General features: G+C 30.2%; 56 protein-coding genes, 1 pseudogene and 1 riboswitch (2 of these 58 running past the window's edge). Of the genes and pseudogenes, 42 read left to right on the top strand and 15 right to left on the bottom strand.

Going from position 1 to position 57,671, the window contains the following annotated elements; all coding sequences use genetic code 11:
- Positions 1–87, bottom strand: the 5' portion of a protein-coding gene (locus tag HMPREF2578_RS11400; RefSeq protein WP_255200576.1) for a hypothetical protein. 39 nt of this gene lie to the left of the window's left edge; only the first 87 of its 126 coding nucleotides appear in the window; its start codon is at positions 85–87; its stop codon lies off the left edge, out of view.
- Positions 88–729: 642 nt separating this feature from the next.
- Here HMPREF2578_RS11400 and HMPREF2578_RS10165 point away from each other — a divergent pair.
- Both HMPREF2578_RS10165 and HMPREF2578_RS10160 read left to right on the top strand, forming a co-directional pair.
- A complete protein-coding gene (locus HMPREF2578_RS10165) occupies positions 730–1,212 on the top strand; it encodes a GNAT family N-acetyltransferase (RefSeq protein WP_017175495.1) in 483 nt (160 codons plus the stop codon).
- Positions 1,213–1,228: 16 nt separating this feature from the next.
- On the top strand, positions 1,229–1,705 hold the full coding sequence (locus HMPREF2578_RS10160) for a peptide-methionine (S)-S-oxide reductase (protein WP_017175494.1): 477 nt from the start codon (positions 1,229–1,231) through the stop codon (positions 1,703–1,705).
- Between the two features lie 50 nt (positions 1,706–1,755).
- Here the strand turns inward: HMPREF2578_RS10160 and HMPREF2578_RS10155 are convergent, their stop codons facing one another.
- Positions 1,756–2,109, bottom strand: coding sequence for a hypothetical protein (locus HMPREF2578_RS10155; protein ID WP_017175493.1), 354 nt, complete (start codon positions 2,107–2,109; stop codon positions 1,756–1,758).
- Positions 2,110–2,246: 137 nt separating this feature from the next.
- A complete protein-coding gene (locus HMPREF2578_RS10150; protein WP_002449545.1) occupies positions 2,247–2,600 on the bottom strand; it encodes a DoxX family protein in 354 nt (117 codons plus the stop codon).
- A 212-nt stretch (positions 2,601–2,812) separates the two neighbouring features.
- Between HMPREF2578_RS10150 and HMPREF2578_RS10145 the strand changes: the two genes are divergently transcribed.
- Positions 2,813–3,991, top strand: a complete 1,179-nt coding sequence (locus HMPREF2578_RS10145; protein ID WP_061544106.1) for an MFS transporter — start codon at positions 2,813–2,815, stop codon at positions 3,989–3,991.
- A 327-nt stretch (positions 3,992–4,318) separates the two neighbouring features.
- Here the strand turns inward: HMPREF2578_RS10145 and HMPREF2578_RS10140 are convergent, their stop codons facing one another.
- The 5 genes and pseudogenes from HMPREF2578_RS10140 to HMPREF2578_RS10125 all read right to left on the bottom strand — a co-directional run bounded on the left by HMPREF2578_RS10140 (position 4,319) and on the right by HMPREF2578_RS10125 (position 10,094).
- Positions 4,319–4,879 carry a TetR/AcrR family transcriptional regulator gene (locus HMPREF2578_RS10140; protein ID WP_048761892.1) on the bottom strand — a complete coding sequence of 187 codons (561 nt, stop codon included), beginning with the start codon at positions 4,877–4,879 and terminating at the stop codon, positions 4,319–4,321.
- A 183-nt stretch (positions 4,880–5,062) separates the two neighbouring features.
- On the bottom strand, positions 5,063–6,004 hold the full coding sequence (locus HMPREF2578_RS10135) for a glycine betaine ABC transporter substrate-binding protein (RefSeq protein WP_037555801.1): 942 nt from the start codon (positions 6,002–6,004) through the stop codon (positions 5,063–5,065).
- A gap of 385 nt (positions 6,005–6,389) precedes the next feature.
- A pseudogene (locus HMPREF2578_RS10130) lies at positions 6,390–8,547 on the bottom strand (MMPL family transporter); the annotation flags it as partial.
- A 241-nt stretch (positions 8,548–8,788) separates the two neighbouring features.
- Positions 8,789–8,956, bottom strand: a complete 168-nt coding sequence (locus HMPREF2578_RS11215) for a hypothetical protein (RefSeq protein ID WP_002449294.1) — start codon at positions 8,954–8,956, stop codon at positions 8,789–8,791.
- A gap of 253 nt (positions 8,957–9,209) precedes the next feature.
- Entirely contained in the window at positions 9,210–10,094 is an 885-nt protein-coding gene (locus HMPREF2578_RS10125; protein WP_002449315.1) for a LysR family transcriptional regulator, read from the bottom strand.
- Between the two features lie 256 nt (positions 10,095–10,350).
- Here HMPREF2578_RS10125 and HMPREF2578_RS10120 point away from each other — a divergent pair, with 256 nt between their 5' ends.
- From HMPREF2578_RS10120 to HMPREF2578_RS10110, 3 genes are all read left to right on the top strand, one after another.
- Complete coding sequence (locus tag HMPREF2578_RS10120) at positions 10,351–10,962, top strand: metallophosphoesterase (protein ID WP_002449416.1); 612 nt, start codon at positions 10,351–10,353, stop codon at positions 10,960–10,962.
- 118 nt (positions 10,963–11,080) lie between these two features.
- Entirely contained in the window at positions 11,081–13,324 is a 2,244-nt protein-coding gene (locus tag HMPREF2578_RS10115; protein ID WP_049382165.1) for an LPXTG cell wall anchor domain-containing protein, read from the top strand.
- Between the two features lie 273 nt (positions 13,325–13,597).
- Positions 13,598–15,175: a YfcC family protein gene (locus HMPREF2578_RS10110; protein ID WP_049382166.1), complete on the top strand. Its 1,578-nt coding sequence runs from the start codon at positions 13,598–13,600 to the stop codon at positions 15,173–15,175.
- A 54-nt stretch (positions 15,176–15,229) separates the two neighbouring features.
- Here HMPREF2578_RS10110 and HMPREF2578_RS10105 read toward each other — a convergent pair whose 3' ends face one another.
- Positions 15,230–17,431, bottom strand: coding sequence for an amidase domain-containing protein (locus tag HMPREF2578_RS10105; RefSeq protein ID WP_070508467.1), 2,202 nt, complete (start codon positions 17,429–17,431; stop codon positions 15,230–15,232).
- Between the two features lie 264 nt (positions 17,432–17,695).
- Here HMPREF2578_RS10105 and HMPREF2578_RS10100 point away from each other — a divergent pair, with 264 nt between their 5' ends.
- Positions 17,696–20,524, top strand: coding sequence for a YhgE/Pip domain-containing protein (locus HMPREF2578_RS10100; RefSeq protein ID WP_070508466.1), 2,829 nt, complete (start codon positions 17,696–17,698; stop codon positions 20,522–20,524).
- A 55-nt stretch (positions 20,525–20,579) separates the two neighbouring features.
- On the opposite strand, the gene HMPREF2578_RS10095 is transcribed toward HMPREF2578_RS10100, so the two are convergent.
- Positions 20,580–21,086: a hypothetical protein gene (locus tag HMPREF2578_RS10095; protein WP_061544099.1), complete on the bottom strand. Its 507-nt coding sequence runs from the start codon at positions 21,084–21,086 to the stop codon at positions 20,580–20,582.
- Positions 21,087–21,288: 202 nt separating this feature from the next.
- Between HMPREF2578_RS10095 and HMPREF2578_RS10090 the strand changes: the two genes are divergently transcribed.
- Positions 21,289–21,810, top strand: a complete 522-nt coding sequence (locus HMPREF2578_RS10090) for an immunodominant staphylococcal antigen IsaB family protein (protein ID WP_002449373.1) — start codon at positions 21,289–21,291, stop codon at positions 21,808–21,810.
- A 45-nt stretch (positions 21,811–21,855) separates the two neighbouring features.
- Here HMPREF2578_RS10090 and HMPREF2578_RS10085 read toward each other — a convergent pair whose 3' ends face one another.
- Positions 21,856–22,254: a YolD-like family protein gene (locus tag HMPREF2578_RS10085; protein WP_037554270.1), complete on the bottom strand. Its 399-nt coding sequence runs from the start codon at positions 22,252–22,254 to the stop codon at positions 21,856–21,858.
- Between the two features lie 331 nt (positions 22,255–22,585).
- Between HMPREF2578_RS10085 and HMPREF2578_RS10080 the strand changes: the two genes are divergently transcribed.
- The 3 genes from HMPREF2578_RS10080 (at position 22,586) to HMPREF2578_RS10070 (ending at position 25,497) form a co-directional block, all read left to right on the top strand.
- Positions 22,586–23,110: an immunodominant staphylococcal antigen IsaB family protein gene (locus tag HMPREF2578_RS10080; RefSeq protein WP_002449354.1), complete on the top strand. Its 525-nt coding sequence runs from the start codon at positions 22,586–22,588 to the stop codon at positions 23,108–23,110.
- Between the two features lie 253 nt (positions 23,111–23,363).
- On the top strand, positions 23,364–24,599 hold the full coding sequence (gene arcA, locus HMPREF2578_RS10075; protein WP_002488260.1) for an arginine deiminase: 1,236 nt from the start codon (positions 23,364–23,366) through the stop codon (positions 24,597–24,599).
- 136 nt (positions 24,600–24,735) lie between these two features.
- Entirely contained in the window at positions 24,736–25,497 is a 762-nt protein-coding gene (locus tag HMPREF2578_RS10070; protein WP_070508465.1) for an alpha/beta hydrolase, read from the top strand.
- Between the two features lie 45 nt (positions 25,498–25,542).
- Here the strand turns inward: HMPREF2578_RS10070 and HMPREF2578_RS10065 are convergent, their stop codons facing one another.
- The gene (locus HMPREF2578_RS10065; RefSeq protein ID WP_070508464.1) at positions 25,543–25,908 is read right to left on the bottom strand and encodes a DUF4870 domain-containing protein; all 366 of its coding nucleotides are present in this window, start codon (positions 25,906–25,908) and stop codon (positions 25,543–25,545) included.
- A 155-nt stretch (positions 25,909–26,063) separates the two neighbouring features.
- Here HMPREF2578_RS10065 and HMPREF2578_RS10060 point away from each other — a divergent pair, with 155 nt between their 5' ends.
- From HMPREF2578_RS10060 to HMPREF2578_RS11080, 8 genes are all read left to right on the top strand, one after another.
- A complete protein-coding gene (locus HMPREF2578_RS10060; RefSeq protein ID WP_070508463.1) occupies positions 26,064–27,038 on the top strand; it encodes a helix-turn-helix transcriptional regulator in 975 nt (324 codons plus the stop codon).
- 61 nt (positions 27,039–27,099) lie between these two features.
- Positions 27,100–27,252, top strand: a complete 153-nt coding sequence (locus tag HMPREF2578_RS11210) for a hypothetical protein (RefSeq protein ID WP_176743760.1) — start codon at positions 27,100–27,102, stop codon at positions 27,250–27,252.
- 102 nt (positions 27,253–27,354) lie between these two features.
- Entirely contained in the window at positions 27,355–27,714 is a 360-nt protein-coding gene (locus tag HMPREF2578_RS10055) for a hypothetical protein (RefSeq protein WP_070508462.1), read from the top strand.
- On the top strand, positions 27,707–28,429 hold the full coding sequence (locus HMPREF2578_RS10050; protein WP_070508461.1) for an ImmA/IrrE family metallo-endopeptidase: 723 nt from the start codon (positions 27,707–27,709) through the stop codon (positions 28,427–28,429). Before HMPREF2578_RS10055 ends, HMPREF2578_RS10050 begins: the two co-directional genes overlap by 8 nt.
- A complete protein-coding gene (locus tag HMPREF2578_RS10045) occupies positions 28,419–29,021 on the top strand; it encodes a hypothetical protein (protein ID WP_070508460.1) in 603 nt (200 codons plus the stop codon). Before HMPREF2578_RS10050 ends, HMPREF2578_RS10045 begins: the two co-directional genes overlap by 11 nt.
- A 28-nt stretch (positions 29,022–29,049) precedes the next feature.
- The gene (locus tag HMPREF2578_RS10040; RefSeq protein ID WP_186364011.1) at positions 29,050–30,342 is read left to right on the top strand and encodes a DUF456 domain-containing protein; all 1,293 of its coding nucleotides are present in this window, start codon (positions 29,050–29,052) and stop codon (positions 30,340–30,342) included.
- Positions 30,343–30,344: 2 nt separating this feature from the next.
- Positions 30,345–32,426 carry a hypothetical protein gene (locus tag HMPREF2578_RS11205; protein ID WP_070508458.1) on the top strand — a complete coding sequence of 694 codons (2,082 nt, stop codon included), beginning with the start codon at positions 30,345–30,347 and terminating at the stop codon, positions 32,424–32,426.
- A 295-nt stretch (positions 32,427–32,721) separates the two neighbouring features.
- On the top strand, positions 32,722–33,066 hold the full coding sequence (locus HMPREF2578_RS11080; protein ID WP_141743957.1) for a poly-gamma-glutamate hydrolase family protein: 345 nt from the start codon (positions 32,722–32,724) through the stop codon (positions 33,064–33,066).
- Positions 33,067–33,420: 354 nt separating this feature from the next.
- On the opposite strand, the gene HMPREF2578_RS10025 is transcribed toward HMPREF2578_RS11080, so the two are convergent.
- Positions 33,421–35,061: an alpha-keto acid decarboxylase family protein gene (locus tag HMPREF2578_RS10025; protein ID WP_070508457.1), complete on the bottom strand. Its 1,641-nt coding sequence runs from the start codon at positions 35,059–35,061 to the stop codon at positions 33,421–33,423.
- A 147-nt stretch (positions 35,062–35,208) separates the two neighbouring features.
- Here HMPREF2578_RS10025 and HMPREF2578_RS10020 point away from each other — a divergent pair, with 147 nt between their 5' ends.
- The 17 genes from HMPREF2578_RS10020 to HMPREF2578_RS09950 all read left to right on the top strand — a co-directional run bounded on the left by HMPREF2578_RS10020 (position 35,209) and on the right by HMPREF2578_RS09950 (position 50,564).
- Positions 35,209–35,664 carry a MarR family winged helix-turn-helix transcriptional regulator gene (locus HMPREF2578_RS10020; RefSeq protein WP_049379406.1) on the top strand — a complete coding sequence of 152 codons (456 nt, stop codon included), beginning with the start codon at positions 35,209–35,211 and terminating at the stop codon, positions 35,662–35,664.
- Positions 35,665–35,737: 73 nt separating this feature from the next.
- Positions 35,738–35,875, top strand: a complete 138-nt coding sequence (locus HMPREF2578_RS11245) for a hypothetical protein (protein WP_019834621.1) — start codon at positions 35,738–35,740, stop codon at positions 35,873–35,875.
- Between the two features lie 254 nt (positions 35,876–36,129).
- Positions 36,130–36,747: a DUF1361 domain-containing protein gene (locus tag HMPREF2578_RS10015; protein ID WP_002488249.1), complete on the top strand. Its 618-nt coding sequence runs from the start codon at positions 36,130–36,132 to the stop codon at positions 36,745–36,747.
- The gene (locus HMPREF2578_RS10010) at positions 36,744–37,022 is read left to right on the top strand and encodes a hypothetical protein (RefSeq protein WP_064207116.1); all 279 of its coding nucleotides are present in this window, start codon (positions 36,744–36,746) and stop codon (positions 37,020–37,022) included. The genes HMPREF2578_RS10015 and HMPREF2578_RS10010 overlap by 4 nt, the downstream gene beginning before the upstream one ends.
- Before the next feature lie 160 nt (positions 37,023–37,182).
- Complete coding sequence (locus HMPREF2578_RS10930; RefSeq protein WP_017175470.1) at positions 37,183–37,284, top strand: SE2200 family small protein; 102 nt, start codon at positions 37,183–37,185, stop codon at positions 37,282–37,284.
- Between the two features lie 367 nt (positions 37,285–37,651).
- Positions 37,652–38,314, top strand: a complete 663-nt coding sequence (locus tag HMPREF2578_RS10005) for a YveK family protein (RefSeq protein WP_070508456.1) — start codon at positions 37,652–37,654, stop codon at positions 38,312–38,314.
- A 12-nt stretch (positions 38,315–38,326) separates the two neighbouring features.
- Positions 38,327–39,034 (top strand): polysaccharide biosynthesis tyrosine autokinase, encoded by a 708-nt coding sequence (locus tag HMPREF2578_RS10000; protein ID WP_070508455.1) that lies wholly within the window; start codon positions 38,327–38,329, stop codon positions 39,032–39,034.
- A complete protein-coding gene (locus tag HMPREF2578_RS09995) occupies positions 39,031–39,798 on the top strand; it encodes a tyrosine-protein phosphatase (protein ID WP_070508454.1) in 768 nt (255 codons plus the stop codon). Before HMPREF2578_RS10000 ends, HMPREF2578_RS09995 begins: the two co-directional genes overlap by 4 nt.
- A 26-nt stretch (positions 39,799–39,824) precedes the next feature.
- Positions 39,825–41,636, top strand: a complete 1,812-nt coding sequence (locus HMPREF2578_RS09990) for a polysaccharide biosynthesis protein (RefSeq protein WP_070508453.1) — start codon at positions 39,825–39,827, stop codon at positions 41,634–41,636.
- A gap of 7 nt (positions 41,637–41,643) precedes the next feature.
- On the top strand, positions 41,644–42,831 hold the full coding sequence (locus HMPREF2578_RS09985) for a DegT/DnrJ/EryC1/StrS family aminotransferase (protein WP_070508452.1): 1,188 nt from the start codon (positions 41,644–41,646) through the stop codon (positions 42,829–42,831).
- The gene (locus HMPREF2578_RS09980; RefSeq protein ID WP_070508451.1) at positions 42,831–43,922 is read left to right on the top strand and encodes an ATP-grasp domain-containing protein; all 1,092 of its coding nucleotides are present in this window, start codon (positions 42,831–42,833) and stop codon (positions 43,920–43,922) included. Before HMPREF2578_RS09985 ends, HMPREF2578_RS09980 begins: the two co-directional genes overlap by 1 nt.
- A 7-nt stretch (positions 43,923–43,929) precedes the next feature.
- A complete protein-coding gene (locus HMPREF2578_RS09975; RefSeq protein WP_083294943.1) occupies positions 43,930–44,820 on the top strand; it encodes an NAD-dependent epimerase/dehydratase family protein in 891 nt (296 codons plus the stop codon).
- A complete protein-coding gene (locus tag HMPREF2578_RS09970; protein WP_070508449.1) occupies positions 44,801–45,388 on the top strand; it encodes a sugar transferase in 588 nt (195 codons plus the stop codon). Before HMPREF2578_RS09975 ends, HMPREF2578_RS09970 begins: the two co-directional genes overlap by 20 nt.
- Positions 45,389–45,399: 11 nt before the next feature.
- Complete coding sequence (locus tag HMPREF2578_RS09965; RefSeq protein WP_070508448.1) at positions 45,400–46,665, top strand: glycosyltransferase; 1,266 nt, start codon at positions 45,400–45,402, stop codon at positions 46,663–46,665.
- Between the two features lies 1 nt (position 46,666).
- Complete coding sequence (locus tag HMPREF2578_RS09960) at positions 46,667–48,115, top strand: O-antigen polysaccharide polymerase Wzy family protein (protein ID WP_070508447.1); 1,449 nt, start codon at positions 46,667–46,669, stop codon at positions 48,113–48,115.
- Positions 48,116–49,618 (top strand): lipopolysaccharide biosynthesis protein, encoded by a 1,503-nt coding sequence (locus HMPREF2578_RS09955; RefSeq protein WP_070508446.1) that lies wholly within the window; start codon positions 48,116–48,118, stop codon positions 49,616–49,618.
- A 13-nt stretch (positions 49,619–49,631) separates the two neighbouring features.
- A complete protein-coding gene (locus HMPREF2578_RS09950) occupies positions 49,632–50,564 on the top strand; it encodes an LCP family protein (RefSeq protein ID WP_176743759.1) in 933 nt (310 codons plus the stop codon).
- Between the two features lie 57 nt (positions 50,565–50,621).
- Here HMPREF2578_RS09950 and HMPREF2578_RS09945 read toward each other — a convergent pair whose 3' ends face one another.
- Together HMPREF2578_RS09945 and HMPREF2578_RS09940 are read right to left on the bottom strand one after the other, a co-directional pair.
- Positions 50,622–51,545, bottom strand: coding sequence for an NAD-dependent epimerase/dehydratase family protein (locus HMPREF2578_RS09945; protein ID WP_070508445.1), 924 nt, complete (start codon positions 51,543–51,545; stop codon positions 50,622–50,624).
- 133 nt (positions 51,546–51,678) lie between these two features.
- Positions 51,679–53,148, bottom strand: coding sequence for an alkaline phosphatase (locus HMPREF2578_RS09940; protein ID WP_070508444.1), 1,470 nt, complete (start codon positions 53,146–53,148; stop codon positions 51,679–51,681).
- 208 nt (positions 53,149–53,356) lie between these two features.
- Positions 53,357–53,457: riboswitch (SAM riboswitch) on the top strand.
- Positions 53,458–53,527: 70 nt separating this feature from the next.
- On the opposite strand from HMPREF2578_RS09940, the gene HMPREF2578_RS11200 reads away from it, so the two are divergent.
- From HMPREF2578_RS11200 to HMPREF2578_RS09920, 6 genes are all read left to right on the top strand, one after another.
- Positions 53,528–53,701, top strand: a complete 174-nt coding sequence (locus HMPREF2578_RS11200; protein ID WP_176743758.1) for a hypothetical protein — start codon at positions 53,528–53,530, stop codon at positions 53,699–53,701.
- Positions 53,702–53,869: 168 nt separating this feature from the next.
- Complete coding sequence (locus tag HMPREF2578_RS11195; RefSeq protein ID WP_176743757.1) at positions 53,870–54,037, top strand: hypothetical protein; 168 nt, start codon at positions 53,870–53,872, stop codon at positions 54,035–54,037.
- Positions 54,038–54,049: 12 nt separating this feature from the next.
- Positions 54,050–54,715 (top strand): response regulator transcription factor, encoded by a 666-nt coding sequence (locus HMPREF2578_RS09935; RefSeq protein ID WP_070508443.1) that lies wholly within the window; start codon positions 54,050–54,052, stop codon positions 54,713–54,715.
- A gap of 5 nt (positions 54,716–54,720) precedes the next feature.
- Entirely contained in the window at positions 54,721–55,617 is an 897-nt protein-coding gene (locus HMPREF2578_RS09930; protein ID WP_070508442.1) for a sensor histidine kinase, read from the top strand.
- Between the two features lie 131 nt (positions 55,618–55,748).
- On the top strand, positions 55,749–56,498 hold the full coding sequence (locus tag HMPREF2578_RS09925) for an ABC transporter ATP-binding protein (RefSeq protein WP_070508441.1): 750 nt from the start codon (positions 55,749–55,751) through the stop codon (positions 56,496–56,498).
- Between the two features lies 1 nt (position 56,499).
- On the top strand, positions 56,500–57,671 hold the 5' portion of the coding sequence (locus tag HMPREF2578_RS09920) for an FtsX-like permease family protein (RefSeq protein ID WP_049417976.1). Its footprint extends 784 nt past the window's final position; 1,172 of the gene's 1,956 nt are visible here — the first part of the coding sequence; it begins with the start codon at positions 56,500–56,502; its stop codon lies off the right edge, out of view.

Here is a 57,671-nt window from a genome sequence, read left to right as displayed (position 1 = left end):
ATAAATCGTGTTGTCAGAATAACGTGTTGTTTGAATAGCATTTAATTTAGTATCATGGAGTTGAATCGTCGTTGTTCGCTGTTTCATTAAGTTCTGTTTTTCAACATAACTATTAAAATCGTTGTCATTATTTTCTAAGGTGTCTTTACTTCATCCATTTTCCTCTACAAGACTATTGAAACCGATACTTGTCTTCAGATAGATTTCACTGTGGGGCTGAAACATTATAAAAACATGTGTGTTGATTCTAACGGATGACGGGAATGTAATTCATGTTATAGTTAATACCCTGATTTATGTTGTAATCATTTCTAGGTGTAATGAGTCATTCGTTTTGGTCATGATTAATTAGTATCGTTCTCTGAAGCAATAGACTGATGAGGTATATGATCATTATATTGTTAATCAATATTCTGCTAGGATGTAAATGCGTGACCTTGAGAAAAAATAAATGAAGATGCTATAAGTGTTGTACCAAATACCTATTTAAAATGATGTATAGTCAAAGGTAGTTAGTTCTTAGTAATGATCATTCTATATACATAAAGATAATGATTTTATTTTTCAAAAATAATCATAACTATGTACATTTATAAACTAACATATTCGTAAAAAAACAACCTTAATATTTCCTATCATCTATATGACAGATTTGTCATACACTTAAAAGTTGATAGGATAAATCGCTATTAAATAAAACTATATTATGACATTGAAAGGATGTAGAAGATGAATTTTCGAAATGTAGTGGCAGATGATTTAGAACGTTTAATTCAATTAGAAAATGAAGGGTTTACTAAAGAAGAAGCAGCAACAACTAAAGCTTTAAAACAGCGTATTGAAATCATTCCGGATACGTTTATTGTTGCAGAAGAAAACAATCAAATCGTTGGTTATATTAATGGTCCAGTTATTTCGAATAAGTGTATTACAGATGATTTATTTGCATCGATTAGACCCAACCCCAATATAGGTGGTTATTTAAGTGTACTCGGTTTAGTTGTAGCGAAAGATTTTCAACATCAAGGCATTGCAGGACAACTGTTAAATTATTTTGAGAATATAGCAAGGCAACATGCACGTTTCGGAGTCACTCTCACTTGTCGCGATACTTTAGTAAGTTTTTATGAATCGCATGGATATATTAATGAAGGATTATCAGATTCTACTCATGCAAATGTAGCTTGGTATAATTTAGTAAAAGAATTATAAAAATAGGAGTGATACATTGGAAACAGTATATCTAGCTGGAGGATGTTTGTGGGGTGTACAAGCATTTATTAAAACATTGCCAGGTGTTATGGCTACTGAAGCAGGACGTGCGAATGGAACGACGCAGCGACTTGATGATGAATATGATGGCTATGTAGAATGCGTCAAAACAGTTTTTAATCCTGATATCACTTCAATTCATGATTTAATGCATTATTTATTTGAAATCATAGACCCATACAGTCTGAATAAGCAAGGCGTAGATAAAGGACCTAAATATCGTACAGGTGTTTATAGTGAAAATGAGAGCCATCTTAAAGAAGCACAACAATTCATTCAACAACGTTCAGATAGAGATAAAATCGTTGTAGAAGTACTTCCTTTAGAAAGTTATGTTAAAAGTGCAGATGAACATCAAGATAGATTAGATAAACATCCTGAAGATATATCATTATGTCATATCTCTAAAAGTATTTTAAATAAATACAACTAAAAGGAATGGGACAGCATTCATATGGTATTCGTTGTCCCATGTACTCTTTATTATTTTTTAGAAAATGTATCGATAAGACTAAGTGCAGCTAAACCTAATAAATCTAAAGCATGTTGTGCACCAACCTTACCATGACCTGCTTCAAGGCGTTTGTATACTGCAACACTTAATACACTAAACGTGACAAGTGATCCTAAGCGAGAGATATTTTTATGCAAGACACTTGTGGCAAACAAACCCGATGCAATGAGCTCAATCACACCTGCTAATTTCATTGCACGTTCCGATAATTTAAAATCTTGTGTAAATAGTTGTTTAGTATAAGGGTTACCGGTAAGTTTACGTTTTGAAGCGGCATACAAATCTTTAGCGAGTTTTAAATTGGTAGCATAACGTAATATCATTATCTAAACGCTCCTTTATATCATATTTATTAGTTAAACTAAGTATAAAAGTCGCGTTAAAAAAAGTTAAATAAAAACGTTCAGCATAAATGTGTAATGCATTCACGCTGAACGTTTTTATTTATATAGTTATTGAATTAGTTTTTACCGAATGTATCAGCAAAACTTAAAGCAGCTAAGCCAAGTAAATCTAAAGCGTGTTGTGCGCCTTCTTTACCGTGACCAGCTTCAAAGTGTTTGTAAGCTGCAACGCCTAATACGCCAAATGTTGCAATAGAACCTAAACGAGAAATATTTTTGTTTAAGAAACTTGCAGCAAATAATGCAGCAGCAGTAGCTTCTACTGTACCTGCTAATTTAACTGATTTTTCTGGTAAACCAAATACATTTTTAAATGTATCAATCATTTCTTGGCTACCTTGTAATTTTGGTTTTGATGAATCATATAATTCTTTTGCAAGTTTTAAATTTGCAGCATAACGTAAGATCATTAATAAGTACTCCTTTTTTAGTTAAATTATTTTATTATAAAATAAGTATAATTTTTATACTAGAAATTATATGATTATTGGTAAGTAAAGTCAATAAAAAGCGTTAGATAATTACCTTTTTATAAGAAAGTGTTAATCAGTACACTTTAGAAACTATATTGAACGTGTCATAATAATACTGTTGTGACAAAATCTATGAAAGGAGTTATATTATGGAAACATCGATGAATTATAATCGAATGACTACAATTTTCTTTATTTCGGGTATTATTGTTATGGCAAGTTTATATACTGCTTTACCCCTTACCTCGGTATTCGCAAAAGATTTTGGCATTTCAAATGCTGTTGCCTCTCTAAATGGTGTGATCTTTTCAATTACGTATTCACTAAGTTGTCTATTTTATGGTACAATTTCTGAAAAATTTGGACGTATTCGTACGATTTTATTTGGACTTATTGGACTCGTCATCATATGTTTACTTATAGGCTTCATTCATTCGTTCACACTACTTATTATTCTTCGTGCAATTCAAGGTATATGCGCGGCAGCTTTTTCACCTGTATCTATTACTTATGTCACTGAAACGTATTCCCCAGTAAAACGTGTGACTGCGATTAGTTTTATTAGTACAAGTTTTATGTTATCTGGTGTCATTGGCCAAAACTTGAGTGAAATTGTAGTACGTTATACTAATTGGCATATGGTGTATTTTATATTAACGTTACTTTACATTTTTATAGCAGTACTTATATATAAATATATTCCAGAAAGTCCAGTGAAAAATCCTCAACTCAAACTAGTAGGTTTCTTTAAAAACTTTAAAGATTTTAAAGATAATAAAATAGTCATATTATGTTATCTTATTTCTTTATCTTTACTTACCATGTTTATTAGTATGTATACAATCTTTAATCATTATATTACTTCTGATATTGTGGGTGGCTCGGAAGCAACAGCCATTAATGCTAAACTCTTTGGTATTATTGGGATGTTACTTTCATTATTAGCAGGACGTATGAGTGATCGTACAGGAGTTAAACATGTTATCGTAGGCTCATTAATTGTCAGTATCGTTTCTCTTATTTTAATGGGCTTCACTACAAATGTTATTTTATTAGTGATATGGAGTGTATTATTTGTAGGAGGTATTGCGTTTGCAATTCCATCTACGATTTCAAAAGTAGGTATGGTTGTCAATCGAAATCAAGGTTTCTTCTTATCTGTTAATACCTTTATTCTGTTTTTAGGAACAGCCATTGCGCCATTATTGATGATTCTTATTCAACCATTATCTAATTTCACATTACAATTTATAATGATTGCGGTCATTGGAATCATCGCTCTTATAGTCGCTTTACTTTTACCACGTAGGAAAAATGTAATACGATGACATTGTGGGTGTCAAAAGCATTCAAATTCAAAATGAGTTTGGATGCTCATTTTTTATAAGTTGAGTTGTCAAATTAAGTGCAACAACTTAGAATTTAAAATTTCATAGGGTGTCTTCCAATTAAGACACTTTCTAGGTCAATAGTCAATAGAGATACCACTATCCCTTTCCATTACAAAATGAATTAAACAACATGGAGCAACCTACTTGGATAGATGTCTTCCATTGATAACTTATGTAGAAGTAGATGGACATGTGATGACAGTACAAAACCCATAATCTGCTTCTCAAGTATCAAGTAGGACGCGAAGTCAAAGCATTATTAGACTATTTACAGTTTAAAGATATATCTAAAATGTCATGCAATGTAGCAAAAATCTCATCTACACTATAATTGTAATCATTTTCTACCCAACGTCTTAAGACCTCTATCATGCCACTGCTATAAAAATCTGCAATAATTTCAGGGTAATGACTGTGTTTAATTTTTAAAGCAAGTGGATCATTTTGACTTTTTACGCTATCTAACATTAGTTCACGACTTACATGCGTTAGATTACGAAAGACATCCGCTTGACGAGAAGAGGTCAGTAAATGTTTAAATACTTTCTTATGTTCTCCGATAAAATAGATGAATTGTTGAAAAGATTCTTCTGTAGAAAGAAAAGGTCGAGTATCATCATGATGAAATTCAGTTGCGATATAGTCGGGTAAAGAGAATAGAAGGTCGTATTTATCTTGGAAATAACGATAAAATGTACTACGATTAATTTCTGCGTTATCACAAATTTTTTGAATTGTTATTTCGTCAAAATGATAATCATTTAATAATTTAAATACAGTTGCGTTTATATGTTTAATCATACGCTTTTGATTGGCAGTAGGCATAATCCGAAAATACTCCTATTCATTTTTTCTAGTTCGAAAGTTTGACTTATTAAAAGTAAAGTATCATAAACCTTAGAATAATTCCAAATATATACCTTTAATATGATAGTAAAAAAGTGTGACGATAGAATATTTAATGTTCTTCGCCACACTTAATTGTCAAATAAAGTGTCAATTTAATATTTATTTAGTGTCGATATCTTTTAACCAATCATCGACGTTGTGATCATGATTGTCTACATAATCTTTTGCTACTTGTTCAGGATTTTTACTTTTAACAAAGATGTTTTTAGCTAAACGTTCCTCATCTTTTTGATCCCAATCTTTTGCCATACGTGTTGCAATGTCATATGCCGCTGGATGTTTTTCTTTAAAATTATGATTGAATACTAGATCAATATGTTGCTTATTATTTCCATAAATTTTGTCTGGATCTTTAAGCATTTTGACATCTAATTCTTTCGAAAACCAATTTGGTTCCATTGATGTGAAAAGAATAGGTTGTTGTTGTTGATATGCTTTTTGAATTTTTTTGAATTGTTCTTGATCGGAACTTTTATCTAGACTATATTTACTCAAATCGTCTCTATCTAATTCATCATTCGTTTGTTGCATAACACCATTTCTGTTATCAGTACCTTGAATTGTCCAATCTACAGATTTACCAAAATCTTTATCATCTTTTAAATCTTTAATTGAATCAATGTTCTGAACATATTTAGGTACTGCTAATCCAACATTAACATGATTAATTAAATGTTTGTCATCATATAAAGTAAGTGTATCTTTAAATTTATCATAATATCTTTTATCTGTTTCTGGAAAAATACCTGAAGCATGAAATGCATCATCACTTGCAGACACTGTTGCATATAATGGTCCACTTGCTGGCACAGGTGTAGTTGTAACATCATAACCAGCTTTCTTTAATACTTCCGCAATCACAAGTGAACGTGCAGTTGAATTATCACTTGCAATATAAGGGATTTCAATCGTTTTGTCTCCTAATTCGGTTTTACTTTGTGTAGAGGAGTTGGATTGACTATTCCCACAGGCACTTAAAACTATGGCTAGTGTGAGTGTGGCTAATAGTACTAAAAATTTTGATACGCGTGATTTAAGCATCAATATCTTTCGCCTCCCTGATCATCTTTTCTATTGTCTGTATGACTCGTTTGATATTTATCGTAAACATGTTGATTATGTTCGCGGGCATAAAGCATCAATGCTTTAAATAATACATCCTGCTCCGTATTATTATCAGTTAAATCTTTGTATAGGTGTGTGGTTTTATCAAAATAAGTTGTAGTGTCATGCTGTTCTTGTCGCTTAGAATGAACCGTTTCAGGTGTACCTTCTTCGGTATATAAAGCTTCGTAATCAACATCATCATATGCATTATAATTATTAGAATGGGTAGCATAGCTGCGATTTTGATGTTGATAAGATACATCTTGTGTATCAACGAATTCTCTATAACGAGGGGCCTCTGAATGTTTGTAATTAGAAGTAGAAGATTCATGATGTTCTTCTAATGCTTTACCTTCAACATCAATTTTAGGTAATATAACACCTAACCATTTCGGTAAGTACCAAGATGCATTACCGAATAATTTAGTTAAAGCAGGAATTAATGTCATTCTGACAATAAAAGCATCAAATAATACACCAAATGCAAGAGAAAGACCCATTGATTTAATTGCAGTATCATCTTGGAAGATAAAGGCAATAAACACACTGAACATAATTAATGCAGCGGCAACGATAACTGGACCACTTTCTTTAATACCTACGCGAATAGAGTGATCATTATCTCCAGTTTTGCTGTATTCTTCATGAACACGTGTCATTAAGAATAATTCATAGTCAATGGCTAATCCGAATAATAAACCGATTGTAATAACAGGTAAAAAGGCAAGTAATGGACCTGTATTGTCTACACCAAATAGACCACTCATCACACCATCTTGCATGACTAAGGTTGTAAATCCAAGGGTTGCCATTAATGATAAGACAAATCCAAGTACTGCTTTTAATGGTACAAGGATAGATCTAAATACAATCATAAGTAAAATAAATGCTAGTATAACGATAACGCTAGCGAATACTGGGATAGCATCATTCAGTTTTTCTGACATATCGATATTAATGACGCTTTGACCAGAAATCTCAGTGTCATAATGATATTTATCTTCGGCATCTTTGTGATAATCTCTCAATTCATATACAAGATCTGTGGTAGATTTAGCGTTTGGACCTTCATTTGGAATAATCGTAAAGATAGCATAGTGATTATTACCATTCAATTGTGCTTTAGATACTGTATCTACATTATCTAAATCTTCTATATCTCTACGCATATTACTTAAATCATTTTCAATTGATGTTTTACTTCCACCATCTTTAGTATTCACTAACATTACAATTTGTCCGTTATAGCCTTCACCAAAATTATCTGAAATCAGTTGATACGCTTTATGCTCAGAAGAATCGTTTGGTTTAAGACTGTCATCAGGAATACCAAGACGCATGCCTGTGATTGGAATGATAGCTAGAATAAGAATCACTAAACTAATAATCGTTGCAAGCACAGGTTTACCTACAACGAATTTAGCCCATGGATGATGTTTAGGGTCTTTATTTTTAGTAGGCTTATTTTTAATTTTAATACTTTTATGGAAAATACTAATTAATGCAGGAAGTAATGTTAAGGCTGCTAAAACAGCGAATAACACACTAATAGCTGAAGCAAATCCCATAATTGCTAAGAAATCAATGCCTACTAGTGATAAACCACACACTGCCATCATTACTGTAATACCAGCAAAGATAACAGCACTACCTGCAGTACCTACTGCTTTACCAATTGCTTCTACCGTGGCAGTACCTGATTTTTTAATTTCTTTATATCTAAATAGAATAAATAAAGAATAGTCAATACCTACCGCTAAGCCAATCATTACAGCTAGTGTTAATGTGAAGTTTGGAATGTCAAACATAAATGTAAGTAATGAAATCATACCGACACTTGTTACTAAACCAAGAATCGCACTAATAATTGGCATACCTGCTGCAATAAGAGAGCCAAATGTGATAAGTAAAATAATGAAAGCAACTACGATACCTACTATTTCAGAAACACCACCAGGTTCAGAGCCCATTGACATACCAGTTGTTTTTTCAATTTGAATGTTGTGATTATCTTTAATATCTTGAAGTGCTTTATTTACTATCTTTTTAGATGAATCTTGCATACTTGTTTGAGGGACAACATAGCTGATATTAGCAATAGCTGTATCGCCTTCACTATTGACCTGTCCCGACTCATATGGATTAGAAATGTTTTGTATATAATCATCATCTTGTTTAATATTATCTAAGGCATCCTCTATGTCTTTTTTCGTTGTTTTATCTTTCAATCCATCCTCTTTATTTGAATGAAAGACAATCTTCATGGACGCTTTTTCACTGTCTTGATGAAATTCTTTACTGATTTTATCATTCGTATCAATGGATTTTAATCCATTCATTTTGATATCACTATCAAATTTTGGTGAAGTAACTAATAGAGGCGCAATCACTACACCAAGTACGACTAACCATATAATAATACTTAGCCATTTATGCTTAGCGATAAATGTACCAAGTTTATATAATAGATTTGCCAATATAATACCTCCTTTTATTGTTAAAATAGCGTTATTAGACAATGTACGTTAATAGAACGTATTTTATAATTTAACAAGAGTTTGATTATATGTGTACCATTAAAAAATTTAAGACGTTGGAAAATGCAACATTTTATTAAAATTGTTGTTTTTTTATAGAAGAAGTGAGGAGGAGCATAAAAAAGAGAAGGATAACATTCATTTAAAATTCGTTATCCTTCTCTTTATGATATGTATAAATTTAAGCTACGAAATATCCGATAAGACAAATTGCACCAATGAGTACAAATAAAACGCCAGGTAAATATATTTTTTCTCTAAGATCAATATCTTGTCTATATGCGACGAAGCTACTAATAGAGATGAGTATGATACCAACTACTAGTAAAATAATAGAAAGTATAAGCATCAACTCAGCCTCCTTCATATCAAAATTGATGAAAACGGTGTTCTCTTAATTTTATTATATTAGGAACAGACAAATTTTTATAGCGATTTATTAATATAATGTAAAAATGTTATCATTTTTATAGTTATTTATTAATAAAATTTATAATAAATTTACATTTAATAAAATAATTAAAAGGAGTAGAAAATGAATTCTACAAGAATTGTTTTCTACTCCTTTGGTTATATAAATGATCTTTTCATCTCATTGACGTCTAAATACTTTCATTTTTTAAAGAATAGATTAATGTCATAAAGTTTTGAATAAGAGCAGTGAGATGATGATCTGCCCGGTAAACGATAGAGATATAACTTGAAGGTGGGCCTTCTTTTAATGACTTGCCAATAATATTAGGATGATGGAATAAGGTGCTTTGACTTACAAGACTCAGATAATTAGAATCTTTAATAATGGTTAATATACTACTAATACTATTTGATTCCATATGAACATTTAAATCAATAAAATTGTTTTTTCGCCAATCATCAATACTTTCTCGTGTTGAACCACTACTATGAATAATGAAACGATACGCATTTAAATCTTCTAATGAAATATCTGTTTTTGAAGCCAAAGGATGTCTTTTATCCATTGCGATAACAAGTGGATTTTCTTGAAGACGTTTCACTTTCAATTCTTTTTCATTGAATCCTTTTTCTGAAATAACGCCGATATCAATCTCTCTATCTTTTATTTTCTTTAGTATCATAGGAGCAGTATCTACAATTAAATTCATATCAATATTTGGATAATCATGCATATATTTTTTTAAAGTGGTAGGAAGAATACTATAAATAGGTGCATGACTTGCTCCAACGCGTAAAGTCCCACGTTTGGATTGTTTGAATTCTTCAATCATATGTGTTGTTTCATCAATTAAATTTAGCATTTTATTAGAATTACGATAAAGTAAGTCTCCAGCATCTGTTAAATTGAAACATTTCCCTTTTTTAAAATATAAGGGTATTCCAAGTTCGTTATTTAAATTTTTTAGATGAAATGTTACAGTTGGTTGCGTTATCCCCAGTTTTTCAGCAACAGCATTTTCATTCTGCAATTCAACAAAATTTTTAAAAATCATCATTTGTTTTGTATTCATAAATTAATTCCCCAAAATATATAAATTTTTTCTATTCTATTGTTTATATTAAAGAAAGAATTTTGAGGTTACGTTAATAAATTGTTTAAAGTTAGTTAATGTTGATACATTATAATGGAATATACAGTATTATCAGTAGAGGATTGAATAAAAATTTTGTTACGCTCTCATGTATTAAATTAAAAATTGAGGGTAATAACAATGTTGCTTAACAAATCTTACAACATAAAGCATTTACATTTAAGGAGAGATTTACATGTCAGAAAGACTACTTGTGATTTCTGATATTCATGGACATCGAAAAGCCCTTTCCATACTTTTAAAACGAGCAAAATATAATCCAAAAAAAGATCAGCTCGTACTTATGGGGGATTATGTCAATAATGGACCGGATTCATTTGGAACATTAAAATTAGTTAAAAGGTTAAAACGACGTGGTGCGCTTGCTTTAGCAGGTAATCATGAAATGCGCTGGTTAAATAGTAAAGATAAAAAGATTAAGCGTTGGCATCCGTTCTTACGTGAATTATCTGCTGTTGAAGTGATTGGTAATTATATTTTTGCACATGCAGGAATAGATACCAATAAACCTTTGAATAAGCAGATTAAAGAATATACTACTGGACATTATTCACATTCGCTTAATCGTCAGATTCCTAAAAATAAATATTTAGTTCATGGTCATGTACCGAATAATCGCTATGGATTAAAGAAAGACGAGATTTATAAAAATAAAAATGAATTATCTATAGATACAGGCGCAGGACACAATAAGTTTTTATCGCTGATTGATTTAACAGGTCAATATCAGTATTCAGTAGAGGTAACGAATATTCGAAAAATGAATATAAAACGCTTAAAAATATAATAGTTAATGATGTTTAATCTTTGATTAAAACAAATAAATAAAAATATAATAAGACATTCAAGTTTTATGTAAAATGTTATATAATGAAATGGAATATCACTAAAAAAGGGTGGCATTAATGAATAAAAATACGCAAAACGAAAATCGTAAAATGTCGAAGTTAAGTTCGTATTTAAAAGTGTCATGTTCAGCTTTAATATTAAGTAGTTCACTTGTAGGTTACGGGTTTACTAAAGATGCATTTGCAGCAACACAAGATGCAGAAACAGCAACTTCTGAAACTTCAACACATGTTCAAAAAGATTTACAAGATGCAATTAATAAAGCGAAAAAAGACATTAAGCAACTAAAACATTTAAGTGCAGTTGAGTTAAAAAGTTATAAAGAAGATATTGAAAGTGCTAAAAATCAGACTGAAATTAAAAATATAATCAAAGAAGCGAAAAAAGAAAATAAAGCAACAGCACAAGAAAACACAACGGACGTTTCAAACAAGGATAATAGTACTGAATCATCTAGCACTCAAGATGCGTCAACAGAAGAAAAAGCTACAACAAGTCACGACACTTCTGCTGATGATACATCTAATATATCAAATGATTTAGATAACATCGTATCAGATTTAGATGCTCTATCTAATAAAGTTGATAGCGGTCAACAAAAAGATGCAACAACATCAAATGAATCTTCGTCTTCTGAATCAAATACTTCTGAAAACACAACTGATGAAGTAACGAAAGAGGAATCCACTACGGAAGAATCATCAAAAGAAGCACCAACAACTGAGGATCCTTCAAATCAACCAACCTCTTCTAAATCAGAAACTTCTATTGTTGATAAATTAGATAGTATTAAAAATGATATCGATAGTGCTAAAAAAGACATGGAAAGTTCAAAAGAAAACAATTCAAACCAATTACCAAGTGATGACAATAATACTGAAGAGGCGACAACTGAATCATCTAGCACTCAAGAAGCGCCAACAACAGAAGACACAACACATTCTAATTCAAACCATCATGTATTAGATGAATTAGCTAAATTAAACAATACGCATAAAGATCAAGACTTAGATACAGATGTACGACATCATCAATTTGATAAAGTGAATCACCAATTATCAGAAACTGAAAAAATTAATCAAGCTATTGCTAAAATTGAAAATAGTAAAGATGATGCCAGTCATTTATATATCAATCGTAAATTAGATCAATTATCTGATTTACGTGATAACATTCAACATCAAGCTGATTTAGCGAAAAAAGATAAACAAGCTATTGATAATGACATTGAAACTGTACGTAAAAATATAGAGAATAACCGTGATATTATTCTTAATCGTTTGCAACAAGCGTCTGACAAACAACATGCAGTTGAAGATATATTAAACAGCGTGTTTAGTAAAAATGAAGCACAACACATCTTGAAAAATATTAAAACAAAAGGGCAGTCTGATAAACAAATTGCAGATCAGATTATGAAACAAATTGATGGATTAACTTCAACAACGAGTGATGACATTTTAAAATCTATGTTAGAACAAGCTACTAATAAAGAGGATTTATTAAAAACAATTTTATCTACACGTTTAGGGCAAAATGAAGCGGCTACTATTGCGAAACGATTAGCCAATGACCATTTAACAAATTCACAAATTGTTGAGCGCTTAAAACAAGCATTTAATCAACATGGGCTTGTGTCTAGTGATGATATTTTAAATGATATTTTAGATAAAACGTCTAATCGTAAACAAGCCATTGAAACAATGTTAGCAACAAAATTAAACCAAGCAAAAGCGAACGCTTTAGCTGATATTATTTCAAGAGTACAATCTGATAAAGCGAATGCTTTGGATTTAGTGAAAAGTACAATTAATGGTAAAGCCAATGACTTATTACAACTTCAAAATAGCTTAGGTCAAGCCAAAAATAGATTAAACTATATTCTTGATCCAATTGTAAATCGACCATCATTATTAGATCGTATTACGGGTAACACAAGTGGTTCCAATCTCGGTTCAAATCTATTAGGTAATGGATTAGATTTACTAGGTGGTTTAACTGGAAGTCATTTATTAGGCAATCTTCCTTCAGGTAGTAGTTTGCTTGATGGATTAACAAATGGAAATAGCTTACTTGATGGTATAAGTGATATTCCTAATCCAACACAAGGTTTATCATTAGGTCATTTAGGCGATGATGGTTTACTTAGCGGTTTATTTAATAGTGATGGAAATTTATCATTACCTGCAACAGGTGAAGCCATTAAGAAAAACTGGATTCCAATTGTAGCAGTGATTGCTATTGCAGGCGGTGCACTTGTATGGTTCAGTCGTCGTAAACATCACCAATCTAATAACTAAACCAAAAATAATTATGAGTAAATAATTAATGCCATTGAACATTAATTATTTACTCTATTTTTATATGTTGCGTTGTTACACTTAAATTGACAACTCAACATATGTAAAAGATGTATCCAAAGTATGAATCATAGTCAATTTACTTTAAATCATCATTGAATGTCATATGCATTAGACATAAACTTGAAGTGTGAAAAAACAATTTTAAAATGACTCAATTGTAATTATGACGTGGCACATGTTGAAGTGATTAAGATTAAAGGGGTGGGGAGCATGGAACACAGTGAACGCGTATCGCATATAGCATCTGATAAAAAAGAGAAAAAACGGTTTCGATTAAAAATGCCTGGTGCATTTACAATATTATTTATTTTAACCATTATTGCGGTGTTAGCAACTTGGATTGTGCCAGCAGGTGCGTATTCTAAGCTTTCTTATAATCCAGGAGCGCATGAATTTAAGATTGTCGATGCACATCATAAAACAACGACAGTCCCAGGGACACAAGAGCAACTTGATAAATTAGGTGTCAAAATTGATGTGAATCAATTTAAATCAGGTGCTATCAATAAACCGATATCGATTCCTGGAACTTACGAGCGCTTGAAACAAAAGCCAGCGGGTCCCGATCAAATTACGACAAGTATGGTAAATGGAACGATTGAAGCTGTCGATGTCATGGTATTTATTCTTGTGCTTGGTGGTTTAATAGGCGTCGTACAAACGAGTGGTGCTTTTGAATCGGGATTATTAGCATTAACTAAAAAAACGAAAGGGTATGAATTTTTACTGGTCTTTATGGTATCCATCTTAATGATTTTAGGTGGAACGTTATGTGGTATTGAAGAAGAAGCGGTCGCTTTCTATCCAGTTCTGGTACCTATTTTTATAGCGATGGGCTATGATTCTATTATATGTGTAGGATCTATTTTTCTGGCGAGTTCTATTGGGAGTACGTTTTCAACCGTTAACCCTTTTTCAGTAGTCATTGCCTCTAATGCTGCAGGAACAACATTTGTAGATGGATTATATTGGCGTATTGCTGGACTTATTGTAGCAACCATCTTTACGATTGGATATTTATACTGGTATGCAAAACGCATTAAAAAAAATCCGAAACGATCATACACTTATGATGATAAAGTGAAGTTTGAAAGACAATGGTCAGTGATTAAGAATAATGGTGAAGACAGTATCTTTACCTTACGTGAAAAAATTATTTTAATACTCTTTATCTTGCCATTCCCAATTATGGTTTGGGGCGTCATGACTCAGGGATGGTGGTTCCCGATTATGGCGTCTATGTTTTTAGCCTTTACCATTGTGATTATGCTTATTGTCGCATTAGGTAAGAATGGATTAGGTGAGAAAAAAGTGGTCGATGCATTTGTTAATGGTGCATCAAGCTTAGTAGGCGTATCATTAATCATTGGTCTTGCACGTGGTATTAATAGGATTATGAATGATGGACTGATTTCAGATACAGTGTTAAATTTTTCATCATCACTTGTAAAACATGTGAATGGACCACTGTTTATTCTTGTATTATTGATTATCTTTTTCTTCCTAGGATTTATTATTCCTTCATCATCAGGATTAGCTGTACTGGCGATGCCAATATTTGCACCACTTGCTGATACAGTAGGTATCCCTCGATTTGTGATTGTTACAGCGTATCAATTTGGACAATATGCGATGCTATTTTTAGCACCAACAGGATTGATTATGGCTACATTACAAATGTTGGATATGAAATATTCACATTGGTTTAAATTTGTATGGCCAATTGTCGTTTTTGTATTTATCTTTGGCGGTGGCTTATTAGTTGCCCAAGTATTAGTATATTCATAATAAAAAAGCCATTGAGTTTCAAATTTTTGAAACTCAATGGCTTTTGTTATGCATTTATTTAGGTTGAATATAGTGTAAAGATGAGGCAGTATCCGCATCAATTTGGCGATATGATACAATACCTAATCCTTTTACATTTGATTCTGAAATAATGATTGATCCATCATCATTGACTTTTTCAACGAAAGCAACGTGACCATATAACCCACTTGCTCCAGATTGACCTGCTTCAAATACAACAGCTGTATGATTTTTAGGGGTTGTACTTACACTATAACCTGCGTCTTCAGCGCTATTATCCCAGTTATGTGCATCGCCCCAATGACCGCCTACATGTTTATCAAATTGTTGAACACGTTCGTACACATACCAAGTACATTGACCATATGGATACGGTGAAGCAACATCTGAAATTGAAAATGGCTTAAATGCACTTCCTGAAACATCTGTGCCACTACTTCCTGTTGATGTTGAGTATTTATCTAAATCAGGCATGTGTTTCTTATCAAAATCAGTTAAATTGTAATGTTCAATTAAGCTATTTAATTTCGTTGCATAGTTTGGATCAGTCGCATAAGTTTGGCTTAAATGACGTGTTGCTGAACGATAACTTGGTGCAATGTTTTTCCAAGATGATTTATAAATTGTAGGATTACCGTCAATACCGTGTTTGATTAAATCAGCATAATCTTTTAATGAAGCTTTAAGATTTGGATATTTACGGAAACTAGCATTAATACTAAATATATGATTATCGCTACTAGCTTCAAGTGTATTGAAGTTAACTGAAGCGCCTTTATAACTACCTTTCATACCGAATAAATTGTAGTTTGGTGCTTGTGCAAGAGCGCTATTACCTGAACTTGATTCTAAAATGGCCTGCGCAATCATGACAGAAGCATAAATGTCATTATCTTGCCCAATTTTATGCGCATCTTTAGCAATAGATGTAATAAATTCACGTGTTGCTTTATTTTCTACCACTGCCATCTTTCCATTAGTAACATTGTTCCCATCTAATTGTGGTACGTCTTGGAATAAACTTATAGCGCGTGTATTACTTTGTTTAAAATCATTTTCAAATGATTGTGGTGCTTCTTGTTTATGTTTTAGTTGTTTTTCCGTTGGTAATTGTGGATTGTCTTTATTTGTGTCTAGTTGGTCTTGAGTTGTTGATGTATCTTTTTTTGAATCTTCATTTTGTGATGCTTGAGATGTGCTGTCTTTTTTAGATGATGTATAGTCTTTATGTGTTTGTGTTGCTTTATCACTATATTTATCAAGAAGCGCATCTAGTACATCCTCTGATTGTTGACGATCTTTATTAGGTGTTGCTTGCTCTTCTTGAGAGGTTTTAGATGTTGTATTTTTTGTTGTTTGCTGTGATGTTGATTGATTGCTATTTTCAGATGTCGAGGACTCATTAGTATTAGAATCATTTAAATCTGAAGCTAATTGATTCAATGAATCTAAGGCTTTGCTTACGCTAGAATCATCAGTTGAATGATTGTCATTACTGTTACTATATTTAAATGATGACTCAGACGATTGATCTGACTGATTATTTTCTGTTAGTACCTCAGATTGATTTGATGGTGTGGTATGACTATTTGACTTATCAGATGAGTCTTGAGGTGATGGATCAATTGTTGTGTGTTGATGTGATGATTCAGTACTATCTTCATCTGAAGAAGTTGTATTCGTTGCATTTTTGTCATCATTAGTATTAGATGAAGATGAATCACTTTCAACATGTTCATATTTAGAAATATCATCATCAAAATGGAATAAAGATGAAATCAAACTTGTTAAACTAAAGCCATTTTCAAAGTGACTAGGATCTAAAAAGTTTGATGAGAATGAATGATTTGAACCATTCATGTTAAATACAGATAATGGTGTATGATACGTGTCTTCATCTTTAGTATGAGATGAACGATTATTTTTCGAATGTGTTGATGATGGTTTAGAATGAGAAGCGGCATCTTCATTTGAAACTGTGTCTGATTGACTTTCTTTTGACTGAGAGTCTTGCTTTTTATTATTATCAGAGCTATCAGAAGTTGGATCTTCTGAAGATGGAGTTTCATTGCTTTCAGTACGTGTTGTTTCTGATGTAGAAGTTGAATCCTCATTATTTGATTCAGATGTTTTAGTTTGTTTTGTAGTCTCTTCAGCTTGAGCAACACTAGACGTAAATGTTGGTAAAACCAGAGTTGTAGTTAGCAAATATATCATGAATTTTTGCTTCGACATCAATAAACGCTCCTTACTTTTGTATAATATATTTTATAAATCCGTCTTAAGTCAGACGATTTCTATCGTATTTTAACGTAGCATTAGCTTTGTCGCTAAAATTATTTTCTGCTATAATGCATGAGTACCATTTTAATTGTTGACGTATATCAACTAATTATGGCATTCGTGATAAAAGTATTATACTAATTCTACGATATAAAAAACAATGTTTTAAATCATATTGATATAAATTCTTAATATTTCATTTTTAGGAGAGTGAAAATGAAGAACGCGTTTAAACTATTTTTGACAGACTTAAAGCGTGTCGCTAAAACACCTGCTGCTTGGGTAATTCTAGGCGGTTTGGCAATTTTACCTTCATTTTACGCATGGTTTAATTTATGGGCAATGTGGGATCCATATAGTAATACAGGTCATATTAAAGTGGCAGTTGTAAACGAAGACCAAGGCGATAAAATTCGAGGTAAGAAAATTAATGTAGGTAATACGCTCGAAGACACATTGAAGAACAATGATAAATTTGATTGGCAATTTGTCAGTCGGGAGAAAGCAGATCATGAAATACGAATGGGTAAATATTATGCAGGAATTTATATACCTAAGAAATTTACACATCAAATTACGGGAACACTTCGTAAACATCCGGAAAAAGCAGATATTACATATAAAGTGAACCAAAAAATTAATGCTGTCGCCCCTAAAATGACTGATACCGGTTCGACAATTATTGTTGATGAAGCCAATAAACAATTTAATACTACTGTAACGAAAGCATTATTGAAAGAAGCAAATAAAGTAGGTCTTCAAATTGAAGACGAAGTACCAACTATCGATAAAATTAAAAATGCAGTCTATGCTGCCCATCAATCTTTACCTAAATTGAATAAAATTGCAGATAGAATTGTTTATCTTAATGATCATCAAGATCAGCTTGATCAATATGCGAATCAATTCCGTGATTTAGATAACTATAAAGATGATATTTTAAATGCTCAACAAAAATTAAATGACGTCAATGCAGCGATTCCTTCTTTAAATCAAAAAGCGAAACTAATTCTCGCATTGAATGAATATATGCCTAACATTCAGAAATTAGTGAATGTAGCAGCAGATGATATTCCTCAGACATTCCCTAAAATTAATAGAGGGGTAGAGATTGCGAGTCAAGGATTAGACTTAGCGAATCAACAACTTAACGATGCACAAGGTTATTTAGGTGTGGCTAAACAACGTGTTGGGGATTATCAAGAGGCAACTAGGCGAGCACAAGCCGTTAATGGTAATGTGAATAATAATTTACGACAACAAAGTGCGACAACTAATGACAACGGTATGCCTCAATATACGATTCAAAAACTAAGTAATAGTTCGAATAATGATCAATTATCTAATGGTCAGATTCTTTCGAATGAAGATGTTAAATCAATGAATAGTGGACTTGCTGAAGCATTACTTGCATTATCTTCAAATGCGGATAAGCAAGCTAAGGCATCACAATCTGATGTAAAAGCATTAAGAGATATAACGTATGGTGTTATTGCCTCTAATCGTCCAACAGAATATAATGACATGCTTCGAAATATTAAAGGACGTTTAGAAAACACTTCAAAATACAATCAACAATTGATTGATGTATTAAAAGAATTACAACAACGTGAACATGTGAATTTAGCACCACAAATTAAACGAATCGAAAGTACCAATAACCGTATTAATGATACGTTACGTTCTACTAACCAATTGATTGATGCATTATCAAGTGGTGGTAAAGGTAGTGCGGAGTCTATTAATGTATTAAGAAGCTTGCCAGCTTTAAATTCTGGTTTAGGTAGTTATAGAGATTACATTAAAGATAATTTAAATCATCGTTTACTTGTAGTTTCTAATGATATTACAAAACAATTAAGTGAAGGCCAAGTTGTATTATCAGATGTGCAATCTAAATTAAATACGATTAATCAAGTGATTCAAGCAGGTCAAGATATTGTAGGTAATGGTCAAACTCGTATTGCAACACTTCAAAGTGAATTACCATCACTTGAAGCGGGATATATTGAAGCAACTCAAACTGCTAAAAATTACTTCCCAACAGTAAGAAAAAATGTAGCAAAAGCTGCAGACTTTGTACGTAATGATTTACCTGATTTAGAACAACGTCTTGCGAATGCAACAGCTACTGTTAATGCTAACTTACCAACATTATTTGATAAGTATGATAATGCAGTAGATTTATTAGATGAGAATGAACCAAAAGCAAAAGAAGCTTTAGCGAATTTAGCGAACTTTGCACAAACAAAATTACCTGGCATCGAAAGAGATTTAAATAAGGCTAATGATATATTCAATCAATTGGACGATGACGATGCAGTAGATAAGCTGGTTAATAGTCTAAAAAATGATTTGAAAAAACAAGCAGATGTTATCGCAAACCCAATTAATAAGAAAACTGTTGATGTTTTCCCAGTCAGAGATTATGGTTCAGGGATGACACCATTCTATACAGCATTATCTATTTGGGTAGGTGCCTTATTATTAGTAAGTTTATTAACTGTGCATAACAAACATGAAGAATTAGCAGATCAGTTAACGAAACGGCAAGAATATCTTGGTAAAGGAATGTTCTTTATCTTGATGGGTGTATTACAAACCCTCATTGTTACAACAGGTGACTTATTCTTACTTCATGCGCAAGTAGAATCACCATTGCTCTTTGTACTCGTTGCATTATTTGGTGCAATTGTGTTTAATACCATTGTTTATACGTGTGTATCTATATTGGGTAACCCAGGTAAAGCGGTAGCCATCATTCTTTTAGTATTACAAATTGCAGGCGGTGGCGGTACCTTCCCAGTAGTTACACTACCTAAGTTCTTCCAAAACATTTCACCTTACTTACCATTTACGTACTTAATTGATTGTTTACGTGAAGTTGTAGGTGGTATTGTACCAGAAATCTTAATTACAAAATTAATTATATTTGGGCTCTTCGGTCTTGGTTTCTTCTTAATTGGATTTATTGCTAAACCATTCTTAGATCCAATTATGACTAAAATTGCAAAACGTGTAGAAGAAAGTAAAGTAACAGAATAGAAAATAAAAGAGCCTGATTGATAATGAAACATCATTATCAGTCAGGCTATTATTTTTAATTAGATTTGTTATTAGATTCACTACTACGATTAGTGTGACTTTCAGTTGAAGACTGCGTGCTTTGTTGTGATGAAGGTTTTTGTTCTGTTGAGGGTTGTTCAGTTGATGTTTGCTCTGAAGATGGTTTTTCTTCTGTGCTTTGAGATGTGGGTTGTTTTGACGTGTTACTTTCTGAACGATGTTGTGATTGTGACGTAGTTGATGATTCACTTGTTTTTGGCTGTGTAGTTTGAACAGTAGAGTGACGTTGTGTCGCTTGTTGGTCCTCTTGTATTGACTGACTGGTTGGCTCGGATTGCGCATTGGTACCATTGTCAGACTGATTAGTTTCATTAGATTGAACAGTATGACTTTCAGTAGTAGTTTCTTTTTTATCTTTCTTTTTAGTAGATTGTGTTTGATTTGGGTCAGATTGATTGTAATGAGTGGCTGCAAAAAAGATTGAGAATCCTAATGCCACAACAAGTAATATAATGACTATAGTTGCTAATATTTTTTTCAAATGATAGTCCTCCATTTTTAATTCATTTCTTTAGTTTATTATAATCAAAGTTCAACAAATAGGGAGTATTTATATAACCAAATCATATTACATTTTATTTACATAATTCTGTGATAGATACATCTAAAGTACAGTGAATTAAGATAAAGAGTATGAGATAATAATAGTGAAATAAAAATCCATTAGAGAAAGAAGGACAATCATGAATAAAATAGTTAAATCTATAGCATCAGTTACTTTAGCATTTGGGACAATGTTAGGCGTAAGTACAACTGTTTTACCAATCGAGGATACAGCGCATGCAGCTACAAAGCCATATTATGTATATAACGGGTATGTAGATAAAGACGCAAAATTTGTAACCAATAAACAGTTTATTAAAGCAGTTAAATATGGAAATGTAACAATGAATGGAATAAAATTTGAAAAAGTGCATAGTAATAAAAAACTTGAAAAATATAACCAAACATTTACTGGTGTAAGTAAAGATGGTAAAAAGGCGAATAAAGTTCAATTTAGTGTTAAAGGGGATTTGACATATGATCAATTGAAAAAAGCGTATGGCTCAGATTTTAAAAAAGTAAAAGGTACTCCAAGTGATAAAAAAAGTGGTATTTTCGAATATCAACCTAAGAAAGATGGATTAATTGTTTCTTTTGTTATCACACATGGAAGAACAGTAGAAGTAGATATTGGGTATGAAGGTGTCACAACAAGTAAATAAATGATAAATACGAGCGGAATTGAGTTCAATTTCCGCTCTTTTTTATTATTCAATGTAACATAATACTGCAAATTTGAGTTGCATTGTTTGTGAGCCATTTTCATTACTAATTGTAATATACCGCTTTAAAGTATCAATACGTTTAATATAAGCTGCAATAGAATGAATCGTACCATTTCTAAAATAACTAATCATAGCGAGTTGATGCGTTGTATATTTTTCAATTAATCGTCTATTCAGAATATTGAATTGATCATCCGACAAAGAGGGCATTGTTATTTTATTTTGATTTTCTATAAAAGCATTTATGCGTTCATACTGTTCAGGCATCACTGCAAAAGGTGCCCACTTAATCATGCCACGTCCTTGTGGGATGTTAGTGTCTAAATATTCTCTAGGAATGTTGCGATAATCTGTTTCATGTTTGTATTGATCAGGAATCATTAAAACCACCTCGATTATATTATAGAACATATGTTCGCGTTTTTGAAGTGATTTCTTATAATATAAATAAATTTTATATTTAAAAATTAAAATAATGAATTTATATATCATAAGACCACAAGTTTAACAAAGGGGAAGTAAACTCGTGGCCTAGTATTGTTATGTAATATAACATTTTGTGAAGGAGTGAATAGGACTATTACTCCTAATTATAGTATACCACAATTTTATAAAAAAATATTTAAATAGATAGCTAATTACTATAAAGATTGTATAGATAAGAGTAATGAAGTATGATATGAGTAGTTTAAAGAGAAAGAGGAAGACGCATATGAAAAAGATAACAAAAGTATGTGTAGCTACGACAATAGCGTTTAGTACACTATTAGGTGCTAGCGTCACAGGTGCACTTGTTCAACAACCGACTGCCCACGCAGCAACGTCATCATATTACAACTATGATGGTTATGCTGGTCAAAATGCTTCATTCGTATTAGATAAACATTTTAAAAATGCGATTAAAGCTGAAAATGTTAAATTTAATGGCATTAAAATTAAATCGACAACATCTAATAAATCGGTATTGAAATATGATCAATACTTCAGAAATGTATCTAAAGATGGTAAAACTGCCTCGTTATTAGATATGGAAGTCAAAGGTCAACTTTCATTAACACAACTTAAAAAAGTATATAGTAAAGAGCTACAAAAAATTGATAATGATAACAACAACACAACAGGTATTTATTACTATCAACCTAAACAAAATGGTATGACAGTTTGGTTTGATGTTAATAAAGGTAAAGTAGATAGAGTCGTATTAGGCTATAGTACAGTACAACAAGCAATGAATTAAATGGGTGATTGAAGTGAACGTATTCGCTTCAATCATTTTTTATACACATAGGCGAATAAATATTAAATGATTATATAAAGCTATTTCAAGTTGAAATTTTAAAATCCTCTTTTAATCAATAATTAAAAGATTTTATTATTGGAAATTAACATTTAATGCTACGATAGAATTATATACATGAAATGTATATTTTGAACCGCTACTCCATGATAATGACATATCAATATACCATTTACTTGAAGGAGGAATACAAATGACAAAGGGGCCAATTCAAGTTAATAATGAAATCGGTACATTAAAAACAGTACTCTTAAAACGTCCAGGTAAAGAATTAGAAAATTTAGTGCCTGACCATTTAAGTGGACTATTATTCGATGATATTCCGTATTTAAAAGTGGCACAAGAAGAGCATGATCAATTTGCAGAAACACTTAGAAGTGAAGGGGTAGAAGTCGTTTATCTAGAACAACTTGCTGCTGAAGCGATTGAAAATGAAGATATAAGACAGCAATTTATTGATGATATTTTATCAGAATCTCAAAAAACAATTTTAGGTCATGAGAAAGAAATTAAAGATTATTTTTCAAAGCTATCCAATCAAGCACTGATTGAAAAAGTAATGGCAGGTATAAGAAAAGAAGAAATTCAACTTGAAACAACACATCTCGTTGAATATTTAGATGATCGTTATCCCTTTTATTTAGATCCAATGCCCAATCTATATTTTACACGTGATCCACAAGCCTCAATAGGTAGAGGGATGTCAATTAATCGCATGTACTGGCGTGCAAGACGTCGTGAATCTATTTTTATGACATATATTCTAAAATATCATCCACGTTTTAAAGATGCAGATATACCGGTATGGCTTGATCGTACATCACCGTTTAACATCGAAGGAGGAGACGAGCTTGTGCTTTCTAAAGATGTATTAGCTATCGGTATTTCAGAACGTACATCAGCTGAAGCCATTGAGCGACTAGCAAGAAATATATTTAAAGACGGCTATACTACATTTAAAAAAGTACTTGCGATTGAAATACCCAATAGTCGTACATTTATGCATCTAGATACTGTATTTACAATGATTGATTATGACAAATTTACAGTGCATGCAGCTATTTTTAAAGAAGAGAATCACATGAATATCTTTACAATTGAGCAAGATGAAATGAAAGATGATATTAAAATTACACACTCTAGACAGCTACGAGAAACGTTAGCCAATGTATTAGGTGTAGATAACGTAGAATTTATACCTACTGGCAATGGAGATGTCATAGACGGTGCTAGAGAACAGTGGAACGATGGGTCTAATACATTATGTATTCGTCCAGGCGTTGTGGTGACATACGATAGAAACTATGTCTCTAATCAATTATTACGTGATAAAGGTATTAAAGTGATTGAAATTAAAGGTAGTGAATTAGTACGTGGTCGTGGAGGTCCAAGATGTATGAGTCAACCTTTATTTAGAGAAGATATATAATGTTTTCACGTGAAACAATATATAGTCAAAAACGCTAGTCATTTGGCTAGCGTTTTTTTATATTAAAAAATATTCCATTAGTCTACAAAAAGTGTAAAATAGATATCATACTTATAAATTGGAAGGACGAAACAATATGGCATTTATGACTATTAATTATAAATCACCTACGATTGGGATGAATCAATCGTTTACAGCCATCGTTCCAGAAGACGATAGCTTTTTTAAACAAAATGAACCAGTAAAACCATTAAAAATGTTATTACTATTACATGGTCTATCAAGTGATGCGACATCGTATATGCGTTTCACAAGTATCGAACGTTATGCAGAAGCACATCAGTTGGCAGTGATTATGCCGAATGCAGATCACAGTGGTTATGCAAATATGGCTTTTGGTCATAACTACTATGACTATATATTAGAAATTTACAATTATGCACATCAAGTATTACCAGTATCTAAAAAAAGAGAAGATAATTTTATTGCAGGTCATTCAATGGGTGGTTACGGAACCATAAAATTTGCTTTAACTCAAAGCCATTTATTCTCTAAAGCAGCGCCATTATCAGCAGTATTTGATGTACAATCATTACTCGATATAGAGTGGGATGACTTTGATCCCAAAGCCATTGCCGGTGAAGCTTTAAAAGTTAAAGGTACAGAGTTAGATACCTATCATTTAGTGGATGAAGCGGTTGATAAAGGCGCAACACTTCCAGAACTCTTTATTCAATGTGGCACAGAAGATTTCTTATATGATGATAATCAACGATTTATGACATATTTAGATGAAAAAGGTATCAATTATAAATATGAAGAAGGACCTGGGGAACATGATTATGCTTTTTGGGACAAAGCAATTGAACGTACCATTGAATGGTTAGTAGAGAAATAAAAAAATATCCCTTTGTGATGATACGTCACAAAGGGATGTTTCGTTTTATTTAATGATTTCAATCGTAAATGGAACAACAAAATCTTCGCCCTTATTCATTGCAAGAATAGCTAAAATAGTATAGACAAAACCAGCAATACCTACAACGAATAAAGTTAAGTAACCAATTAACACTACAGTTAAAACTAAACTTGCAATGCCATAAATTGTATAACTAATCGCATAATTTAAATAATTTTTTCCTTGTTGATTTAAATATTCAGATTCATCTTTTTTCATAATCCAGATGACAAGTGCTGCAATAAACCCAGTAACTAAAGACAGTAACCACATTAACATGCCCATCGTTTTTTCATTTTGCGATACATTTGTAAATGCATGAGGATGTTTAGATTGATTTTTTAAATTCATAATTTTTTGTCCCAACTTTCTTAGAAATTTAAAATACTTAAGCATAGTATATCGAGACATTACGACAATTTTTGTCGCATCATTTAATTGCAACTTACATTTTTAATTGAAATAGTGTTTAATGAAAGAAACGACGATGTAAAAGAGGGGTATCAATGACTAAAGCAACAGATGTACTTGACCTATATTTAAAGTTCATGGCAGGTCAACGTCTAACGAAACTAGAAATCAAGGATATACTTGAACATAAATCAGAACGCACCGTTCAACGCTATATTGCTGATCTTAATACGTTTTTTGAAAATAAAAATAAAAATAAAAAAATTGTTATGAATCAAACAGACAAAAAGTATGAATTGATACGAAATGATCACGTATCCTTTGATAAAGAGCAGCTTCTTGCCATCTTAAAAATTCTTATTGCTTCTCGTGGCTTATCTAAAGAAGAAATTCAATATGTCATTACTAGACTCAAACAACAGGTTTCTGATGAAAATTATAAAATTATTGAAAAGGCGATTAAGTCTGAAATGATACATTATGTGCCTATGAATCATGGAGAACCATTGTTTCACAAGTTATGGAAATTAAATGAATTGATTCAACAAGAGAAAATCATTGAATTTGAATATTTTAATGCGATGAATCGCGGTAAAATACATAAAATTAAACCTATGTATATTACTTATTCAGAACTCTATTTTTATCTTGTAGGTATCAATAAGAAAGAGCAAGTTATTATTTTTAGAGTAGATCGAATACAAGAGTTTAAAGTTATGGATGACAAATTTAAGGTTACGGAGGATAAATTTAAGGTGCCGCATTCTCCATATATAAGAGAAGGAGAGTTGAAAAAACGGATTTATTTTATGTATGGCGGTGAATGGAAGAAAGTTGTATTCGAATTTAATGGAGGCATTATTGAATCAGTATTAGATCGTTTTCCGACTGCAAAGTTGATTAAAAAAGATTATATTAATAATCGTTTTACTGTAGAAATAGAAGTGATAGGAGATGGGATATTAATGTGGTTCTTATCTCAGGGAGCACGTGTTAAAGTATTGTCTCCTATAGATTTAAAACAAAAACATATCAATGAAGTTGAGAAGATAATAGAGAATTATAGGTAGACAAAAATTGACCATCTCTAAGTGTACAATAAGATAAAACATACAAAAAGGTGGCTACATTATGGTTAAATTAGATCGAATAGCAAGAAAAAAAGCGGTGAAAGCATTATTGAAACCGAGTATATTTAGAACGCTAGAAGAACAAGTAAATATTTATTTGTATCAAAATGAAAGATACATTGAAAATAAAAAACGAAAATATTTAAAAAAGTGAATAAATAAATGTATAAATAACTATATTTTTAAATTAAAAGGTATAGCAAAATATTTATAAAAATTTTATAATAAAAATGTATCAATCATGTGAAAGAAGGAAATGAATTTGATACCAAAATATACGCAAATAGAAATCAGTAAACGTATTCAATCTAAAATTGACTCGAGCCATTTAAATATAGATGAATATGCTAAACAATATTGTTATGACATGACAAGACTCCAACGACTTTTACATCCGACACTAATTTGGATTGCAAAAGATTATCAACTCGCAGCTAAGATACTTCACACTACTCCTAAGCAACTCTTAGCGTCATTACCTCAAGAGGAATTAGATAGCATTTCATTTCGCGCCTTAGAGAATACAAAAGAAATCAACAATAAAGTACAACAACTAGATCAAATTTTTCAACTACTTACATATCAATTGAAGATTGGAAGTGATACTCATGACTGAGGTATATAAAGAAACGATTGAACGTATTCTTCCAATTGCAAAGCAATTTATCTCAAACTATAACATTCAATATCCGATTAAAGATAGTATAGAATTATTGTCTAACATGGGTTATTACATTGTTAAAGCACAAGCGCCAAATAACTTATCAGGTTTTTATATGAAGAAAGATAAATATCCATTTATCTTTGTGAATACAAGTCATAGTAAAGGACGTCAGAATTTTTCCTTGTGGCATGAAGTCTATCATCATTATATGGGGCATCAAAATGGAATTAGTGAATTTAATCCCGAGTCATTAGTAGAACGTGAAGCGGAAATATTTGCAGGTATTGTGCTTCTACCTAATTCAGAAATTGAAAAATGGATGGATAAAGAAAAAGACATTATGAAACCTGAAGTACTTGCACGAATGAGTGTCTACTATCAGATGAGTTTTAATGCAGTGATGATTCGTGCTATGCAATTGAATCCGATACCTTATGAAAAATATCAACAACTCAAAACATTATCTCGAAAGGACCATTCTGAACAGTTGTATGCGATTTACACAGAAAATAATTTAGAAACTGATATTTTAGAGCCGACAAATGATATACAAATTTCACGAAATATTATGACAATTTTAAAAAAGAATTATAATGATGAGTTAACGACTGGCGCTAAAATTAATGAAATTATTCAAAGAATTGAGGTGCTTAATAATGAAACATAACGTTATTACGCCACCAATTGTAGATACAGATATATGGGTGTATCTAATCTTATCAGGATACTATAAACGGATTATTGAGTATTATGGATATTTGCAATTTTCAGATGTAGTAGAAAGAGAAATTATGAATTGGCAGAAAAACAAACAAGAATTTTCAGAGATTGCAAACAAGTTCTCGGAGTTAAAAGCAAAGGGAAATGTGAAAATCATTCAATTTGATAGCTTTGATAGCTTAGACCAAGCGAGTATTAATCATACTTTGAGTGAATTTGGACTAAAAGAAGTTGGTATTTTAGAAAAAAACAAAGGCGAATTTACAAGCTTACTTTACGCCTTACACAAAGATATACATAGATTTAAAACAAATGATCGCAAGTTTAAGGTTGAAGTAGAAGATTTCATTGACGAAGACTTTACCTTTGTTAATTGGACAAACATTCTAGATAACTACAGTAAAAGCTTTAATGAAAAAATCCAATCAAAAAAATTAGTTGATAGCAAACAACTAAAAATGAAACAGCAAAACGAAACATACAAAAAAGAAAAACAAGACCCACGATGGGATAAATTAAAAGAATTAATTAAAGAGTGAGGGGACTAAAATGAATTACTCGATTGAATTGACTAATGCACAAAAAAAGCAATTAAAAGAAAATCCTGAACTTTTGAATGAAGCAATTCAATTTACTAGTATAGCTACTCAGTATGAATTAGTTAGTTCTCAAGCTTTAGATACTGTCGCTAAAGGAATTAACAAAGTTGCAAATACTAATGTAGCTTTTGAAGGTTCAAAGCAATATGCTAGAGATATAAATGTATTTAAACAATTAAATGAAGATGCATTTAAAAATAGTAAAGTATTTGCTAATGCGAAAAACGCTCAAAATTATTATGACTTTGCAGAGAGTTATTATAATGGGAGTAATAAACAAACATATCTAAAGAATCTTGAAAGAAAGTTGAACGGGACTGCTCAAGAAGTAGATTGGATACGTGACAGAAAAGGATCTTTAAGTAGAATTTTTAATAAGACTAAATTGATTGGCAATGAACAAGCAAATGCTCCTGGAATAGATGGCGTCACCACTAATAGAGTAACTGGTAAAATGACGGGCGTTTCAGTGAAAACAGCTAATGGTAATAAAGGTTTAGTAACGAATGCCAAAGATGTTATAAAAGCTATTGATAACAATACATTAAAACCAACAGACGAAGTAGTCGGAACAAAAGGAATGAAAGAAGCTGTTGATAAATACTTAGATAAAGCCATACAACAAGCTACTGATAATGGTGATAAACAAAGAATAGAAAAATTAAAAATAGCTAAAGAAAAATTAAAAATAAAAGAACTTGGAACAAAAAATAAAACTAAAGAATCTACTAATAGATTAATGAATAAGATGAAAGACGGTAAAGCAACTCCTTCTGCGACCATAAAAGGAGTTGGAAAACAAATGAAACAGGGTGCATTAATTGGTGCAGCAGTAAATGTTTCTATATCAAGTGTAAAAGGTTATTTAGATTATAAAAACGGAAAAATAACAAAAGAGGAAGCTTTTATCAATATTGGAAAAGAAGGAGCTAAAGGAGCAATAATTGGCGGAGCAATGGCAGGGATTTCTGTATTTATACCTGGAGGCCCTATTGGGTTTTTAGCTGGGATGGCAATAGGTATATATATTGGAAAATTAACACAGAATATTTTAGAGGAAGTTTTCGGTCAAGGAAGTTTTGAGGCTATTTTAAAAACCTTTGGATACATACAAGGTAATGTTATTAAGTTAAATGAATTACTAGAAACAATTAAAAAAAATGAACAAACTATTGAAAATAATCATAAGGAAATGAAAATAATTAACAGTAATATAAATACAAGAAAAGAAAATATTAAAGATATACTAGGAGATTTATAATTATGAAATATCAAGTGAGTTTTGATTTATCGACATTTGGTGAAAATAACGAAGATTATCAATATTTAGAAGAAGCTATTCATAAAGTTACTAAAGATAATAAACAAAATTTAGATGTAATGCGACAAGAAAAGTGGTTTAAGAGAGTATTTGATATGGTTACATTTTCAAATAAAAAATCAATTAGAATGTCAGAACAAATATCATCTGTTGCTCAGGCACAAGATATTCTAATTGAAATTTTAAAGCGTTTATCAAATACTGATGCTAAAATAGATGAAATGATCTTAAATAATACAAAGAATATTGAGAGTTTATATGATTACACGGAAGTACTAGCATTAAAAGTAAAACAATTATTAAATAAAGTAATCTCAGGAATTGATAAAGAATTAAACATTAATGATCTAAATAATAATGAAAAGATAATATTATCTTCAATATTGCAAGAAGCAGCTACTACCTTTAATGAAACCTCCCAAGATCAAAAAGAGTTTGCTGATAAAACATTGAGATATCTTGGAGTTTCTAATTCAGATGTAGAAGTAGAAAAAGCAATTGAAAGTATAGATTCTACCTCTACTAAAAAAGTTATTCTTCAAATTTTATTAGAATATGGATTTTTAAGTAACAAGGATTTTGTGCTAAATAATGAATTTGAAAATTTAGTAGACTATTTTGATTTTGGAAATAAAACAGTTAGAAGTATAAAAGAAAAAATAAAGGAAATATACAATCTTAGAGGAATAGAAGGATTCACTTGGTTCACTAACTTTGAAGAGGAATATACTAATTATTTTGATTTTGAATTAGATAATAAAGAAGAAATAGTTGTAGAAGATAGTGATGCTATTTCTAGTTATGGAGTAAAAAATCTAGAATCGTTAGAAGAAGTAATTATAGAAAAAGAAATCGAGATACCGTACGGAGAAACGTTAAAATACAATAATAGTCGTCTGATTATTAAAGACAAAATTATTGTAAAAGGAGAATTAATAATCACTAATAGCTTTATTGATATAACTGAAGATTTTAAAGCAATTAAAGTTGAAGAAGGTAAAGTACTTATTAATCAATCTAATGTAGTTAGCCCAGTTCTATATGAAAATGAGAATGTGGTTACATCATTTATGAATAATAATGATTATAGAGCGATGTTCCATACTTATGAAGCTAATATTACTATCGAACGAAGTGTTTTTGATATAGGGATTTCTTTTAATAAAAGTGATTATGATAGTTTAATTAATATTAAAAATACACAATTTTTAAATATATTAGGAGAAACTGCATATATAAACTGTAAAAATTTATTTGTAGAAAATAGTGAATTCTTAAGACAATTTATAACAGCAGAAACTATTAAAGAATATATAGAGAGTTATGATAATGACGAGTACTATTATACGGCTATATTTAAAAGCGAAATTGTAGAAGGAAGAAACAATATATTTAAAGAAATATATAAAATATTTGAAAATTCGGAACGTATAAGTGATAGTAATTCAAAATACTATAATTGTAAAGAAATATATAATAGAGCTGATGATTCAACTAGTATTCAAAACGTCATTTTCGAAAATTGCACAAGTATTTTTACTACTATAAATAACGGGATATTATTAAATTTAAATTTTAATAATTGTAAATCTATATTTACTCATAGTCATAATATTCAGATAAAAGGATGTATATTTGATAAAACTATTTATATAGGTGATATAGCAAGTGGTTTGAAATTTAATGAATGCATTTTTCAAAATATTGTTTTCCATGAATCAAATAGAATTGCTAACTTAAAACAAGGTTTTATAAATTTTGATATATTAAAAGAAAGTGAATCTTCTGCAGTTAGTAGATGTACATTCAAAAATATTGATTTAGATGATAACTATTTAATAAAAGCACGTATTATAGAAAAGCCATCAAAATATTTTTACATTCGTGTTGAAAATAACAGGTTTATAAATATTAATTCAAATAATGATGACATTATTAAGTTATGTGATGAATATCAACAAAAATTAACTAGAAGATGGATAACTGAAAGTGTAGGTACAGAAAGAGACAATATTTTTGAATAAAGTTTATATACCTTAAGTATAATTTCAATGTTTTTAAACCACTTTATATTAGTAAATAAGATGATGGATAAGCGCTATACAATATGATTTACAACTAGATTCTATTTTCATTATTTCAATGAAGGGAACTATTCAAGAATGAAAAAGAGAAATATACGGAGAATATTATAAAACTCTAAATCGATTATAGCTATTGCTAGTAGCGTAGTTGTATTATTATTAGCGATGTTTATTCATTTAGAGCCTTCTAAATCGGTAAAACCAGAAGTTACGCTTAAATCTATGATACAATTATTTGCGTATACTAAAAAAGGTAAAGATTGGAAGAAAGAGAAATAGTAATGTTATTATTGTTGCACTGCATGGCGGTAATCTTGAAAAAGGGACCACAGAATTAACTAAACTTGTAGCTCATCCTCATCGTTACAATTATTATTATTTTACTGTATTAAATCATACGAAGCCTGAGAGGTTTCATGTCGCATCGTCACATTATAATGATCAAACATTACCAAACATGTTGAAATCAAAAGATGTTGCATTTTCTATTCATTGGGCAAAAGGTAATGAATATGTCATATACTTAGGTGGTTTAGATACACCACTTAAACAATTCATTAAACATGAGCTTTTGAAATAACATTTTGTAGTCAAACCTTCCTCAACCTATCTCGGTGGGAACTTAAAAGAAAATTCTATAAATAGAGATTTTAAACATAAAGGTGTACAACTTGAATGATCTACTGAATTTTGACAATCACTTTTCATTAATGAAAATATGTCTGCAACCTCACGCAAAAATAAAAGCAATTGGTCTCCAGTGATGTATAAATTGCACATACCATCGCTCAAGCCATCAAATATGTTGATACATCGCGAAAAGGTAGAAAATTGTAAATGAAAAAAGTTTATAAAAAAGAGCGACTGTACATGTGTAAATGACACATACAGTCGCTTTTGATTTATTTATATAAAAGCTTTTCTGTTATACAGTTTATTTATTTTGATTTGCAAAAGCTTTGGAAATATCTCGCAATGTTTGAGGTGCGTCATCCCACTTCATTGTCACTTCAGTGAAGTGCATGTGTTCTTGATCTTCGTTTATTTCATCGAAGACAGCCTTTAAATCTTTTGAAGTTTTAACATCATGAATTTTCACGCTATCTCCACCAAATACGTTTGGTAATGCTTTGTAATCCCACATGTTGATATCATTATAGGGCTCTTCCATACCATGAATGAGACGTTCAACAGTATAACCATCATTATTAATTAAGAAAATCACAGGTTTAATATCTTGGCGAATCATCGTTGATAACTCTTGAACAGTTAATTGGAATGACCCATCACCAATTAATAAGATATTACGACGGTGTGGATTAGCTAATTGGGAACCTAATGTAGCTGGTAATGTGTAACCAATTGAACCCCATAAAGGTTGACCAATAAATGACATATTTTTAGGTAAAGTTAAACTGTAAGCCCCAAAGAAGGATGTTCCCTGTTCTGCGATTAATATATCATCGCCACCAATAAAGTCTTGCATCATTTTAAAGTAAATATCTTGAGTTAACATATCATAAGTTAATTCATAGTCATTTGATTCTGGTTGTTGGTAAGAAGGAAATGAAGATTTATTTGTATAATCTATCGTATTTAACGCTTCTAAGAATTCAGGCAATGCAATTTCTGTATCAATCGTATCGTTTAATTTGAATAGGCGATGGTTAATCATGACCACTTCGTTAATATCAAATTGATATGAAAAGCCTGCAGTGGCTGAATCAGTTAATTTGGCACCAATATTTAAAATAGCATCGCTATGATTGACATAGTCTTTAATGTCATCTTTAGCAATTTTCCCATCATAAATACCCATATAGTGTGGGTTTTCTTCATTAAATGCCCCTTTACCTAACGATAATTGAACAACTGGAATATTCGTTTTATTGACAAATTCTTCTAATTCATCATGTAGATGAAAACTATTGATTTCATGACCTGCAATAATTAATGGTTGTTGAGCTGAACGTAATTTATCAGCCACCATATCTACATATTGAGTTACATCTTGTTGAGGTGCGTTTTCAACTTTGAATGGTTGTTCAACTTCAATGTCTGACATAGCCACATCAATAGGTAAGTGAATGTGTACTGGACGACGTTCTTGAAGCGCTGCATTGATTACTCTAGGAATTTCAGTTGTTGCATTTTCAGGCGTGATATAGGCTTGTGCTGTTGTAATCGGTTCAAACATATGTCGATAACTATCAAAGCGTCCTTCACCTAAAGAGTGATGCACATATTTGCCTGCCTTTTCAACAGCTCTTGTTGGTGCACCTGTGATAGCAATGACGGGTACACGTTCTGCATATGACCCCGCAATACCATTGACGGCACTTAATTCTCCAACGCCGAATGTTGTTACGAGTACGCCTAGTCCGTTCATACGTGCGTAACCATCAGCTGTATAAGCACCATTTAGTTCATTCGTTGTTCCAACCCATTCAACGCCTTCATGACTGACGATGTCATCTAAAAATGCTAGGTTAAAATCTCCTGGAACACCAAATATTTTATTAACTCCTGCTTCATGTACTGCGTCCATTAAATATTGTCCTACACGTTGTTTCATATTCAATTCCACCTTTGTATTGCTTTTGTTTACATATATAGGATAAGCCTGGTTATAAATAAAGTCAACATTATTGACCTTTTGATGAAAATCGTTAGAAAATTTACTATAATGATTAATAATGACTTTGAAAAGGAACGAGTGAATATGGATCGAAATAAAAATGATTATGAGCATATGCTATTTTATTTCGCTTATAAAACGTTTGTGACGACTGCAGATGAAATTATCGAAAAATATGGTATGAGTCGACAACACCATCGCTTTTTATTTTTTATCAATAAATTGCCTGGTATTACGATTAAGCAGTTACTAAACACGTTAGAAATATCAAAGCAAGGGTCTCACGCGACATTGAAGAAGTTAAAAGAAGAAGGCTTAATCATTGAACAACAATCTGAAGAAGATCGCAGAGTAAAACAATTATTTCCAACACCTAAAGGAAGTAAATTAGTAGAGAAATTAAATAAAGCACAAGATGAATTAATGCAACAAACGTTCCAAAAAGTTGGAAAAGATTGGTATGCGATCATGGAAGAATTATCGAATTATCGTGAAGGGTTTCAAGATATTAAACATTTAAAAGATGAAAAAGAATCATAAAAAAGAAGCTAAACGGATGTACATCGACAGTTCAGCTGTTTCTATACAATTTTAAGGAAAAAATATACTGTCTATGATCAATAAAGATGAAAAGTTAATTCAACTTATTTCAAAAGAATTAAAGATATTTACATTTAATGTACAACGTACGATAGGATATTTGACTGTAATAAAACCAAATAATATTGCAGATTACAATATAAAATGTTAAGGGGTCAATTAGAATTAACACTAGATCTTCGAAAATCATTTTTTAGTAATGGTGATGATTCGTCAAAAGCACGTAAAAATGAAAAAATTGGACATCAACAATGGATCATTTTGCGATAGCCATAAATAATGCAATTCGAAAGTATATGTTTTAATATAGAAGAGGTTAGAGTAAAGTAGAATGTTAAGATATCACATGTTAGCGTTTTAATTTTCTAACCTTATTTCATTTATAGAAAGAAAGTAGTGTAAAATGTGGCACCACGTTATATCGCAAGAATTTATTTTATAGTGCTTTTTATTATTTCATTGTTTGTACCGCGAATACTTAACTTTATGACATTAAATCTATTCTTAGCCTATATTCCTCTAGAGCTTTGCTTGCTTTTAAAGTTATTTAAACCAAAGGAAACTAAAGAGTGGCCTTTATTTATTGTATTTGCACTTATTTTTATACTATTGGTTCCCAATACGTTCTATATGGTTACAGACTTAATCCATCTTAATAATTTTAAATTCGACTTCTTAGTCAGTTTAAATTTAATTGAATGGTTTGCGTTTGCGTATTTACTGGCAGGTGTCTTTTTTGCAATCTATTGTATGATCTTTATATTTATCAGCTTAGAACATTTTACTTCTAATATATGGTTTAATCGATGCTTAGTACTGAGTTTAATGTTTCTAAATGGGATAGGCATATATGTAGGACGTTTTTTAAGATTCCATACAGTTTATCTGATTACACGACCATTAACGATTACGCATCAAGTGTTTGATGCTATCGATTTAAAAAGTGTTATTTTTATTATGCTTATGGTATTATTACAAGCCATTCTTATATTATTTGTGAAAGGAGTACGATTAATAAAATGATTCGAATACTACTCCTCTTAGTCATTGTGATTATATTACAAGTAATAATTAAGCATTTTCTTAGTGACATAGAGTTAGATTCAAAGTATAAAAATATGATTACTTATGTACCATTAGGTTTGGGATTGTTTTTTGTTCAAAATGTATATTATGAACGTCAGTATCCACATTGGGAAGTACCACTTAAAGAAAAGCTGAATTTAAAATATATCTATCTTCTGACTTTCTTAGAGTTTGTTGCGATATATATTTGTGTATTTGTGATGAAAAATTAAATATGTTGTTAATCCCTTCTCTAAAATGACATAAATATAACGCAATTTGTTCAATTGACTTTAAAAATAATACCAAATGAGTGTATAATAGATTTAGTCTAGACTTGTTTTTTGACAAAACAAATCTAATGTACGCTAAAAATTAAAAGGAGTGACAATAATGAAAAAACTTTTAGTTACAACGATTATTGGTTTTGTAGGCTATATTGCTTTCAAAAAATATCAAAACAAAGTAAACGAAATGCCAAATATTGAATATTAATAAATGAAGCCAAGAGGTTTTCTTCAAAGAAAATCTCTTGGCTTTTTATATATCTTTAATATACATAAAAATTATTAAATTTTAATAAATGAAGTTGAATATAACTTATTTAATGCGAATTAAATCATTACTGAGGACAAATAATGTCTGATTTATAATATATAATAGTTTTAATTGTCAAGAAAAATACAATCATTCATATGATACTTACATCATATTAAATATTTATTTAAATTAAAATTATAATATGGAACGTAATAATTTATTTAAAAATTATGAAAAAATAGAAAAAATACTTTTATATAATATTGTAAAAAGTTTTTTAAAAATATAAAATGATTAATGAACATAAAAAATGGAGGATGTTATGGAAAATACAATTGAGTTTTCAAGAATAATACAGTTGATAAAGAAAAATTTATGGCTAATTGTTTTATTACCTATTATTTTTCTACTAGTAAGTGCTATACTTTCTTTCTTTTTGATTCAGCCTAAGTACCAAGCATCTACACAGGTATTAGTTAACCAGAAGAAAGAAGAAAAAAATGTAGCTGTACAAGAAGTTCAAGGGAATATTCAGTTAGTTAATACATATTCTGAAATTTTAAAGAGCCCACGAATTTTGGATAAAGTTTCGAAAGACGATAATAAATATTCTAGTGAAGAATTAAATGAAATGGTTAACATTAAAACACAAGCTAATTCCCAAATACTTAACATTAATGTTACAAGTCATGATAAGAAAGAATCTGAAAAAATAGCGAATAAAATAGCTAATGTTTTCAAGAATGATATGCCAGAAATTATGAACGTCGACAATGTCTCAATTCTGTCAAAAGCTAATGGAACGAGTGAAAAAATTTCACCTAAAATATCTATGAATCTGATAATCGGTTTAATTGTTGGATTAGCATTAGCGATTCTTATTGTCGCTTTAAAAGAAATATTAGATAAACGTATTAAGTCAGAGGAAGATGTGGAAAGAGAACTAGAGGTACCTGTATTAGGTTCTATTCCAAAACTAAAATAAGGAGAAAGATTTATGGCTAAGCGAAAAAAAGAGAAAAGAAAGGCTTTAAATACACCTTTGTATGTTGAAGATAAACCTAAGTCGATTGTGAGTGAGAAATTAAGAGGTATACGTTCTAATATTATGTTCTCAAATGCTGAAGAAATTAAAAGTGTATTGATTACTTCAGAAAAACCGGGAGCTGGGAAAAGTATTGTGTCTGCAAATATTGCGATTACTTATGCGCAAGCGGGATATAAAACATTGATTATCGATGGAGATATGCGTAAACCTACGCAACATTATCACTTTCAAGAGTCAAATTATGATGGGTTATCAAATTTAATTATTGGTAACTCAGATTATGATAAATCAATTCGATCAACAAGGGTGAAGAATTTAGATTTATTGACATCTGGTCCTATTCCACCAAATCCTTCAGAGTTAATAGCTTCTGAAAGGTTTAAAAAGATTTTTGAACATTTACAAAAGGAATACGATTTTATTTTAATTGATACGCCACCAATCATTTCTGTTACAGATGCACAAGTATTTTTACAATATGTGCCAAATTGTGTGTTAATTATTGATGCTCAGAAAAACAATCGAAATGAAGTTAAAAAGGCTAAACAACTCGTTGAACAGGCAGACGGACACGTTATTGGTGCAATTTTAAATAAGACGGCTCAAGAAAAATCTTCTAATTATTATTATTATTATGGAGAGAATTCTAAGTCATGATAGATATACATAATCATATTCTTATTGGTTTAGATGACGGATCAAAAAGTAAAGAAGAGACACTTGCCTTATTAAAGCAAGCTAAAGATGAAGGGGTTACAGATATTATTGCTACTCCTCATCATTTAAGTCCACAATTTGATAATTATTATGAAGACATCGTACCAAAAATGGATGAAGTATTGAGTATCGATGAATTTAAAGATATAGGAATTAATATCTATCCTGGACAAGAGGTAAGAATAAGTGACCAAATTTTACCACAACTAGAGAATAACCAAATTATTGGTTTGAATCATTCTAAGTACTTACTCATCGAATTACCATCAGGACACGTGCCTCATTATACTGGACGTTTATTCTTTGAATTACAATCGAAAGGCTACGTGCCAATCATTGCGCATCCTGAACGAAATAAAGAAATTAGTGCCAATTTAGATGTTCTTTACGAATTAATTAATGCAGGAGCGTTAAGTCAGTTAACAACGGCTTCACTAATGGGGCATCATGGGAAGAAGACGCAAAAAAAATGTATAGATATGATTGAAAATAACTTAACACATTTTGTTGCCTCAGATGCACACCATGTGGAAAAAAGACCTTTCATTATGAATCGTCTTTTTGAAGAAAGAAAGTTGAAAAAATATCATGAAGATATTCATAATTTAATGAATAATGCGAAATTTATTATAGATAATGAAGATGTACCAAAAAAACAGCCAACTCAAGAATATACACAGAAACGATTTTTTAATTTATTTTAATCGATAGCTAAGCGGGGGAAGTTAAGTTGGATAAATTAAGTGCAAGAGGACGGCTTTTAACCTTAATTATTATAGATTCAATTATTGTAACGTTATCTGTTTTTATATGTTACAGCATATTAGAGCCATATTTTGAAGGCTATTCAAAGAAAATTTTAATATTCACTTCAATTATATTATTGATTTCACATCACGTATTTGCATACATATTTAACCTTTATCATCGCGCTTGGGAATATGCGAGTGTGAATGAATTATTGATTATCGTTGAAGCGGTAACATGTTCAATTGTTGCCACAATAATTATTGTACCTCTTTTTACAGGGCATCCACCATTTTTTAGATTGTATTTAATCACATGGATGATGCACCTGATTCTTATAGGAGGATCGAGAATTTCATGGAGAATCGCACGTGGTTTTTTAGTAGGAAAACGGAAAAAGAAAAAACCAACACTAATTGTAGGCGCAGGTCGCGGTGGATCACTATTAATAAGACAAATGTTACGAAGTCCCGATATGGGATTAGAACCTGTCTTAGCTGTAGATGATGATCTACAAAAACGTAATTTAACGATTACGAGCGGTGTAAAAGTTCAAGGGACAATAAAAGATATTCCTAATCTAGTGGAAAAATACCGTATTAAAAGAATTATCATTGCTATACCTACGCTTTCACCAGCTAGATTGAAAGAAATTACTGATCTATGTAACAGTACTGGGGTTGATATCTTCAAAATGCCAAGTATAGAGTCTGTATTATCTGGAGAATTAGAGGTTAACCAATTAAAACGTGTAGAAGTTGAAGATTTACTAGGAAGAGAACCAGTAGAGTTAGATATGGCCATGATTTCAAGAGAACTAACGCATAAAACAATATTAGTCACTGGAGCCGGAGGATCTATAGGATCTGAAATATGTCGTCAAGTATGTAAATTCGAACCAGAAAGAATGATATTACTTGGACACGGTGAAAATAGTATTTATTTAATTCATCAAGAGCTAACGAAATCGTATAAAGATAAAATTGAAATTATTCCAGTCATTGCAGATGTACAAGATGGAGAACGTATTCAAGATATTGTTGATAAGTATCATCCATATGCGATTTATCATGCAGCTGCTCATAAACATGTGCCACTTATGGAATATAACCCTACTGAAGCATTCAAAAACAATGTACTTGGAACAAGAAACGTAGCAACAGCAGCTAAAAAAACTGGTGTGAGAAAATTTGTAATGATTTCAACAGATAAAGCGGTTAACCCACCTAATGTCATGGGTGCATCTAAACGTATGGCTGAAATGGTCGTACAAAGTCTCAATGATGAAAATAGTAAGACAGATTTTGTAGCTGTGCGATTTGGAAATGTTTTAGGTTCAAGAGGATCTGTCATTCCATTATTTAAAAAACAAATTGCAGCTGGAGGACCTGTCACAGTGACGCATCCAGATATGACACGATACTTTATGACGATTCCTGAAGCCTCAAGACTGGTACTTCAAGCAGGAGCATTAGCACAAGGTGGAGAGGTATTTGTATTAGATATGGGAGAACCAGTAAAGATAGTTGATTTAGCGAGAAATTTAATCCGATTAAGCGGTAAGTCTGAAAATGAAATTAAAATTGAATTTTCAGGAATTCGCCCAGGTGAAAAATTATATGAAGAATTGTTAAACGAAGACGAGATACATCCTGAACAAGTTTATGAAAAAATTTATATAGGAAAAGTCAGAAATTTTTCAAAAAAAGAAGTAAATATAATTATAAATGATTTAGAAAGTGAATTTAGTAAAGATAAAATAATTGAATTTGTGAATAAAAAGAAAGGAATGTGATTAAAAAATGAATATCCCTTTTAGTCCACCATATATCTCTGAACAAGCTGTTGAACAAGTGAATAAAGTTTTAAGAAGCGGATGGATAACAACTGGACCTAAAGTAAAAGAATTTGAAGATAGAATAACAAATTATATTTGGTCTAAAGGTACTGTAGTGATGAGTTCTGCTACTGCAGCTTTAGAAATGTGTTTAAGAATCCTAAATATAGGTCCGGGAGATGAAGTTATTACAAGTGCATATACGTATACAGCATCTGCTTCAGTTATTAATCATGTAGGAGCGAAAATAATATTAGTTGATGTAGATGAAAATTTAGAAATGAATTATGAAAAACTTTCAAAGTTAATAAATAAGAATACAAAAGCAATAATACCTGTAGATATAGCTGGAAAAATATGTAACTATGAAAAGTTGAAAACATTAGTTAATGAAAAAAAAGAAATATTCACGCCTAATAATGAATTAGCAAAAAAAATAAATAGAATAGCAATAATTGGAGATGGCGCACATTCTTTTGGAGCAATTAAAGATAAAAAAAGAAGTGGGAAATTTGCTGATTTTACTTGCTTTTCATTTCATGCAGTTAAAAATTTGACAACTGCAGAAGGTGGAGCTGTTACTTGGATTATTGATGATGAATCTATAGAGAAAACATTTAAACAGATGATACTACATGGGCAATCTAAAGATGCTTTTTCAAAAATGAAAAAAGGAAATTGGGAATATGATATAACTACATTAGGTTATAAATCGAATATGACAGATATACAAGCTGCAATAGGATTAACTCAACTTTCTGAATATGAAGAAAATTTAAAAAAGCGTCATGAAATTATAAAATTTTATGAATCTGAATTGGATTCACAATATATTAAAACTCTAAAACATAATGGCGAATATTTTACTTCAAGTGGCCATTTGTATATTACGTGGGTGAAAAATGCTACTGAAGAGCAAAGAAATAAAATTATTGATGAACTTGCTAAACTAGGCATTTCAACAAATGTTCACTATAAGCCATTACCAATGCATACAGCATATATAAATTATGGTTTCGATATTTTAAATTTTCCAATAGCTTATAAAATGTATGAGAATGAAATCACTTTGCCATTGTATCCTCAATTAACTAATACAGAAATAAGATATATAGTAGATAAGTATAATGAAATATGTAAGGAGATTCTTTGATGACAAAAGTTTTAATATTAGGTGTCGCACCAGTTCAAGAAGATGCAATTACAAAATTGAAGAAATTAAATATAGAAACTCATGCAATTGCAATGGAAAATGATGGTCCAGGTGCAAAAAGTGCAGATTATTTTAAAAAAATAAATATTATTGAACAAGACAAAGTTGAAAAATATATTATCGATAATGAAATTGATGTGGTTTATTCAATTGGTTCAGATATAGCTATGCCTGAAGTATCAAAAATTTCACATAATCTAGATTTACCTCATTTTGTTTCTTATTCAACAGCATATAATTGTAATCATAAAGAGCAAATGAGAAAAATAACAAAAGGATTAATAGGTTCGGTAGATTTCAAAGAAATTAATGATGAAAATGAGAAATTTCAATTAAACTATCCTCTCTTCGTCAAACCTACTGATAGTCAAGGGCAAAGGGGTATTTCATTTGTAGAAAATGAATCAACACTTAAATCAGCTATAAAAAAGGCAATTAGCTATTCAAGAGAAAAAAAAGCAATTATCGAAAAATATGTGGATGGCTATGAAATTTCTGTTAATGGTTATATGGTTGATAATGTTCTAGAATTTTGTATTATTTCTGAAAGGGTAACTTGGAATGAATATCCTGGATTAATTCACAAGCATAGAATTATAGATCAAACACAATTTCCTCAAAAAAAAATAAAAAAAGTTTTAAATGAATTTGCAACAAAGCTCTCTATTAATAATGGACCTATATATGCTCAAATGAAAGTAGAAAATGGTGAGCCATATATTATTGAAATCACACCACGTTTAGATGGATGTCATATGCATAAAGTGATTAAATATAGCACAGGGATTGATTTACTTCGAATAACTTTAAATCATTTAATTTATAAAAAGATTCCGAAATTTGAATATAACAATATTAAAAATGTTACTCTTGAATTCATATGTGAACATCCGAATCAGAAAATTGATTATAGCAAACTTCCTAAAATAAATGAATATTTAGAGAAATATTATTATTATAATCAAAATGATTTAATACGCCCAGTTAACGGCGTTTACGATAAGGTAGGTTACTATATATATAATGAATAGGGAGTGAATGTTTATGACCGTAATCATAACTGGAGGTACGGGATTATTAGGTAGGTATCTTGAAAAAGAATTAAAAAAGCAAAATATTAATTATAAAATTCTTTCGAGAAATCCTCACAGAAATCAAATATTATGTGATTACAGTTTTAAAATGTTAAATGAAATTCTTAAAGATGGGGATATTTTAGTACATTTAGCAGGAAGTAGAAATCCTGGTAATTCCTTAGAGGATTTTGAACAAGAGCAAAATATTTTTAGAAGTATTTTAAATATAACTAATTTATACAATTACAAAAAAGTTATTCTTGCATCATCTATATCTGTATATTCAGAAGAAGAATTGTTGCCGTGGTCAGAAGAAAACGCTACGCAACCTAAAAGTTATTATGGATTAAATAAATTATTGTTAGAAAACGAAGGAAGAATTTTTAGTAATAAATATAAGTTAAATTTAATATCTTTAAGATTTTCTCATCTATATGGGTTTAATGAAAAAAATAATTATATGATAAATTATTTTTTGAGATTAGCTTTTAATAAAAAGAAACTTACTGTTACAGGTATGAGTAACAAAAAAAGAGAACTTTTATATGCTAAAGATGCAGCTTTAGCGATTATCAAAGTAATGGAGAATAATTTGAAAGATGAAACACTTAATATAAAAGGCGCTGAAATATTAAGTAATATTGAAATCGCAGAAAAGATTAATAAAGTATTTAATAATAATAAATTGGAACATGTAGATAAGCAGATACCAGATAAATTTAATAGTTCATTCATGGATGGGCATAGAGCCTTAGAATGTATTAACTATTCTCCTCAATATACTTTCGAAGAAGGTCTTCAAGAAATATTGTTAGAAATGGAAGGATTAAATTATGTACCAGAAAAATATTAAAAGGGTTATAGACCTATTTATAAGTTTGTTACTACTACCTATATTAATCATATTTGTTTTACCTGTTGGAATTGCTATTAAGTTAAATGACAAAGGAAAAATTTTCTATAATGGAAAACGATTAGGAAAAAATTTGAAAGAATTTAAAATGTTTAAATTTAGATCAATGAAAGAAAATTCTGTTGATAAAAGAAATGCAGATGGTAGTACTTACAATAGTAGTAATGATACTAGAGTAACAAAAGTTGGGAAAATACTTAGAAGAACTAGTATTGATGAAATACCTCAAGTTATAAATGTTTTAAGAGGAGAAATGTCCTTTGTCGGCCCAAGACCTAGTCCTTTAGGAAATATAGAAAAGTATCCTAGATATTATTTCAAAAAATTTGAGGTTTCCCCTGGAGTTACAGGTTTATGTCAAGCGTTATTACGTAATAATGCGACTCAAGAACAACGAATGCAATTAGATACTTTTTATGCTGAAAATATAAGCTTTAAATTAGATATATTTATTATATATAATACTATTTTTACGGTTTTATTCCAAAAAAATATACATCGTAATTAGAGGTGATTTTAATGAAAAAACAATTAATATTAATTACGAATTATTATCCTTTTTATAAAGGGGAGGAGTATTTAGAAAGTGAAATTAATTATTTAGCAGAGAAATTCGATGAAATTTATATTATTCCTACAATGATAAATAATAAAATGAATGTTACTAGAATATTACCTCAAAATGCAAAGTTAATTAATTTAAAATCTCCCCAAAGTAAAATAAACAAAATTTTAAATATGATTAAGAACTCTAGAGAAGTTTTATTCAAAACAAAAAATCTTAAAAAAATTATTAAAGGTACTAAATTCAATATATATAAAATAGTTTATAATTTATATATAGAAACAAGAACTATTGAAATATATAAGAATCTTTTAGCTTTACAAAAAATACCTAAAAATTCGTCGGAAGGACAAATATATATATATTCTTATTGGTTTTATGTAACTGCTAATTTAGCTATTAAAATAAAAAATGAATTTTATAATGATCAAAAAATACCTATTATAAGTAGAGGTCACGGTTATGATATTAATGATTATTTAAAGCCATTTAGTTTTTTACCACTAAGAGAATATTTGTTAGATGGAGTTGATAGACTTTATACGGTTTCTAACCAAAGCAAGAACTATTTAAAAAATAAGTTTCCATCTTATTCAAATAAAATTGAAATGGAACGTTTAGGAGTTCAAAGTAGTTTGCAAGATGAAAAAATCAATAATTTAAAGATTATTGTAAGTTGTTCTACTATTCGTAAATTAAAAAGGCTAGATATAATAATTGACGCATTGTCAAGAATAGAAGATTGTAATTTTAAGTGGATACATATTGGTGATGGTGAATCGTACGAAAAAATTAGTAATTATGCTAAAGAAAAACTTGAAGAAAATCAATTTCAATTTGTCGGTAGACTCGAAAACAATGAGGTTTTAAACTTTTATAAAGAAGTATCTCCACATTGTTTTATAAATATGTCAGATTCAGAAGGCGTACCAGTTTCTATCATGGAAGCTATGGCTTATAGTATTCCCGTGATTGCTTCAAATGTTGGAGGAACAAAAGAAATAGTTAATAACAATAATGGATTTCTTATTGATAATTATGAAAATGTTGATCTAGTTGCAACCAAAATCAAAAAAATATTAACAATGGATCAAGAACAATATTTAACTTTAAAAAATAATGCTTATAATACATGGAAAAATGAATGGAATGCTTCTTTAGTTTATAAAAAGTTTGCGAATAATATTGTAAATATGTTTGACAAGAGAAGTGGTGACTAAATTGAATTTAATTGTTAGATTTGGTCTAATATTGCTAGGTGTTATTTTTTTATTTACTGGCTTCTGCTTAAATGAAGGAATATTTATTTTTTATTCATTATTAATACAACTGTTTCATAATATATTATATGGACTAGAACACTTTCACAAAAGAAGTATTTTTTTAATATTTAATGTAACATTTTTTATTTTTTTAATAGGTAGACTTTTTGTAACTTATTTTTTCAATTATAAGAATGAAGCAGAAATACTGGGATTAAATTTTAACGATCAACAAATAATTCAAATGGTATTTATTATTATATATATAAGTCTGTTAAGTCTATTTATTGGTTTTAGTATTAATAATAAATCATTGAATCAATATTTTAATGTACAAAATATTACGATTCAAAATGTTGATTCAATACGTTTAGCAAGCTTAGTGATATTTTTAATTTCATTTGTTATGCGTATTTTGTATTGGATAGATGCTATTAAAAGTTCGAACTCAGTTGGATATTATGAGTATTTTTCAAATTTTGAATCATCTTTACCTGGAGGAGCTGTCGCTATTAGTAGAATGATGCCTGTATCATTTTTTATGTATCTATCAACTTTACCTAAAAGAAAATCTTTATATTTTCCAGTGTTTTTATATTTGATAGAGGGTATGGTAGCGATGTTAACAGGTTCCAGATCAGGCTTTATGCTTAACCTATTAATAATTTTAATATATATGATTATGAGATCATATCGAAATAAAAAAGTTTGTGGAAAGTATTGGTTTGGTAAAACCTCTATATTCTTAAGTATAATACTTGTCCCCTTTTTATTAATTTTGTTAAATTTAGTTGAAATAAAGAGAAATAAAAATATTAATGTAACTGAGGGATTTTGGAATTCTTTATTAGAATTTTTCTATGCTCAAGGAGTAAGTGTAAATGTTATTGGATATACAATTTCTCTCTCTGAACAAATTCCTAATAAAACATACTCCATAGGACCAATAATTGAATTTATTAAATATAACATTTTAGGAACATTGTTCGGAAGTCAAGGTGCTTGGAAAGGTCAAAGTATTGAAAGAGCAATGGAAGGTTATCAATATACTCATACTATATCCTATTTAATCATGCCAGATTTATATTTAAAAGGAGTTGGATATGGTTCTAGTTATGTTGCTGAATTATTTCATGACTTGGGATTTATTGGATTGATAATTGGTGGCATTTTAACAGGTTACTTGATACAAGTATTTTCAAAAATGATGGGAAGTAAAAATTTTTATTTAATTTTTTTAAGCTTAATTATAACAAGAAGTTTATTTTTTATACCAAGAGCTAGTTGGGTGGCTTATGTTGTAGATACTTTCACACCAATAAATATAATTTCTTTTATTGTTATCATAATATTTAGTACTATTCTTTCTAAATTTATGGATAATGCGAAAATAGGTAGGCGAAATTAATTGAATCAAATTAAAGGCGGAGCTTTATTATCATACATTTCTATATTTGGAAATATTTTAGTTGCAATTTTTTATACTCCTTTTTTTATAAGAACAATGGGAACAGAAGGTTATGGTATATATAATCTCGCAATATCATTTTTAGGAATTATTAGTATACTTGACTTAAGTTTTGGTAACACAATTGCCAAATACATATCTCATAATAAAATATTTGGTAATAGAACTACTGAAAGTAATTTATTAGGAAATATTATGTGGATGTATTTTTACTTGACTATTATTACTTTTATAATTGGCATCATAATATATTTTAATTTAGATAAATTATTTTACTCTAGCTTATCTAAAAAAGAATTTAGCGATTTAAAGATAATGATAGTTCTATTACTGATATACACGTTAATTTCCTTTTATCCTGGAATGTTTAATGGGATATTACAAGCATATGAATATTTTATTATTACTAAAGGTATTTTATTAATGAGAGTTATATTACCAGCGCTAGTGTCTACACCATTTTTATTACTAGGGTTCGGAGGTATAACTGTGATAATAATTACGTTAACTATCCATGTATTAGGTTTAATAGTGGGGATGATTTTATGTTTTAAAAAAACTAAAGTAAGAATCAACTTTAGAAAAAATTGGCGTTTAAAATCGTTATATAAAAATAAAGAATTAAATAAATATTTAATAATTATGTTATTATCCATTGCAGTTGAACAAATTACTTTAAATACAGGACAGATAATTCTCGGTATTACCTCGGGAACAGTAGCTGTAGCGATTTATGTTATAGCTATTCAATTCACAAAAATTTATCAGCAATTTGCTACATCTATTTATAATATTACTTTTCCAATGTTAAATAGATTGGTTAACAATAAATCTTCAAATTTAGTTATATTATCAGAAGTTATTAAAATTAGTAGAACGCAGTTGATTGTATTATTACTTATATTTAGTGGTTTTTTTGTTTTTGGTAAAGAATTTGTCGTGATATGGGCAGGAAATAATTTTGAGCCTGCTTATTATATGACTATAATATTAATGTTTTCAATAACATTTCAGTTATGCCAATTACCAGCGGTGAGTATTTTGCAAGCAAAAAGCTTACAAAAATTTAGATTGATCCTATTAATTTTAAATTTACTTTTATCTATAATAATTTCATTCGTAGTTTCTTATTACTATAAAGGAATTGGAGTAACCATAGTAATAAGCTTATTTAGTTATATTGCTTATACTATAATAATGAATTTTTATTATCATAATAAATTAAAATTAGATATGAAAATATTTTGGAAAGAAATGTTTAAAATATATTTACCTAACATTATTTTAATGATTATATTTAAATATATATATGAAAAATTTAATTATTATGATATAAAATTTTTATTTTTATTTATAATTATATATTCTGTATTATATGCAATTATATGTTGGACGTTTATTTTAAATAAAGAAGAAAAATATTATTTATTTAAAAGAAACTAGTGGAGATGAAAAAATGATGAAATTTAATAAAATTTACTCATTACTTATATTTGGTTTCATTTTAAGCATTCTATTGATTATAGGGTTAAGTTTTAAAAAATTTATATCATTAAATAATTCTATTAATCGCCCTCTGGATAGAAATCACTCACAATTAAGACAAAAAAGTTTAAAAGATGGTGATCCAATGACCGTTGTGTTATATGGTATTGACGATGATGCACAACGACACCAAGAAAATTTAGGACAACGTAGTGATTCTATTGTGTTAATGTCGATTAATCCAAAAGATAACAAGACAGTCATGGTAAGTGTACCACGTGATACAAGAACTGAAATTGTGGGTCACAATTCAACGGAGAAAATCAATCATGCTTATGCGTATGGTGGCCCTAAAATGGCAGTCAATTCGCTTGAAAAATTAATGGATGTACCTGTTGATCACTATATTGCAATAAACATGGATGGGGTAAAAACCGTTGTAGATGAAATCGGTGGCGTGGATATCACAAGTGATGCAACGTTTACGACAAAATCAACTACACCGTTTCATTTCGAAAAAGGTAAGCAATATCACATGGATGGTAAGCAAGCTTTAGCATACATGCGTGCGCGTAAAGAAGAAGGCGCTGGCGGTGATGGTGGACGTCAATTACGTCAACAACAAGTCATTACTTCAGTTGCGAAAGAAGCGTTCTCAATGAATTCAGTAACAAAATTAAACAGTATATTTAAAGCAGCACAAGATAATTTAAGAACAGATTTAAGTTTTATCGAATTAAATAAATTTAGATCTGATTATAATAAAGCTGATAATAATGTAGAACGTTTAATCATTGATGGTCAAGATGACAAAGGTGACGACGGATTGTACTATTTCTATCCCAATAAAGATAGCTTAAATGAAGTAAAACAAAAATTAAAAGATAATTTAGAAATAAAATAATAAGAATGCCTTTTATCTATCTGTTTTTGATAAAAGGCATTCTTATTTTTATTTTAATTAATTTCTTAAATATTCTCTAATACCATCTTTTATAGAAAAATTAGGATTAAATCCTAATTTTTTTAATGGAGAAATTTCTGCATATGAATGTTTAATATCTCCAATTCTTTTTTTCTCATATTTATATGGTATTGAATAACCAAAGTTATCTTTAAAAATAGTAAATATTTCATTTAAACTAGTTTGTTTACCAGTTCCAAGGTTATAAACTTTGCCATTTGTTTCTTTACTATTAATAACTAACCAAACTGCATCAACCAAGTCATTTATATATACAAAGTCTCTAGTTTGTTCGCCGTCACCGAAAAATGTGAAAGGTTCTTTTTTTATAAATTTTTGATTTAATATAGAAAGAACCCCAGAATAATCTGAATTAGGATTTTGTTTTGGACCATAAATATTAAAAAATCTCATCGAAACAGTAGGAACATTGTATAAATCAAAATAAATTTTTGCGTATCTTTCACTTGAATATTTTTGTATAGCATAAGGTGAAAGTGGATCGATTTTTGAATTAATTGATTTAGGTAAATCCTCTAATTGACCATAAATAGCTGCTGAAGATGCAAAGAAAAATTTTTTAAAATTAGGAATATAATTTTTTATAGCGTCCAATAAATTAACACTAGCAACTATATTATCTTGATTTGATTGTATTGGTTTTTCAATGGTTTCAACAACGCTTACCATTGCTGCTAAATGAAGAATATAATCATATTGTTCCTTTTTTAAAAGTTGAGTCATAAATTCTAAGTCATTTATGTCATGATGAAAGAAACAATCTTTTTTTAAAAAACTAATGTTTTCTAATTTACCTGTTGATAAGTTATCTACTATATGTACATCGATATTATTATCTAAAAATTTTTTTGCTAAATGTGAGCCTATAAAACCAGCCCCTCCAGTAATTAATGCTTTCATAAAGTCCTCCTAGTAAAAATTAAAATATATAATACACCTATTATACTATAATTTTTAATAAGTATTTATGTAAACAAACCCCAGTTAAATAAACTGAGGTTTGTTATATAAATACAATACTTTTTATTAATTGTTAGTCTTGGTTAGACGTGACATCTTGACTAAAGAAGTCGAAGATATTTTTGGCACTATCTGTGTTATCAATGTTACCACGGAATTTATCAGCACCTGGACCATATGCATAAGTATTTACATCTTCACCAGTGTGACCATATGTTGTCCAACCAGTATGAGATGCATCGTTAATTGGTTTTTGAATTGCATCTTGTAATTGAGTTGTTGCTTCTGCAATTTTTGGATCATCGTCATTTTTAGCTTTATCTTTAACGTCTTTTAATTCTTTCGCTGCATCTTTAACTTTATCTAATTGTTTTTTAGGGAAGTCGACACCATAACCTTCATTGATCACTGTTTCAGGGTCTTTACCTTTAGCAATTTGTTCAGTCATGTAACTGCCAGAATGTTTCATTTTATGAATAGCGTCTGGATTCCATACATAATCTTTGCCTTTAGCGATGGATAAACCGCCAGTTGAGTGGTCAGCAGTTGCGACAACTAATGTATCTTTATGATTTTTTGCATAGTCGATAGCGTTTTGGAATGCTTTATCGAAACCGCTCATTTCTGACATGACACCAGTGATATCATTAGGATGACCAGATTTATCAATTGAAGCGCCTTCTACCATTAAGAAGAATCCTTTATCATTTTTTTCTAATTTAGATAATGCACTCTCTTCCATATCTGCTAATAATGGATTTTGTTGTGGTGCATCAATTTGTAACGGCATATTTTTCTCAGCGAATAAACCTAATACTTGGTCACTTTTTGAGTTAGCTAAGTCAGTCTTATTGGTTACATAGTCGTACCCATCTTTTTGAAATTTCTCAGTTAAATGACCATTTTCTTTACCGAAGTATTTAGAGCCTCCACCTAAAAGAACGTCTACTTTATGTTGGCCATTAATTTTATCATTATAAAATTGTTGTGCAATCTCATCTTTTTTATCACGATCATCTACATGTGCCGCATACACAGCTGGGGTTGCATCAGTGACTTCTGCTGTTGTCACTAAACCAGTTGATTTGCCTTGTTCTTTAGCATATTCTAATACTGACTTTAAAGGTTTTTTATCATTATCTACAGAGATTGAACCATTATATGTTTTATGACCTGTAGCGAAAGCTGTGCCACCTGCAGCTGAGTCAGTGACATTTTCTTTAGGATCGTTAGGATTAGTACGGTTAGTTCCTTTTAAATATTTATCAAAAGCAGTTTGATCTAATTCTTTGGTATTAGGATTATCTGCATAATAACGGTAAGCTGAATTATAAGAAGGACCCATACCATCTCCAACCATGAAAATCACATTTTTAGGATTTTTAGTGTTACCGATGGCCATGTAATCGCCATTTTGACCTTGTTGATCTTGAGCACCTTGTCCAGCACCAGATGCGAATGACACATGTGTTGTACCTAATACTGAAGCAGCTAGAATTGAAGTTGCTACTGTGGTTTTTCCAAATTTATTGATGAAACGCATTATTAAAAAAGCCCCCTAATATGTAAAATATAGATTACTTACATCTTTATATTAAGAAACTTTATTTGATTTGAAGTAAGTATTTAGTAAACTTTAGTTTAAGGTATTGTAAAAAATTATTAACTTATCATATTCTATGATTTGATAAATTAATTTAATATAAAGAATTGAAAATATTTGTTATAATAGTATTAAATAAAATAGTTTGATTTTATTAAGAGTAAGTGGAGGGAATTGGCCCTATGAAACTTCAGCAACTGCGCTTTGCGTGAGGTGCTACATCCAACAGGATTTCCTGAAAGATAAGAAGATGTCGACAAGCGCTTCTTATTTAAGGAGGGCTATTTTATTTACCCAAATTAAAAAAGGTGGTAAACATATGACAACATTACAAGAACTATTTAAAGAATTAGATAATTGGGAACAGCACAGTCCTAAAAGTTGGGCAGGAAGTATGGGAAGAACAGCAAAAATCAATGATATCAAAAGACAAATTAAAGAAGCGATCACCATAAAAGATATTAGAAAGTATATTTTAAATAAAGAAGATTAAAAGTAAAAGAAGCATGGGAGTGAGACGGCGTATTCAAAATGAATTCGAATCTCGCTCCTTACTTTTTTATGAAACAGTTAATCTCGAACATATTCAATTTAAAGAAAAAGCGTTAAAATAAAGTTAAAGAAATCATGTCATGAATAAATATATAGAGGTGAATCAATAATGATATTCGTAATGTTATCTCCTTTACTGATAGTTGTATTTATCGCATTATCTATTATGGAAGAAAGAAAACGTAAGAAAAAAACGAAATATAAAGAAAATAAATTTGAACAAGAAAAAAATAAAATGTCTAATCCTAATGACAATAATGATCATGACGCAAAATAAAGGATGAAAAAAATGAAAGTATTGATTGTCGAAGATGATGTCGTCATTGCAGAAAGTCTAGGAAATGAACTCTCACATTGGAACTATGAAGTGAGTATTGCTAAGCAGTTTGATAATATTCTTGAAGAATTTAAAACTGCAGAACCTGAACTTGTGTTATTAGATATTAATTTACCTACATTTAATGGTTATCATTGGTGCCAAGAGATACGTAAAGTATCTAATGTCCCAATTATTTTCATTAGTTCGCGTACTGACAATATGGATCAAATTATGGCAATTCAAATGGGTGGAGATGACTTTATTGAAAAGCCATTTAATTTGTCACTTACTATAGCGAAAATTCAAGCATTGCTACGTAGAACATATGATTTAACGGTTTCAAATAATGAGATTACTGTTAAAGGGTGTAAACTTGTTGTTGATGAAGCCACACTATACTACAACAATGACTCTGTACAACTTTCGTTTACTGAACTACAAATTTTGAATAAATTATTTCAAAATGAAGGGAAATATGTCAATCGTACAGCAATTATTGAAAAATGTTGGGAATCAGAGAATTTTATTGATGATAATACGTTAGCAGTAAATATGACACGCCTACGTAAAAAGCTGCAATCTATCGGTATTGTTGATTTCATTGAGACAAAGAAAAATGTAGGGTATAAGGTGTAAATAGTATGTTAAAAGCGTTTATAAAATCGATACGTCATCAAATTATGATAGTAGCTTTATTTCTATTACTTTTCTTGATGATTTTCTTTCTTTTTAATTTGCTTTTCAATGCCTTCTTTCTAGGTATGGCAATTATTCTTTTCATAATGATTATTTTTTGGTTGATTCAACTTAGTGGATTTCAAGAAGCAGTGTCTTTAAAAGAAGAAGTTGCTGACTTAGAAGATGAATTACAACGTGTAAAAAATGAACAAGCTGCATACCAAGTCAACGTTGAGAACTATTTTTTAACATGGGTGCATCAAATGAAGACACCTATTACCGCTTCAAAACTCCTTCTAGAAAGAAATGAAGATAATGTAGTAAATCGTGTGCGTCAAGAAATTATACAAATTGATAACTATACGAGTCTTGCACTCAGCTATTTAAAATTGATGAATCAAGAAACGGATATGTCCTTTTCAAAAGTGACCATTAACGATCTCGTTAAACCGCTTATTATGAAATATTCGATTCAATTCATCGATCAAAAAACAACTATTCATTACACACGTTGTGAAGATGAAGTACTGACTGATGTTCAATGGTGTACGATCATGATAGAACAAATTCTTAATAATGCTTTGAAATATGCAAGAGGTAAAGATATTTGGATTACGTTTAACAACGAAAATCATGTGCTATCTATACGAGATAACGGTGTAGGAATTAGTAAAGCCGATCTTCCCAAAATTTTCGATAAAGGGTACTCAGGCTATAACGGAAGACTTCATCAACATTCAAGTGGCATCGGATTATTTATTGTTAAACATATATCGGCACATTTACATCATAAAGTAGAAGTATATTCAACGCTCCATGAAGGAACTACATTTGACATACATTTCCCAGAAAATAATTAAACTTTCAATAATGTAAGGATAGCTAGTAACATTTTTAAGAAATGATTAATGTTACTGGTTTCTTTTTGTTTTATGATAGAAGTAAGTGATAAATTAAAGAGTTTAATAAAAAGAAAGGAAGCATGGATATCATGTTGTTAGACGTGAATAATGTAAAAAAAATATTTGGAAGAGGCCTGAATGCTACGACCGCATTAAATGGCATGTCATTTAATGTGGATAGGGGTGAATTTGTAGCGATTATGGGTGAATCTGGATCTGGGAAGTCCACTTTACTTAATTTAATTGCAACTTATGATAAAGCTACTGAAGGTACGATAACGATTGACGCGCAAAATATCCGTCAATTGCGTAATAAAGAAATCGCTTATTTCCGTCGAGACCATTTAGGTTTTGTTTTTCAGGATTTTAACATTTTACCGACGATGACAAATAAAGATAATATCTTAATGCCACTTGTACTTGCGAATCGCTCACATCAAACGATGCGTCATCGTCTTTATCGCTTAAGTTATCAGTTACATATTGAACCACTTCTTAATAAATATCCTTTTGAAATATCAGGAGGCGAACAACAACGCGTGGCTATCTGTCGAGCACTGATTAATGAACCAGATTTGTTACTCGCAGATGAGCCTACAGGTGCACTTGATTCCAAAACTTCTAAAACGATTATGGAACTATTTAGAGACATTAATAAAAATAAGCAAACCATTTTAATGGTGACACATTCGGCTGTGGATGCTTCCTATGCCAAACGTATTTTATTCATTAAAGATGGCCGTTTATATCATGAAATTTATCGTGGGGAGGAACTACAATCAGAGTTTCAAAAACGTATTGCTGATAGTTTAGCAATGCTTCACGAAAGTGGTGATTAAAATGATTTTTCGCTTGGTTTGGACGTTAGTCATTCAGAATTTTAAGACACAGCGTCATATTATAATTCCATTTATTCTAGTAATCAGTATATTATTTGGTATTGAATTTATTTTATTATCCTTAAACATGAATACTTCGCTTCATAAGCATAGTGATGTTATTCCAGTTTTTATTAGTATAGGAAATTTTTTTATGTGTCTATTTGGACTCCTTTTTATTCTTTATGCTAATCGTTTTATTATGCGACATCGTCAAAAAGAGCTGGCCATGAATATGATTTTGGGTATGGAAAAAAAGCATTTTAGGTTAATGCTGTTTATAGAAGGAATATATCAATATATTATCATTGGGTGTCTAAGTATTATAGGTGGTTATTTATTTGGTGCATTAACTTATATGTCGTTAAATAGAATATTAGGTTATACGCATGTATCTTTAAAAAAATATCCATTTGATATAAGTGCAATGAAATACACCTTGTTGATGTTAGCAATAATGATGCTATTTTTATTTATTGTCAACAATATAAAAATCACTTTTCAAAGTCCTATTAAGTTAATACAACAACAACATCCAACGGAAAAACAATGGTCCAAACCTTTACTCTATATCTTATTGATTGTTGGGATCATAACTGTTGTTGACAGTTATATGATTGCCTTAAAAGATACACTCATTTTGGTTTCACTACGTAATATTTTTATTGCCCTTATTTTAGTGACAATAGGAACGTATTGCTTATTTATATCATTGAGTGTCTTAGTGATAGATTGGCTTCAAAAGATTCCAAGTATTTATTATCGACCTAAATATTTTTTTACTATTTCTGGATTACGTTCAAGAATGAATTCTAATTCTATTGGTTTGGCTAGTTTAACCATGCTATGTACTTTTCTTATTGTGACTCTAGGCATGAGCGTCGCTACATATCGTAGTGTAGACCAACGTGCGAATCATTTAATGCCAACACAATATCGTATTGAATTGAGTGGAGATGTGCATCATAGTACTACGAGCAAACACAAAGTACGTCAGCTAGAAAATGAGATTAAGAGACATACTGATATTGATGCTTTCAGAGAATATACAAGTGGAAGTGTTGCAGTCACTTATAAGAAGGGTTCATTTGTAAAGCGAGATAATGAAAACAGTCCATTGGATTTAAATAGTAT

Source organism: Staphylococcus sp. HMSC072H03 (assembly GCF_001809305.1).
Classification (GTDB): Bacteria; Bacillota; Bacilli; order Staphylococcales; family Staphylococcaceae; genus Staphylococcus; species Staphylococcus hominis.
The sequence above is the reverse complement of the archived record's forward strand: the minus strand, read 5'-3'. Positions and strand labels throughout refer to the sequence as shown.

Coding starts and splice junctions, on each gene's coding strand:
- HMPREF2578_RS09945 (WP_070508445.1), bottom strand. CDS start 51,545: ATGAAAGCATTAATTACTGGAGGGGCTGGTTTTATAGGCTCACATTTA.
- HMPREF2578_RS10090 (WP_002449373.1), top strand. CDS start 21,289: ATGAATAAAATAGTTAAATCTATAGCATCAGTTACTTTAGCATTTGGG.
- HMPREF2578_RS10000 (WP_070508455.1), top strand. CDS start 38,327: ATGGCTAAGCGAAAAAAAGAGAAAAGAAAGGCTTTAAATACACCTTTG.
- HMPREF2578_RS10005 (WP_070508456.1), top strand. CDS start 37,652: ATGGAAAATACAATTGAGTTTTCAAGAATAATACAGTTGATAAAGAAA.
- HMPREF2578_RS10020 (WP_049379406.1), top strand. CDS start 35,209: ATGGATCGAAATAAAAATGATTATGAGCATATGCTATTTTATTTCGCT.
- HMPREF2578_RS10140 (WP_048761892.1), bottom strand. CDS start 4,879: ATGCCTACTGCCAATCAAAAGCGTATGATTAAACATATAAACGCAACT.
- HMPREF2578_RS10165 (WP_017175495.1), top strand. CDS start 730: ATGAATTTTCGAAATGTAGTGGCAGATGATTTAGAACGTTTAATTCAA.
- HMPREF2578_RS10930 (WP_017175470.1), top strand. CDS start 37,183: ATGAAAAAACTTTTAGTTACAACGATTATTGGTTTTGTAGGCTATATT.
- HMPREF2578_RS09985 (WP_070508452.1), top strand. CDS start 41,644: ATGAATATCCCTTTTAGTCCACCATATATCTCTGAACAAGCTGTTGAA.
- HMPREF2578_RS10055 (WP_070508462.1), top strand. CDS start 27,355: ATGAATTTGATACCAAAATATACGCAAATAGAAATCAGTAAACGTATT.
- HMPREF2578_RS09940 (WP_070508444.1), bottom strand. CDS start 53,148: ATGCGTTTCATCAATAAATTTGGAAAAACCACAGTAGCAACTTCAATT.
- HMPREF2578_RS09995 (WP_070508454.1), top strand. CDS start 39,031: ATGATAGATATACATAATCATATTCTTATTGGTTTAGATGACGGATCA.
- HMPREF2578_RS11200 (WP_176743758.1), top strand. CDS start 53,528: ATGACAACATTACAAGAACTATTTAAAGAATTAGATAATTGGGAACAG.
- HMPREF2578_RS11245 (WP_019834621.1), top strand. CDS start 35,738: ATGATCAATAAAGATGAAAAGTTAATTCAACTTATTTCAAAAGAATTA.
- HMPREF2578_RS10070 (WP_070508465.1), top strand. CDS start 24,736: ATGGCATTTATGACTATTAATTATAAATCACCTACGATTGGGATGAAT.
- HMPREF2578_RS10100 (WP_070508466.1), top strand. CDS start 17,696: ATGAAGAACGCGTTTAAACTATTTTTGACAGACTTAAAGCGTGTCGCT.
- HMPREF2578_RS10085 (WP_037554270.1), bottom strand. CDS start 22,254: ATGATTCCTGATCAATACAAACATGAAACAGATTATCGCAACATTCCT.
- HMPREF2578_RS09935 (WP_070508443.1), top strand. CDS start 54,050: ATGAAAGTATTGATTGTCGAAGATGATGTCGTCATTGCAGAAAGTCTA.
- HMPREF2578_RS10145 (WP_061544106.1), top strand. CDS start 2,813: ATGGAAACATCGATGAATTATAATCGAATGACTACAATTTTCTTTATT.
- HMPREF2578_RS10125 (WP_002449315.1), bottom strand. CDS start 10,094: ATGAATACAAAACAAATGATGATTTTTAAAAATTTTGTTGAATTGCAG.
- HMPREF2578_RS10060 (WP_070508463.1), top strand. CDS start 26,064: ATGACTAAAGCAACAGATGTACTTGACCTATATTTAAAGTTCATGGCA.
- HMPREF2578_RS11195 (WP_176743757.1), top strand. CDS start 53,870: ATGATATTCGTAATGTTATCTCCTTTACTGATAGTTGTATTTATCGCA.
- HMPREF2578_RS10025 (WP_070508457.1), bottom strand. CDS start 35,061: ATGAAACAACGTGTAGGACAATATTTAATGGACGCAGTACATGAAGCA.
- HMPREF2578_RS10045 (WP_070508460.1), top strand. CDS start 28,419: ATGAAACATAACGTTATTACGCCACCAATTGTAGATACAGATATATGG.
- HMPREF2578_RS09970 (WP_070508449.1), top strand. CDS start 44,801: ATGTACCAGAAAAATATTAAAAGGGTTATAGACCTATTTATAAGTTTG.
- HMPREF2578_RS09930 (WP_070508442.1), top strand. CDS start 54,721: ATGTTAAAAGCGTTTATAAAATCGATACGTCATCAAATTATGATAGTA.
- HMPREF2578_RS09950 (WP_176743759.1), top strand. CDS start 49,632: ATGATGAAATTTAATAAAATTTACTCATTACTTATATTTGGTTTCATT.
- HMPREF2578_RS10115 (WP_049382165.1), top strand. CDS start 11,081: ATGAATAAAAATACGCAAAACGAAAATCGTAAAATGTCGAAGTTAAGT.
- HMPREF2578_RS10010 (WP_064207116.1), top strand. CDS start 36,744: ATGATTCGAATACTACTCCTCTTAGTCATTGTGATTATATTACAAGTA.
- HMPREF2578_RS10050 (WP_070508461.1), top strand. CDS start 27,707: ATGACTGAGGTATATAAAGAAACGATTGAACGTATTCTTCCAATTGCA.
- HMPREF2578_RS10065 (WP_070508464.1), bottom strand. CDS start 25,908: ATGAATTTAAAAAATCAATCTAAACATCCTCATGCATTTACAAATGTA.
- HMPREF2578_RS11205 (WP_070508458.1), top strand. CDS start 30,345: ATGAAATATCAAGTGAGTTTTGATTTATCGACATTTGGTGAAAATAAC.
- HMPREF2578_RS10110 (WP_049382166.1), top strand. CDS start 13,598: ATGGAACACAGTGAACGCGTATCGCATATAGCATCTGATAAAAAAGAG.
- HMPREF2578_RS09925 (WP_070508441.1), top strand. CDS start 55,749: ATGTTGTTAGACGTGAATAATGTAAAAAAAATATTTGGAAGAGGCCTG.
- HMPREF2578_RS10155 (WP_017175493.1), bottom strand. CDS start 2,109: ATGATATTACGTTATGCTACCAATTTAAAACTCGCTAAAGATTTGTAT.
- HMPREF2578_RS11215 (WP_002449294.1), bottom strand. CDS start 8,956: ATGCTTATACTTTCTATTATTTTACTAGTAGTTGGTATCATACTCATC.
- arcA (WP_002488260.1), top strand. CDS start 23,364: ATGACAAAGGGGCCAATTCAAGTTAATAATGAAATCGGTACATTAAAA.
- HMPREF2578_RS10120 (WP_002449416.1), top strand. CDS start 10,351: ATGTCAGAAAGACTACTTGTGATTTCTGATATTCATGGACATCGAAAA.
- HMPREF2578_RS10135 (WP_037555801.1), bottom strand. CDS start 6,004: ATGCTTAAATCACGCGTATCAAAATTTTTAGTACTATTAGCCACACTC.
- HMPREF2578_RS11210 (WP_176743760.1), top strand. CDS start 27,100: ATGGTTAAATTAGATCGAATAGCAAGAAAAAAAGCGGTGAAAGCATTA.
- HMPREF2578_RS10150 (WP_002449545.1), bottom strand. CDS start 2,600: ATGATCTTACGTTATGCTGCAAATTTAAAACTTGCAAAAGAATTATAT.
- HMPREF2578_RS09975 (WP_083294943.1), top strand. CDS start 43,930: ATGTTTATGACCGTAATCATAACTGGAGGTACGGGATTATTAGGTAGG.
- HMPREF2578_RS09980 (WP_070508451.1), top strand. CDS start 42,831: ATGACAAAAGTTTTAATATTAGGTGTCGCACCAGTTCAAGAAGATGCA.
- HMPREF2578_RS09965 (WP_070508448.1), top strand. CDS start 45,400: ATGAAAAAACAATTAATATTAATTACGAATTATTATCCTTTTTATAAA.
- HMPREF2578_RS10080 (WP_002449354.1), top strand. CDS start 22,586: ATGAAAAAGATAACAAAAGTATGTGTAGCTACGACAATAGCGTTTAGT.
- HMPREF2578_RS10105 (WP_070508467.1), bottom strand. CDS start 17,431: ATGTCGAAGCAAAAATTCATGATATATTTGCTAACTACAACTCTGGTT.